General features: G+C 71.1%; 55 protein-coding genes and 1 tRNA gene (2 of these 56 only partly in view). 15 read left to right on the top strand and 41 right to left on the bottom strand.

Going from position 1 to position 55915, the window contains the following annotated elements; translation table 11 throughout:
- A protein-coding gene (locus ACY34M_RS00495; RefSeq protein ID WP_462719021.1) for a PTS transporter subunit EIIC crosses the window boundary here: on the top strand, positions 1-132 show its 3' portion. 1119 nt of this gene lie to the left of the window's left edge; only the last 132 of its 1251 coding nucleotides appear in the window; its start codon lies off the left edge, out of view; the stop codon is at positions 130-132.
- A gap of 75 nt (positions 133-207) precedes the next feature.
- On the opposite strand, the gene ACY34M_RS00490 is transcribed toward ACY34M_RS00495, so the two are convergent.
- Positions 208-960 carry an MBL fold metallo-hydrolase gene (locus ACY34M_RS00490; protein WP_462719020.1) on the bottom strand — a complete coding sequence of 251 codons (753 nt, stop codon included), beginning with the start codon at positions 958-960 and terminating at the stop codon, positions 208-210.
- A 234-nt stretch (positions 961-1194) separates the two neighbouring features.
- On the opposite strand from ACY34M_RS00490, the gene ACY34M_RS00485 reads away from it, so the two are divergent.
- Positions 1195-1689, top strand: coding sequence for a type II toxin-antitoxin system PemK/MazF family toxin (locus ACY34M_RS00485; RefSeq protein WP_462719019.1), 495 nt, complete (start codon positions 1195-1197; stop codon positions 1687-1689).
- An 80-nt stretch (positions 1690-1769) separates the two neighbouring features.
- Here ACY34M_RS00485 and ACY34M_RS00480 read toward each other — a convergent pair whose 3' ends face one another.
- The 7 genes from ACY34M_RS00480 to clpS form a co-directional block, all read right to left on the bottom strand.
- Entirely contained in the window at positions 1770-2720 is a 951-nt protein-coding gene (locus ACY34M_RS00480) for a PLP-dependent cysteine synthase family protein (RefSeq protein WP_266710789.1), read from the bottom strand.
- Between the two features lie 8 nt (positions 2721-2728).
- Entirely contained in the window at positions 2729-3007 is a 279-nt protein-coding gene (locus ACY34M_RS00475; RefSeq protein ID WP_462719018.1) for a MoaD/ThiS family protein, read from the bottom strand.
- Between the two features lie 119 nt (positions 3008-3126).
- Entirely contained in the window at positions 3127-3228 is a 102-nt protein-coding gene (locus tag ACY34M_RS00470) for a putative leader peptide (protein WP_323179532.1), read from the bottom strand.
- 103 nt (positions 3229-3331) lie between these two features.
- Positions 3332-3748 carry a M67 family metallopeptidase gene (locus tag ACY34M_RS00465; RefSeq protein ID WP_462719017.1) on the bottom strand — a complete coding sequence of 139 codons (417 nt, stop codon included), beginning with the start codon at positions 3746-3748 and terminating at the stop codon, positions 3332-3334.
- A gap of 86 nt (positions 3749-3834) precedes the next feature.
- Positions 3835-5271, bottom strand: coding sequence for an amino acid permease (locus tag ACY34M_RS00460; RefSeq protein ID WP_462719016.1), 1437 nt, complete (start codon positions 5269-5271; stop codon positions 3835-3837).
- A gap of 332 nt (positions 5272-5603) precedes the next feature.
- Positions 5604-6200, bottom strand: a complete 597-nt coding sequence (locus ACY34M_RS00455; protein WP_462719015.1) for a DUF2017 domain-containing protein — start codon at positions 6198-6200, stop codon at positions 5604-5606.
- Between the two features lie 10 nt (positions 6201-6210).
- Complete coding sequence (gene clpS, locus ACY34M_RS00450; protein ID WP_462719014.1) at positions 6211-6528, bottom strand: ATP-dependent Clp protease adapter ClpS; 318 nt, start codon at positions 6526-6528, stop codon at positions 6211-6213.
- Between the two features lie 80 nt (positions 6529-6608).
- On the opposite strand from clpS, the gene ACY34M_RS00445 reads away from it, so the two are divergent.
- Together ACY34M_RS00445 and ACY34M_RS00440 are read left to right on the top strand one after the other, a co-directional pair.
- Positions 6609-7937: a nicotinate phosphoribosyltransferase gene (locus tag ACY34M_RS00445; protein ID WP_462719013.1), complete on the top strand. Its 1329-nt coding sequence runs from the start codon at positions 6609-6611 to the stop codon at positions 7935-7937.
- A 94-nt stretch (positions 7938-8031) separates the two neighbouring features.
- The gene (locus tag ACY34M_RS00440) at positions 8032-8622 is read left to right on the top strand and encodes an isochorismatase family protein (RefSeq protein ID WP_462719012.1); all 591 of its coding nucleotides are present in this window, start codon (positions 8032-8034) and stop codon (positions 8620-8622) included.
- A 47-nt stretch (positions 8623-8669) separates the two neighbouring features.
- Here ACY34M_RS00440 and ACY34M_RS00435 read toward each other — a convergent pair whose 3' ends face one another.
- Both ACY34M_RS00435 and ACY34M_RS00430 read right to left on the bottom strand, forming a co-directional pair.
- Positions 8670-8993 (bottom strand): hypothetical protein, encoded by a 324-nt coding sequence (locus ACY34M_RS00435; RefSeq protein ID WP_462719011.1) that lies wholly within the window; start codon positions 8991-8993, stop codon positions 8670-8672.
- Positions 8994-9117: 124 nt separating this feature from the next.
- Positions 9118-11523 carry an immune inhibitor A domain-containing protein gene (locus tag ACY34M_RS00430; RefSeq protein WP_462719010.1) on the bottom strand — a complete coding sequence of 802 codons (2406 nt, stop codon included), beginning with the start codon at positions 11521-11523 and terminating at the stop codon, positions 9118-9120.
- A 324-nt stretch (positions 11524-11847) separates the two neighbouring features.
- Here ACY34M_RS00430 and ACY34M_RS00425 point away from each other — a divergent pair, with 324 nt between their 5' ends.
- On the top strand, positions 11848-12135 hold the full coding sequence (locus tag ACY34M_RS00425; protein ID WP_462719009.1) for a hypothetical protein: 288 nt from the start codon (positions 11848-11850) through the stop codon (positions 12133-12135).
- 36 nt (positions 12136-12171) lie between these two features.
- On the opposite strand, the gene ACY34M_RS00420 is transcribed toward ACY34M_RS00425, so the two are convergent.
- Positions 12172-12822 (bottom strand): RDD family protein, encoded by a 651-nt coding sequence (locus tag ACY34M_RS00420; RefSeq protein ID WP_462719008.1) that lies wholly within the window; start codon positions 12820-12822, stop codon positions 12172-12174.
- 77 nt (positions 12823-12899) lie between these two features.
- On the bottom strand, positions 12900-14303 hold the full coding sequence (locus tag ACY34M_RS00415) for an RDD family protein (RefSeq protein WP_462719007.1): 1404 nt from the start codon (positions 14301-14303) through the stop codon (positions 12900-12902).
- 232 nt (positions 14304-14535) lie between these two features.
- Between ACY34M_RS00415 and ACY34M_RS00410 the strand changes: the two genes are divergently transcribed.
- Positions 14536-15015 (top strand): SsgA family sporulation/cell division regulator, encoded by a 480-nt coding sequence (locus ACY34M_RS00410; protein ID WP_462719006.1) that lies wholly within the window; start codon positions 14536-14538, stop codon positions 15013-15015.
- A gap of 157 nt (positions 15016-15172) precedes the next feature.
- On the opposite strand, the gene ACY34M_RS00405 is transcribed toward ACY34M_RS00410, so the two are convergent.
- The 5 genes from ACY34M_RS00405 to hppD form a co-directional block, all read right to left on the bottom strand.
- Entirely contained in the window at positions 15173-16543 is a 1371-nt protein-coding gene (locus ACY34M_RS00405) for an FAD-binding oxidoreductase (protein WP_462719005.1), read from the bottom strand.
- Between the two features lie 120 nt (positions 16544-16663).
- A complete protein-coding gene (gene nthA / locus ACY34M_RS00400) occupies positions 16664-17251 on the bottom strand; it encodes a nitrile hydratase subunit alpha (protein WP_462719004.1) in 588 nt (195 codons plus the stop codon).
- Positions 17241-17534, bottom strand: coding sequence for an SH3-like domain-containing protein (locus tag ACY34M_RS00395; RefSeq protein ID WP_462719003.1), 294 nt, complete (start codon positions 17532-17534; stop codon positions 17241-17243). The genes nthA and ACY34M_RS00395 overlap by 11 nt, the downstream gene beginning before the upstream one ends.
- Positions 17527-17811, bottom strand: a complete 285-nt coding sequence (locus ACY34M_RS00390; RefSeq protein ID WP_462719002.1) for a hypothetical protein — start codon at positions 17809-17811, stop codon at positions 17527-17529. The genes ACY34M_RS00395 and ACY34M_RS00390 overlap by 8 nt, the downstream gene beginning before the upstream one ends.
- Positions 17812-17833: 22 nt before the next feature.
- On the bottom strand, positions 17834-18979 hold the full coding sequence (gene hppD / locus ACY34M_RS00385; RefSeq protein WP_462719001.1) for a 4-hydroxyphenylpyruvate dioxygenase: 1146 nt from the start codon (positions 18977-18979) through the stop codon (positions 17834-17836).
- A gap of 123 nt (positions 18980-19102) precedes the next feature.
- Here hppD and ACY34M_RS00380 point away from each other — a divergent pair, with 123 nt between their 5' ends.
- From ACY34M_RS00380 to ACY34M_RS00360, 5 genes are all read left to right on the top strand, one after another.
- Positions 19103-19573 carry an Lrp/AsnC family transcriptional regulator gene (locus ACY34M_RS00380; RefSeq protein ID WP_462719000.1) on the top strand — a complete coding sequence of 157 codons (471 nt, stop codon included), beginning with the start codon at positions 19103-19105 and terminating at the stop codon, positions 19571-19573.
- Positions 19574-19607: 34 nt separating this feature from the next.
- Positions 19608-20255 carry an ABC transporter permease gene (locus ACY34M_RS00375; RefSeq protein ID WP_462718999.1) on the top strand — a complete coding sequence of 216 codons (648 nt, stop codon included), beginning with the start codon at positions 19608-19610 and terminating at the stop codon, positions 20253-20255.
- 64 nt (positions 20256-20319) lie between these two features.
- Positions 20320-21537 (top strand): betaine/proline/choline family ABC transporter ATP-binding protein, encoded by a 1218-nt coding sequence (locus ACY34M_RS00370; RefSeq protein ID WP_462719212.1) that lies wholly within the window; start codon positions 20320-20322, stop codon positions 21535-21537.
- Positions 21534-22409 carry an ABC transporter permease gene (locus ACY34M_RS00365; RefSeq protein WP_462718998.1) on the top strand — a complete coding sequence of 292 codons (876 nt, stop codon included), beginning with the start codon at positions 21534-21536 and terminating at the stop codon, positions 22407-22409. Before ACY34M_RS00370 ends, ACY34M_RS00365 begins: the two co-directional genes overlap by 4 nt.
- A gap of 8 nt (positions 22410-22417) precedes the next feature.
- Positions 22418-23392, top strand: coding sequence for a glycine betaine ABC transporter substrate-binding protein (locus tag ACY34M_RS00360; RefSeq protein ID WP_462719211.1), 975 nt, complete (start codon positions 22418-22420; stop codon positions 23390-23392).
- 21 nt (positions 23393-23413) lie between these two features.
- Here ACY34M_RS00360 and ACY34M_RS00355 read toward each other — a convergent pair whose 3' ends face one another.
- The 4 genes from ACY34M_RS00355 to ACY34M_RS00340 form a co-directional block, all read right to left on the bottom strand.
- The gene (locus tag ACY34M_RS00355) at positions 23414-24205 is read right to left on the bottom strand and encodes a S16 family serine protease (RefSeq protein ID WP_462718997.1); all 792 of its coding nucleotides are present in this window, start codon (positions 24203-24205) and stop codon (positions 23414-23416) included.
- Between the two features lie 99 nt (positions 24206-24304).
- Positions 24305-24946 (bottom strand): IclR family transcriptional regulator, encoded by a 642-nt coding sequence (locus ACY34M_RS00350; RefSeq protein ID WP_462718996.1) that lies wholly within the window; start codon positions 24944-24946, stop codon positions 24305-24307.
- A gap of 281 nt (positions 24947-25227) precedes the next feature.
- Complete coding sequence (locus tag ACY34M_RS00345) at positions 25228-27030, bottom strand: DEAD/DEAH box helicase (protein WP_462718995.1); 1803 nt, start codon at positions 27028-27030, stop codon at positions 25228-25230.
- 147 nt (positions 27031-27177) lie between these two features.
- Positions 27178-28674 (bottom strand): MFS transporter, encoded by a 1497-nt coding sequence (locus ACY34M_RS00340; protein ID WP_462718994.1) that lies wholly within the window; start codon positions 28672-28674, stop codon positions 27178-27180.
- A 193-nt stretch (positions 28675-28867) separates the two neighbouring features.
- On the opposite strand from ACY34M_RS00340, the gene ACY34M_RS00335 reads away from it, so the two are divergent.
- Positions 28868-28939: transfer RNA gene (locus ACY34M_RS00335), tRNA-Cys, on the top strand.
- Between the two features lie 62 nt (positions 28940-29001).
- On the opposite strand, the gene ACY34M_RS00330 is transcribed toward ACY34M_RS00335, so the two are convergent.
- From ACY34M_RS00330 to ACY34M_RS00305, 6 genes are all read right to left on the bottom strand, one after another.
- A complete protein-coding gene (locus ACY34M_RS00330) occupies positions 29002-31326 on the bottom strand; it encodes a xanthine dehydrogenase family protein molybdopterin-binding subunit (RefSeq protein WP_462718993.1) in 2325 nt (774 codons plus the stop codon).
- Positions 31323-32870: a (2Fe-2S)-binding protein gene (locus ACY34M_RS00325; protein ID WP_462718992.1), complete on the bottom strand. Its 1548-nt coding sequence runs from the start codon at positions 32868-32870 to the stop codon at positions 31323-31325. Before ACY34M_RS00325 ends, ACY34M_RS00330 begins: the two co-directional genes overlap by 4 nt.
- Entirely contained in the window at positions 32867-33766 is a 900-nt protein-coding gene (locus ACY34M_RS00320; protein ID WP_462718991.1) for an FAD binding domain-containing protein, read from the bottom strand. Before ACY34M_RS00320 ends, ACY34M_RS00325 begins: the two co-directional genes overlap by 4 nt.
- Positions 33767-34086: 320 nt before the next feature.
- Complete coding sequence (locus ACY34M_RS00315) at positions 34087-35700, bottom strand: beta-N-acetylhexosaminidase (RefSeq protein WP_462719210.1); 1614 nt, start codon at positions 35698-35700, stop codon at positions 34087-34089.
- 169 nt (positions 35701-35869) lie between these two features.
- The gene (locus tag ACY34M_RS00310) at positions 35870-36169 is read right to left on the bottom strand and encodes a DUF3039 domain-containing protein (RefSeq protein WP_462718990.1); all 300 of its coding nucleotides are present in this window, start codon (positions 36167-36169) and stop codon (positions 35870-35872) included.
- A 74-nt stretch (positions 36170-36243) separates the two neighbouring features.
- On the bottom strand, positions 36244-36813 hold the full coding sequence (locus ACY34M_RS00305; RefSeq protein ID WP_462718989.1) for a YqgE/AlgH family protein: 570 nt from the start codon (positions 36811-36813) through the stop codon (positions 36244-36246).
- Between ACY34M_RS00305 and ACY34M_RS00300 the strand changes: the two genes are divergently transcribed.
- Entirely contained in the window at positions 36791-36961 is a 171-nt protein-coding gene (locus ACY34M_RS00300) for a hypothetical protein (RefSeq protein WP_462724102.1), read from the top strand. The two genes, ACY34M_RS00305 and ACY34M_RS00300, sit on opposite strands and share 23 nt — an antisense overlap.
- 102 nt (positions 36962-37063) lie before the next feature.
- Positions 37064-38404 (top strand): UDP-N-acetylglucosamine 1-carboxyvinyltransferase, encoded by a 1341-nt coding sequence (gene murA / locus ACY34M_RS00295; RefSeq protein WP_462718987.1) that lies wholly within the window; start codon positions 37064-37066, stop codon positions 38402-38404.
- Between the two features lie 194 nt (positions 38405-38598).
- On the opposite strand, the gene ACY34M_RS00290 is transcribed toward murA, so the two are convergent.
- The 13 genes from ACY34M_RS00290 to ACY34M_RS00230 all read right to left on the bottom strand — a co-directional run bounded on the left by ACY34M_RS00290 (position 38599) and on the right by ACY34M_RS00230 (position 54532).
- Positions 38599-38880, bottom strand: a complete 282-nt coding sequence (locus ACY34M_RS00290; RefSeq protein ID WP_016645140.1) for an HU family DNA-binding protein — start codon at positions 38878-38880, stop codon at positions 38599-38601.
- A gap of 299 nt (positions 38881-39179) precedes the next feature.
- Positions 39180-40613: a malic enzyme-like NAD(P)-binding protein gene (locus ACY34M_RS00285; RefSeq protein ID WP_462718986.1), complete on the bottom strand. Its 1434-nt coding sequence runs from the start codon at positions 40611-40613 to the stop codon at positions 39180-39182.
- 338 nt (positions 40614-40951) lie between these two features.
- Positions 40952-43330 (bottom strand): HelD family protein, encoded by a 2379-nt coding sequence (locus ACY34M_RS00280; RefSeq protein ID WP_462718985.1) that lies wholly within the window; start codon positions 43328-43330, stop codon positions 40952-40954.
- Positions 43331-43440: 110 nt separating this feature from the next.
- A complete protein-coding gene (locus ACY34M_RS00275; protein WP_462718984.1) occupies positions 43441-44229 on the bottom strand; it encodes an anti-sigma factor family protein in 789 nt (262 codons plus the stop codon).
- On the bottom strand, positions 44226-44831 hold the full coding sequence (locus ACY34M_RS00270) for a sigma-70 family RNA polymerase sigma factor (protein ID WP_266710860.1): 606 nt from the start codon (positions 44829-44831) through the stop codon (positions 44226-44228). The genes ACY34M_RS00275 and ACY34M_RS00270 overlap by 4 nt, the downstream gene beginning before the upstream one ends.
- Positions 44832-44905: 74 nt before the next feature.
- The gene (locus ACY34M_RS00265) at positions 44906-45514 is read right to left on the bottom strand and encodes a CGNR zinc finger domain-containing protein (RefSeq protein ID WP_462718983.1); all 609 of its coding nucleotides are present in this window, start codon (positions 45512-45514) and stop codon (positions 44906-44908) included.
- 65 nt (positions 45515-45579) lie between these two features.
- Positions 45580-46122 carry a GNAT family N-acetyltransferase gene (locus ACY34M_RS00260; RefSeq protein WP_462718982.1) on the bottom strand — a complete coding sequence of 181 codons (543 nt, stop codon included), beginning with the start codon at positions 46120-46122 and terminating at the stop codon, positions 45580-45582.
- An 89-nt stretch (positions 46123-46211) separates the two neighbouring features.
- Complete coding sequence (locus ACY34M_RS00255) at positions 46212-47372, bottom strand: uroporphyrinogen-III synthase (protein ID WP_462718981.1); 1161 nt, start codon at positions 47370-47372, stop codon at positions 46212-46214.
- A gap of 125 nt (positions 47373-47497) precedes the next feature.
- Positions 47498-48868, bottom strand: a complete 1371-nt coding sequence (locus tag ACY34M_RS00250; RefSeq protein ID WP_462718980.1) for a nitrate/nitrite transporter — start codon at positions 48866-48868, stop codon at positions 47498-47500.
- A gap of 128 nt (positions 48869-48996) precedes the next feature.
- Positions 48997-50439, bottom strand: a complete 1443-nt coding sequence (locus ACY34M_RS00245) for an acyltransferase family protein (RefSeq protein WP_462718979.1) — start codon at positions 50437-50439, stop codon at positions 48997-48999.
- The gene (locus ACY34M_RS00240) at positions 50436-52628 is read right to left on the bottom strand and encodes a glycosyltransferase (protein WP_462718978.1); all 2193 of its coding nucleotides are present in this window, start codon (positions 52626-52628) and stop codon (positions 50436-50438) included. Before ACY34M_RS00240 ends, ACY34M_RS00245 begins: the two co-directional genes overlap by 4 nt.
- Positions 52629-53357, bottom strand: coding sequence for a hypothetical protein (locus ACY34M_RS00235; RefSeq protein WP_462718977.1), 729 nt, complete (start codon positions 53355-53357; stop codon positions 52629-52631).
- 209 nt (positions 53358-53566) lie between these two features.
- Complete coding sequence (locus ACY34M_RS00230) at positions 53567-54532, bottom strand: LysR family transcriptional regulator (protein WP_462718976.1); 966 nt, start codon at positions 54530-54532, stop codon at positions 53567-53569.
- A gap of 83 nt (positions 54533-54615) precedes the next feature.
- Between ACY34M_RS00230 and ACY34M_RS00225 the strand changes: the two genes are divergently transcribed.
- On the top strand, positions 54616-55809 hold the full coding sequence (locus ACY34M_RS00225) for an MFS transporter (RefSeq protein ID WP_462718975.1): 1194 nt from the start codon (positions 54616-54618) through the stop codon (positions 55807-55809).
- Positions 55810-55813: 4 nt separating this feature from the next.
- Here ACY34M_RS00225 and dacB read toward each other — a convergent pair whose 3' ends face one another.
- Positions 55814-55915, bottom strand: partial view of a D-alanyl-D-alanine carboxypeptidase/D-alanyl-D-alanine endopeptidase gene (gene dacB / locus ACY34M_RS00220; protein WP_462718974.1) — the 3' portion only. The gene runs 1488 nt beyond the window's last position; only the last 102 of its 1590 coding nucleotides appear in the window; its start codon lies beyond the right edge, outside the window; the stop codon is at positions 55814-55816.

Raw genomic sequence — 55915 nt, 5'->3', positions numbered from 1 at the left:
CTGATCATCCCGATCGGTCTGGTCATGGCGGCCCTGTACTACGTGGTGTTCCGCTTCGCGATCACCAAGTTCAACCTCACCACCCCGGGCCGCGAGCCCGAGGAGGAGGTCGAGGACCTCACGAAGGCGTGAGCCCCTCCCCCGTACGACGCACGAGGGCCCCGGAACCGCTGACGGTTCCGGGGCCCTCGTCGTGCCGCCTCGGACTCAGATCGTGTACGACACTCCCGGCGCGGCCAGCTCCACCGGACCGTCGTACACCGCGCGCGCGTCCGCGAGGTTCACCTGCGGGTCGGTCCACGGCGGGATGTGCGTGAGGACGAGCTTGCGGGTGCGGGAGCGCTGCGCCGCCTCCCCCGCCTCCCGGCCGTTGAGGTGCAGCGCCGGGATGTTCTCCTTGCCGTGCGTGAACGCGGCCTCGCACAGGAACAGGTCGCTGTCCTCGGCCAGTTCGTCGAGCGCGGCGCACGGGCCCGTGTCACCGGAGTACGTCAGCGACCGCCCCTCGTGCTCGACCCGGATCGCGTACGACTCCACCGGGTGGCAGACCTTCTCCATGCGGACGGAGAAGGGCCCGATCTCGTACGAGCCCGGCTTCACGGTGTGGAAGTCGAAGACCTCGCTGAACGCGGAGGCCGAGGGCGTGTCGGCGTGCGCGGTCGTCAGGCGCTGCTCGGTGCCCTCGGGGCCGTAGACCGGGATGGGGTCGCAACGGCCGCCGTCGTGGCGGTAGTAGCGCACGACGAAGTACGCGCACATGTCGATGCAGTGGTCCGCGTGCAGATGCGAGAGGAAGATCGCGTCGAGGTCGTAGAGACCACAGTGGCGCTGCAGCTCGCCCAGGGCTCCATTGCCCATGTCGAGGAGCAGCCGGTAGCCGTCGGCCTCGACGAGGTAGCTCGAGCAGGCCGAATCCGCGGACGGGAACGACCCCGAGCAGCCGACGACGGTGAGCTTCATAAGAGCCTTCAACCTCCGCGCTGGCGGTCCGGAAAAGCGGGGTACTGCGGGCGGCGCCATGAGCCGAGGGCCATGGGTCATGTGCCGAGGGGGTCAGTCGAGCGTAAAGCGCGAAAGGGCGGGCGGCTCCTCCGTCACGGGCCGTTGTGGGCGAACTCACCTGCGCTGTCACCGGTTCGGAGGGCTTCGGGGCCGCGGAAGCACCCCCCGCGTCCCACCGGTACCGTCATGCCTATGGACACGTCCTGGTGGCTCGCGCTCGCTGCCGTCGTGCTGCTCGCGCTCGTCGCGACGCTGGTCGACGGGTGGGGACGCGGCACGCGGCACCGCCGCAGGGAGCGGCACGTTCCGCGGGGCTCGCACGGCCGCGGGCCCGAGCCGGGCGACATCTGGTGGGCGATGGTGCCGTACGAGGACGGGCCACGGTCAAAGGGGCCGCGCGGAGCGCGTCGGGCAGGGCGGCGGCGGGTGACGGGCGGGAAGGACCGGCCGTGTCTGGTCCTGTCGGTGCGGCGGGGCGTGGCGACGGTCGTCAAGATCACCAGCCGGTACCACGACGAGCGGCCCGGCGTGATCGCGCTGCCGCCCGGGTCGGTGGGCGATGCGCGGGGGCGGGCGAGCTTCCTGGAGACGGACGAGCTCCGCGAGGTCCCGCTGGGGGATTTCCGGCGTCGGGCCGGGGTCATCGATCCGGGTCTGTGGGACCAGGTGCGCCACTTGGGGCATTGAAAGCCCCTCCGGCGATTGAGGAGCGGGGTCCGGGGCGGAGCCCCGTGTCCTCAACCACGGAGGGGATCAAAGGATGGGGCCTACGCCCACAACTGGCCGTGCAGGACCTCGATGGCTTCCTCGGTCGTGGCGGCCGTGTAGACGCCCGTCGACAGGTACTTCCACCCGCCGTCGGCGACCACGAACACGATGTCGGCGGACTCCCCCGCCTTCACCGCCTTCTTGCCCACACCGATCGCGGCGTGCAGCGCCGCGCCCGTGGAGACGCCCGCGAAGATGCCCTCCTGCTGGAGGAGGTCACGGGTGCGGGTCACCGCGTCGGCCGAGCCGACGGAGAACCGGGTCGTGAGCACGGAGGCGTCGTACAGCTCCGGCACGAAGCCCTCGTCGAGGTTGCGCAGCCCGTACACCAGGTCGTCGTAGCGCGGCTCGGCCGCGACGATCTTGACGTCGGGCTTGTGCTCGCGCAGGTACCGGCCGACGCCCATGAGCGTGCCGGTGGTGCCGAGCCCCGCGACGAAGTGCGTGACGGACGGGAGGTCGGTGAGGATCTCCGGGCCGGTCGTGGCGTAGTGCGCGCCCGCGTTGTCCGGGTTGCCGTACTGGTAGAGCATCACCCAGTCCGGGTGCTGCTCGGCCAGCTCCTTGGCGATGCGGACCGCCGTGTTGGAGCCGCCCGCGGCGGGCGAGGGGATGATCTCCGCGCCCCACATGGCGAGCAGGTCGCGGCGCTCCTGCGAGGTGTTCTCCGGCATGACGCAGACGATGTTGTAGCCCTTGAGGCGGGCGGCCATCGCGAGCGAGATGCCGGTGTTGCCGGAGGTGGGTTCGAGGATGGTGTCCCCGGCCTTGATCCGGCCCTCCTTCTCGGCCTGCTCGATCATGTGGAGCGCGGGGCGGTCCTTGATCGAGCCGGTCGGGTTGCGGTCCTCCAGCTTCGCCCAGATCCGCACGTCGTCGGAGAGCGAGAGCCGCGGCAGGCGCACCAGAGGGGTGTTGCCCACCGCGGCCAACGGGCTGTCGTAGCGCATGAGCCCGCTCAGCGCATTCCGCCGGCCACGGCCGGCAGGATCGTGATGCTGTCGCCGTCGGCGACCTTGGTCTCGATGCCGTCGAGGAAGCGGACGTCCTCGTCGTTCAGGTACACGTTCACGAAGCGGCGCAGCTTGCCGTCGTCCACGATGCGCTCGGCGATGCCCGCGTGCCGGGTGTCCAGGTCGGCGAAGAGCTCGCTGAGGTTGTCACCGCTGCCTTCGACGGCCTTGGCGCCGTCGGTGTAGGTGCGGAGGATGGTCGGGATGCGGACCTCGATGGCCATGCTGGGCTCCTGTCGGGGAGTCGGAAGTCGTGTGGGTGAGCGCGCCTGGGCGCGGGCGTTTCCGGTCAGGTGCGTGGGGACGGGAGCCGATGGCCCTCGGCGGCCTTACGGCGTCCGGCTCAGCGCGGACAGATGGCGCTGGCGAGGCGGCACAGGTCGACGTGCAGCCGCGCCACGAGCAGCATGCCCGGCGTCTTTTCGCTCACGTCGTGGGAAACCATGGGCTCATCGTATCGATTCCCGGTCCGGATCCCGGAATGTGATCTCACCATGCGGTCGAAATGCGTCCGGTGTATGAGAACCACGAGGTCGGGGCCGTGCCGTTCAGGCGGTGACCTCGACTTCTTCCTCCGTGATCTCGCCGTCGACGATGCGGTACGAGCGGAACTGGAAGGGGCCCGCGTCGTCGGTGTCGGCGGTGGAGACCAGCACGTAGTGGGCGTTCGGCTCGTTCGCGTACGTGACGTCGGTGCGCGAGGGGTAGGCCTCGGTGGCGGTGTGCGAGTGGTAGATCACGACCGGCTCCTCGTCGCGGTCGTCCATCTCGCGGTAGAGCTTCAGCAGGTCACCGGAGTCGAACTCGTAGAACGTGGGCGAGCGCGCGGCGTTCAGCATCGGGATGAAGCGCTCGGGGCGGCCCTCGCCGACCGGGCCCGCGATGACGCCGCAGGCCTCGTCGGGGTGGTCCTTGCGGGCGTGCTCGACGATCTGGTCGACCAGGGTCTGGGAAATCTTCAACATGCGGCCAGCATAAGCAGGTGGGCCCCCTCGTACCGGAGTGCGGTACAAGGGGGCCCACTTGGTGAGACGCAGGTCTGCGCCGGGCGTCAGCTGCGCTTGGAGAAGGCGGCGGCCTCGGGGTTGCGCTTCTTCAGGATGAAGTAGGAGACACCCAGGATCGCGGCCCAGACCGGGGCGGCGTACAGGGAGACGCGCGCGTCCGGGTCGATGCCCATCAGGACGATGACGAGGAAGATGAAGCCGAGCGCGAGGGCGCTGACCCAGATGCCCCACGGGGCGCGGAACTCGGACTTCGGCAGCTCGCCGCGGTCGGACTTGATGCGGTAGCGGATCTGGCAGATCAGGATGATGATCCAGGCCCACATGCCGGAGATGGTGGCGAAGGAGACGACGTAGTTGAACGCCTCGCCCGGCCACTGGTAGTTGATCCAGACGCCGACCAGCATCATCGCGGCGGAGAACGTGGTGCCGATGACCGGCAGGCCGTTCTTGCTCAGCTTGGTGAAGAACTGCGGGCCCTGGCTGTTCTGCGCGAGGTCGCGCAGCATGCGGCCGGTGGAGTACATGCCCGAGTTGCAGGAGGACAGGGCGGCGGTCAGCACGACGAAGTTGACGATGGCGGCGCCGATGCCCAGGCCCATCTTGTCGAAGGCGTGCACGAAGGGGCTCTCGCCGGCCTTGAAGGAGGTCCACGGCACGACCGAGAGGATCATGATCAGCGCGCCGACGTAGAAGACGGCGATGCGCCACGGCACGGTGTTGATCGCCTTCGGCAGGACCTTCTTGGCGTCCTTGGCCTCACCGGCGGTGACGCCGACGAGCTCGACCGCGAGGAAGGCGAACATCACCATCTGCAGGGTCATCAGCGTGGAGCCGATGCCGTTCTCGCCGGCGAAGAAGCCGCCGATGTCCCACAGGTGCGAGATGGAGGCGGTGTCACCGGCGTCGGAGAAGCCGATGGTGAGGATGCCGGCGCAGATCAGGATCATGCCGATGATGGCGGTGACCTTGACGGTGGAGAACCAGAACTCCAGCTCACCGAAGAGCTTCACGGAGATCAGGTTGGCGCCGTAGAGGATGACGGTGAAGACGAGTGCGGACACCCATTGGGGGATGTCCCACCAGAAGGTCATGTACGTGGCCGCGGCGGTGACCTCGGTCATTCCGGTGATGACCCAGAAAAGCCAGTACGTCCAGCCGGTCGCGAAGCCCGCGAAGGGGCCGATGAACTCGCGCGCGTACTCCGAGAAGGAGCCGGACACGGGTCGGTACATGAGGAGCTCGCCGAGCGCCCGCATGATGCAGAAGATGACCACGCCGGCGACCGCGTACGCCAGGATCAGGCTGGGCCCCGCCTTGGAGATGCCCTTGCCCGCGCCGAGAAAGAGTCCGGTCCCGATGGCGCCGCCGATGGCGATCATCTGGATCTGCCGGGCCCCGAGTCCGCGTTGGTAACCCTCGTCGGTCTCGGCCTGCGCGGCCTCATTGCCGTCGTGCTGCTCGTCGACCTGCACTGAGGTCATGGTGTGCGCCTTTCTCCATGCCGATCCGTGCCGTACTCGGCTCGGATCGACTGTGACGATCCTTGGGGTCTGGGCCCCTGGATGGATGGAGCTTGTGCCTACCGGCGGTCGGCCGGTCGGGGCGCCCTCTGAGGAGACAGGGGTGGCGTCCCCTCAGGTGGTCGTGAAGATTTATCACGGCGTTCATCGCGACCCGCCGGGACGCGTGTGGCGTACGCCACTTGTAAAACCGGACAAAGAAATCACCGCGCCACAATATGGGTGAGCGCGGTGACGGGATCGTTATACGGATTTGAGGACCCGCTGAGCGAACAGCACAACCTGACCCGCGGTCAGGGCATCAGCGTCTCGACGAGGGTCTCCTGGAGGCCGCCGAGCCACAGATATGCCATGACCATCGGCTTGCGCGCGTCGTCGTCCGGGAGCCGGTAGAGGAGGTCGGTGTCCTCCTCGTCGGTGATGTCGAGGCGGGTGCCGATCGCGAGGCGCAGATCGTTGAGCGCACGCATCCACTGGATGGACTCGTCCTTGGACAGCTTGAGGACCGCCCCGCCGTCGCCCGCCGGGCTGAGCGTGTCGAGCGAGCGGATCACCGCGAGGGCGTCCTCGCGCTTGCCGGCCCGCAGGTCGTTCTCGGTGAAGCGGCGGAACTCCGACGAATGGGCCTGCAGCTCGTCCTGGTCCTCCGCTTCCGCACCGGGGCCCCCGTACGCGTCGGGCAGCAGGCGGCGCAGCACCGCGTCGGAGGGCGGTTCGCTCGGCCCCTCCGCGAAGAGCTCCGCGAGCGGGTCGTCGATCGCCTCACCACCGGGGCCCGGCCCGATCAGCTCCAGGAGCTGCACGGCGAGCGAGCGGATGATGGAGATCTCGACGTCGTCGAGGGCAACGGCCGCGCCGCCGCCGGGGATCGGTTCGAAATGTCCTGGCATCGGGATGCTGTTACTTCCGATCCTGTTGAAGCGTGGCCCACAGGCCGTAGCCGTGCATCGCCTGCACGTCGCGTTCCATCTCTTCGCGGGTGCCCGTGGAGACGACGGCCCGGCCCTTGTGATGCACGTCCATCATGAGTTTGGTGGCCTTGTCCTTGGAGTACCCGAAGTACGTCTGGAAGACGTACGTCACGTAGCTCATCAGGTTCACCGGATCGTTGTGGACGAGCGTGATCCATGGGACGTCCGGCTCGGGGACGACGGACGCGTCCTCCGTCGTCTCGGGCCTTTCGATCTCAAGGGGTGCTGGAGCCGTCACAGGGCCCATGCTGCCACCACCCCCCTGCCCACGCACAAACGGACGCAGAAATCGTCACCCTGACGCTAATCGGGGGTAGCATCCGTCGTATGAACACAGCGGACCTTGGCCTGCCGGTGGACGTTCCGTCGACAGCGCTCTTCACCGACCACTACGAGCTGACGATGCTGCAGGCCGCCCTCCGCGGGGGCACCGCCGACCGGCACTCGGTATTCGAGGTCTTCACCCGGCGGCTGCCCGAGGGCCGCCGCTACGGTGTCGTCGCGGGCACCGGGCGCGTCCTGGACGCCGTCGAGAACTTCCGCTTCGACGCGCAGGTGCTCGACTTCCTGCGCGAGCGCGGCGTCGTCGACGAGCCGACGCTCCAGTGGCTCGCGGACTACCGGTTCTCCGGCGACATCTGGGGCTACCCCGAGGGCGAGGTCTACTTCCCCGGCTCCCCCGTGCTGCGCGTCGAGGGCTCCTTCGCCGAGTGCGTGCTCCTGGAGACGGTGATCCTCTCCATCCTCAACCACGACTCGGCGATCGCCGCCGCCGCGTCCCGGATGTCCTCGGCCGCGGGCGACCGGCCGCTGATCGAGATGGGCGCGCGCCGCACGCACGAGCTGGCCGCCGTGGCCGCCTCGCGCGCCGCGTACGTCGGCGGGTTCGCGACGACCTCGGACCTGGCGGCCGGCTTCCGGTACGGGATCCCGACCGTCGGCACCAGCGCGCACGCCTTCACCCTGATCCACGACAACGAGCGGGACGCCTTCCGGGCCCAGGTCGACTCCCTCGGCGCGGGGACGACGCTGCTCGTGGACACGTACGACGTGAAGGAGGCGGTCGCCGCGGCCGTCGAGATCGCGGGGCCGGAGCTGGGCGCCGTCCGGATCGACTCCGGCGACCTGCTGCTCGTCGCGCACCGGGTGCGTCAGCAGCTGGACGAGCTGGGCGCCAAGGACACCAAGATCGTCGTCACCTCCGACCTCGACGAGTACGCCATCGCCTCGCTCGCCGCCTCCCCCGTGGACGCGTACGGCGTGGGTACGCAGCTGGTGACCGGCTCCGGGCACCCGACCTGCTCCATGGTCTACAAGCTGGTCGCGCGCGCCGAGTCCGCCGACCCGAAGGCGCCGCTCGTGCCGGTGGCGAAGAAGTCGGCGGGCGGGAAGACGTCCATCGGCGGCCGCAAGTGGGCCGCGCGCCGCCTCGACGCGGACGGGGTCGCGGAGGCCGAGGTCGTCGGCACGGGGGCCGTCCCGGCGGACCTTGCCGACCGGCAGCTCCTCGTCGAGCTGGTCAAGGGCGGCGAGGTCGTCTCCCGCGAGCCGCTGGACGCGGTGCGCGAGCGGCACATCGCGGCGCGCGACGGGCTCCCGCTGTCGGCCACCCAGCTCTCCAGGGGCGAGGCCGTCATCCCGACCGAGTACGCCTGAGGCCGGGGCCGCCCCGCGGCGGCGCCCCAATGCCCTCTCCCGCAATGCACTTGAAGCTTCTACGCTCGTAGTCTCCAAGAGAAGGACAGCAATCATGCGCCGCGCCCTGATCGTCGTAGATGTGCAGAACGACTTCTGCGAGGGTGGCAGCCTCGCGGTGACCGGAGGTGCCGACGTCGCTGCGGCGATCACGGACCTCGTCGGGCAGGCCGGCGGTGGCTGCTACCAGCACGTCGTCGCCACGCGTGACCACCACATCGACCCCGGTGAGCACTTCTCGGACGCGCCGGACTTCGCGCACAGCTGGCCGCGGCACTGTGTCGCGGGGACCGAGGGGGTGGGGTTCCACCCGAACTTCGCCCCCGCGGTCGCCTCCGGCGCGATCGACGCCGTGTTCGACAAGGGGGCGTACTCGGCGGCGTACAGCGGGTTCGAGGGGGCGGACGAGAACGGGGTGCCGCTGGCGGAGTGGCTGCGGGCCCGTGAGGTGTCCGAGGTGGACGTCGTCGGGATCGCGACGGACCACTGCGTGCGGGCCACTGCCGTGGACGCGGCTCGGGAGGGGTTTCGGACGCACGTGCTGCTCGACCTCACGGCCGGAGTGTCCGCCGCCTCCACGGAGGCCGCGCTCGAGGAGCTGCGCTCGGCCGGGGTGGAACTCACGGGTAAGCCCGTCGTGGCTTAGCTCGCGGGGCTCTGCCCCGGACCCCGCGCCTCAATCGCCGGCGGGGCTTATATCGCCCCTGTCGGGCTGGATCTGAGCAGTGCCCGTATCGGATGCCACAGTTCGCCCGATTTCGCGTGCGGGGCCGCTCGCCAGACCAGGCCGTCCGGGTGGTGGAGGACCGCGGTTATCTCGTCCGGGGTCGGCGGGTGGGCGTTGCCCCGGAGGTAGACGGCGCGCAGGCCCAGATTGCGCAGGCGGGTCAGGGCCCGAGGGCGGTTCGCGGCATGCACCAGGACCCGTACGGCGCCGTCGGCGGAGCCGGGCGCGGGCAGGGTCAGGGCCACGACCACGGTGCCTCCCGGCAGCTTGCAGAACCCTCCTGCGGACATGACTGTCACACCCCCGTGAGACGTAGTGTCAATAAGGAACTCACAGGACGCACCTAAACACGACCGGCCGCGCCCCCGCTAGAGGGTCGCGGCCGATACGTTTCTGACCTGCGGTTTTACCGTTCTACTTGGCTGAAGGGGCCACCTTGACCGTCATCGAGGAGCCGTCGAGCGGCTGGCTCACGATGCTGATCTTGGTGTTGGTGTCAGTTGTGCGCACGCTCCCCGTGGGGTTCTCCGCGTACCAGTACGTGCCCTTGTGATCGTCGAAGACCGGGACGCCGGACTGCGCGGGGATCTTCGTCTCGACACCGAGCTTGTGGAGCTTCATGCCGGGGACCGGGTAGCGGCCGAAGGCGGCGTCGTACGGGGTGATCTTGTTCGTGATCAGCTTTCCGTCGGACCACTTCAGCGGCTTCGCGTGCGCGTCGACCGGAAGGATCAGGCCCTTGCCGGGGTGCTGGCCGACGTTGTTGTTGCGCTGCGAGGTGTCCCACTGCCAGATCATGAGGCCGGGGCGGTAGGCGTAGTGCTCGACCCAGTTCTGCTTGGCCCCGCCGTCGCGCCAGCCGAAGTTGTACGGGCCGACCTTGAGGGTCTTGTCGTAGCTCACGTACTGGCGGTTCTCGGCGAGGTAGAACTGCGGGTAGTCGCCGGAGATGGAGGCGCCGACGCGGGAGAAGCCGCGCGTGGTCCAACCGGCCTGCTCCGTCTCGGCGTTGTCGGAGAAGAGCGTCGCGCCGTCCGCCTTGACCGTGAAGTTGTCGAAGGCGAAGCCCATTTGGGCCACACCGCCGTCGGTCTTGTAGCGGAAGCGGACGTCGATCTTCTGTCCGGCGTAGTCGTCCAGCGGGTAACTCAGGTGCTGGAACTTTCCGTTGGTGCCGGTGAGGGCCGGCTTGTCGCCGCCGTCGCGCGGGATCGGCGAGCCGTCGGCGGTGCCGTCGATGGTCTGCCAGCTCGCGCCGCCGTCGGTGGACACCTGCGTGTACAGGTAGTCGTAGTCCTTCTCGATGTCGTACCAGCCGTCGAGTTCGAGGGCCGCCGACGTCTTGCCGGTCAGGTCCACCGTGCGGCCGAGCGTGTTGTCGAGGTCGTCGCCGTAGTCCGACCACCACTGCTTGGAGCCCTCCGCGGGCTTCACGATGTCCGTGGTGACGGTCTTCTTCGGCAGCTCGACGACGAGCGCCTGCTTCAGCTTGGTGTTGTACTCCGCGACACCCAGCTTGTGCGTCGACTTCGTCGCCGCCTTCGCCGTGTCGTAGTTGAGCCAGCCGAGCTGGAGCTTGTCCCAGGCGGTCATGTCGCCCGGCATGTCACCGATCGACTCCTTGCCGGTGCCGAGCCAGGAGCCCGCCGACATCAGCGACCAGAAGCCGACCGAGTTCTCGCCCGAGTACGTCGTGTCGTACAGGTCGGGCAGGCCCAGGTCGTGGGCGTACTCGTGGGCGAAGACGCCGAGGCCGCCGTTCTCCGGCTGCATCGTGTAGTCGCCGACCCAGATGCCGGTGTCGCCGATCGGGGTGCCGCCCGCCTTGAAGCCCTCGGGACCCGTGTCGCCGTCGTCGCGGGAGAAGGCGTAACCGCGGTGCGCCCAGAGGGAGTCGCCGCCCTGCGCGCCACCGCCCGCCGAGCCGTCCTCGCCCGCGTGGACGATCTGGAAGTGGTCGATGTAGCCGTCGGGCTCGTTGAAGTTGCCGTCGTTGTCGTGGTCCGTGCGGTCCCACTGGTCGTACTGGGCCATGTCGGCCTTGATGTCGGCGTCCGACTTGCCGGCGGCCTTCTGCTGCGCGACCCAGGCGTTGACGCCGTCGCGGACCAGGTCCTCGACGTTCGGGCAGTTGTCGGCGCCGCAGTAGTTGGAGCCGTAACGGGCCTCGTTCCACTCGACCTTGACCCAGTCGGAGACCTCGCCCTCGACCGAGTAGCGGCCCGAGGAGGTCTTCTCGTAATAGGTCTTGAGGGAGTCGGCGCCCTTGCCGGAGGCGGTCTTGCCGGATCCGAAGTAGAGGTCCTTGTAGTGCTGGGAGTTGTAGTCCTTCTGCCAGGCCGTGCTGTTGTCCTTGGCACGGTCCGGCTCGGCTATCCGGTTGTGCAGCGGGCCGGGCGTGCCGCCGTACTTGGGCTTCAGCTCGTCCGTGTCGTCGTCCGCGCGGTCCACAAGGGTCGTGTTGTCGACCTTGTCGCCGAACTCGGTCAGGATCGTGAAGATCTTGTCCGTGCGCTCGCGGCCCAGCTCGACGTACTTGCCCTTCGACAGCTCCACGACCTTGGAGCCGTGCTTCTCCTGGACCTTCGACGTGCCCTGGAGGACCTGCTGCAGCGCGGCCTGCCGCTGCTTCTCCTGCTGCTTGCTGAACGGGCCGTCGAAGACATGCCCCTTGCCGCCGTACGTCTTCCCGGAGCTCGCGCTCGTCGCGGCCGGGGTGTCGGCCTGAGCGGTGGTCGCCGCGAGCGAGCCCGTGGCCGCGGTGGCGGCGAGAGTCGCGAGTACGGCGACGGATCTCAACGCCCGTCTCTTGGTGGTCACTTGAGTGGTCCCCTCCTCCGTGGCGTGAGAGCCACGCGTCACAAGTGACGTTATTTGAACGGAAGTAGAGGAGAAATAACAGACCTTGACTGAGACCTTCACGGTGCACTATGCAGTGTGTTCGGTTCGGCATGCGGACGCGGAATCCGTCCCTCCCTGGCCGACCCCATGGGCCCCAGGCGCGCCGTTCCGTCCATCTGGTGAGCCGGGTGACTCAGTGCGCCCCCCATGCTCCGACCCCGGGGCTTAGGGCATGCTTACCGGGCACTCCACTCGGGCACAGGTCCGATTAGTTCCCCCGATGTCACGAGGACGGATGTCACCATGCCTCGCCCGACTGTCGCTCAGCTCGCCTACGGTGCCGCCACCGTCGTCTGCTCCACCATTGCCATGGTTCTGCTGTCCCAGACGAGTTCCGGCCCCGGAGTTCCGGTGATCGCCGTCTCGGCACTCATTCTGGGCGTGTTCGTGGCGATGTCGGTGCCGACCCGCAAGCGGGAGACCGCCACCGGGGAAAGGGTGCCGGCGCAGCGCCTCAGCAGCACGGTCCCCTCCCCCAAGGCCCCGGCCTCGTCCGAGCAGGCGCGCACACGCGAACCGGCGGGCCCGTAGGACACGGACCCGCCGGTTCGCCGGTGCAGGCTCTCGTCAGGCGGTGCTGACCACCACGGTCTTCGCCGCCTTGTCGTGCAGGCCCTGCTTGTAGGGCTTGTCGAAGAAGCTCCAGCCGCCGCAGATCGCCGTCCAGATGCAGGCGCAGCAGAACACCGCCGGCACCCACAGGACGACCGCGCGCAGCAGGTTGGTCGTGGTGCTGGGCGTCGCGCCGTCGCTCAGGTTGGCGACGCGCAGCTTCAGCCACTTCTTGCCGAGCGTCTGCCCGGTCCTGGCCGTCATGAGCGTGTCGTAGCCGACGTAAAGGATGGCGCCGAGGAGCGACTGGCCGAGCCGCTTGCCCGTCTCCATCTCGTCGGTGTCGATGTTGTACTGGCCGACTCCGAAGATCCACGACAGCAGGCCCACCACGATCGCGATGAGAATGATGTCGATGATCCGCGCGAGGACCCGCTTGCCGCTGTCGGCCAGCGGCGGCATCCCGGCGAGCGGATCGGCGGCGCCGCCTCCGCCGCCGTAGGGACCACCGCCGTACGGGGGCGGAGGCGGTGGCGGCGCGGAGCCGTAGGGGTTCTGGGGGTTGTCGTACGGCGAGCCGCTGCCCTGATCGGTGGGCGGCGGCTTGCGGAACGGGTCGTCGTCCGGCGGCTGGCCGGACCCGGAGGGCGGCGGTTGGGTACTCATGGCCCGAGTGGACCGCGATACCCGCCGCGTTGCACGCGGCGGGCCGCCGTCCGGATGACCCTGCCGTCGGTCGGCCGTCAGTCGGCCGCCACGAAGGTGCCCGCCGCCTTGTCGTGCAGGCACTGGCGCCACGGGCGGTCGAAGGCGCCCCACAGGACACCGAGGACGCCGATCACGAAGACGCCGGGCACGCTGTAGACGACCCAGCGCTTGAGGGCCGAGACGAACGTCGGGGACTCGTGCTCCTCGATGTCACGGACCGTCAGGCCGAGCAGCTTCTTGCCGAGGGTGTAGCCCCACTTCGAGGTCGGCAGCGCCTCGTAGAGCGTGCCGACCACGAGCAGCACCGCGAGGATGATGCCCAGGTACGTGCCGGTCGTGCCGTCGAGCAGCCAGACGGTGACCTGGTGCCCCGACGCCTTCGCCTCGTCGATCTTGCCGTTGATGTGGTCGGCGGCCTTGGTGCCGAGCGGGACCGCGACGGTCGCGGTGACCGCGCCGACGACGAGCGAGTCGATGAGCCGGGCCGCGAACCGCTTGCCGAGCCCGGCGGGGCGGGCGGCGGCCGCGGCCTGCGCGGCGGCGAGGAACGGGTCGGTGGAGACCGGCTTGAACGGCGTCACCGGACCGTTCGGATCCGCGGCGGGCGCGGGCGCCTGGCCCTGGCCCGCCAGCTGGTGCACCTGCTGCGGCCAGGACGGGGAGCCGCCGCCGGGGCCCTGCGTCATGGGGCTCTGCATCTGCTGCGCCGGGGGCGGCTGCTGGGCCTGCGGCTGCTGCGGCTGCTGGTGCGGGACGTTCGGCTGGGCCGGGGCGGGCGCCGGGGCGGCCTGGTGCTGGGGGGCGGCCTGCGGCGCGGGCTGCGGGTTCAGGCCCGCGCGGGCCTGCGCCTGTGACTGGCCCTGACCGGCGGCACCGCCCTGCGCGGCCTGTCCGCTCTGCCCGTCCTGCTTGGGCAGCGTCCGGAACGCCATCGTGCCGTCGGCGACGGGCGGCTGCCCGGCCCCCGGCTGCTGCATGGCGCGGAGCTTGACCGTGCCGTCCGTGCGCTCGGGCGGCGCGGACGCCTCCGGCTCGGGCGTCTCGGCGTTCGGGTCCGCGCCCCAGGACACGCGGTGGGGCTGCTCGGCGCCGAAGCCGGACTGCCGGGCGGCGTTGGCCTGCCAGGCGGAGGCGGGCTCGGGCGCCGTGGGGGTGCCGGGGTCCGCGGGCCCCATCTCCGTACGCACGGAGGGCTCCTCGTCGAGGAACACGGGTCCGGTCTCCTCCGCGGGAGGCGGTTCGGACGCCGAGGTGGGGGCGGGGGCCGCGGCCGCTCCGGCCGGGATCGGCAGCGACTCTCCGTCGGCCGGGGCGGGGCGACTGGTGCCCGGCACCCACGCGGCCCCGTTCCAGTACCGGACATATCCGGGAATGGACGGATCGGGGTAGTAGCCTTCGCGGGGCCTGTCGTCGCCAGGGGCCGGGGTTGGGGCACTCATGTCCGTCGTCCCGTATCTGCTCGGGGGTCTTGTTGTGAGGTCCACATCTATCAGACCGCCGCGTCCGCCCGCGCCGCTCCGGCGTTACGGACCACTTTCCGGGGAACGTGAGCCCCGTTTCGGAAGGCCGCGAAATTTCTTCGCCGAACTCGCGTAACGCTTCCGGCAGATCGTGCTCTCACCTTGCAGCGGGCCCGCTCCGGGCCCGCACGGAGGAGAGGAAACGCACGACATGAACACCGTGGTGGAACGCGAACTGGAACTGAAGCTCGTGCTCTCGCCGGAGCGGAGCATCCCCGTCCCGGCCCGACTGACCTACCGGACCGGCGACCCCTACGCCGTCCACATCACCTTCCACATCGGCTCGCACCACCCCGTCAACTGGACGTTCGCGCGCGAACTGCTCGTGGAGGGCGTCTTCCGGCCCTGCGGGCACGGGGACGTGCGGGTGTGGCCGACGAAGGTGGACGGGCGCAGCGTGGTTCTGGTGGCGCTGAGTTCGCCGGACGGGGACGCGCTCCTGGAGGCGCCGGCCGCGCAGGTCTCGGCCTGGCTGGAGCGGACGCTGCGGGCGGTCCCGCCCGGCACGGAGGTCGACCAGCTCGGCATCGACGACGCCCTGGCCGAGCTGCTCGCCCCGACGCCCGCCACCGACGACCTGTACCTGTGCGACCCGTGGCCGGGCGACGAGTCGCCCTCCGAGGACCTGTGAGCACCCGGCCGCGGGCGGATCGTCCCGCGGAGTTACCGGGGGGCGGGGAGCCGGTGGGCGCGATATCCGCCGCCGAGCCGGGCTCGGCGGCGGTCGCCCTGCGCGGCCCGCAAGGATCCTGCCGGAGCGGTCCGGGCAGTCCGAGCAGTCCGGGCGGTCAGAACAGTTTGCCGGGGTTCAGCAGGCCCAGGGGATCGAAGGCCGCCTTCACCGCCTGCTGCATCTCGACCCCGACCGGGCCGAGTTCGCGGGCCAGCCACTCCTTCTTCAGCACGCCGACGCCGTGCTCGCCGGTGATGGTGCCGCCGAGTTCGAGGCCGAGCGCCATGATCTCGTCGAAGGACTCGCGGGCGCGGCGTCCCTCGTCGGCGTCCTGCGCGTCGAAGCAGACGGTGGGGTGCGTGTTGCCGTCGCCCGCATGCGCGCACACGCCGATGGTGAGGTCGTACTTCTCGGCGATCCGCTCGACGCCGTCGAGCAGTTCCCCGAGCCGGGAGCGGGGCACGCACACGTCGTCGATCATCGTCGTGCCCTTGACCTCTTCGAGGGCGGTGAGCGACAGCCTGCGTGCCTGGAGCAGCATTTCGGACTCGGCTGCGTCCTCGGCGGGCACGACCTGGGTGGCGCCCGCGGCCTCGCACAGCGCGCCGACCGCCGCGAGATCGGCCGCCGGGTCCGGGGTGTCGAAGGCGGCGAGGAGCAGCGCCTCCGTGGTCTCCGGCAGGCCCATGTTGGCCATGTCGTTGACGGCCTTCACCGTCGTACGGTCCATGAGTTCGAGTAGGGACGGGACGTGTCCGCCCTCCATGACCTTGCAGACCGCGTCGCAGGCGGCCTCCGCCGACGCGAACTCGGCGGCCAGCACCAGCTGCTGGGGCGGCTGCGGCTTCAGCGCGAGCGTCGCCTTCACCACGATGCCGAGGCTGCCCTCGGAGCCGACGAAGAGCCGCGTCAGGTCGTAGCCCGCGACGCCCTTCGCGGTGCGCCTGCCCGTCTGGAGCAGCCGTCCGTCGGCGAGGACGACGTCGAGTCCGAGCACGTACTCCGCCGTCACCCCGTACTTCACACAGCACAGGCCGCCCGAGGCCGTGCCGATGTTGCCGCCGATGGTGCACATCTCCCAGCTGGACGGGTCCGGCGGGTAGTAGAGCCCGTGTTCGTTGACCGCGCGGGAGAGCGCGGCGTTGATGACTCCCGGTTCGACGACGGCGATCCGGTCGACCGGGTTGATCTCCAGGATGCGGTCCATCTTGACCAGCGAGAGCACGATGCAGCCCTCGCTCGCGTTGGCCCCGCCGGACAGGCCCGTGCGGGCGCCCTGCGGGACGACCGGGACGCGCAGCGCGGTCGCCGTGCGCATCACGTGCTGGACCTCTTCGACGGTGCGCGGCAGGACGACGACGGCGGGGGTGCCCGCGTCGCAGAAGCTGGCCATGTCGTGCGCGTACGAGGCGGTGACGTCGGCGTCGACGATGATCGCTTCCGCGGGCAGGGCCGTGCGGAGCTCTTCCATGAGTGTGCGGCTCATGATCACAGCCTCGCACTCCGTGCGGATGGTGTGAACCCCTCGGTTGCGCGGCGACGGGGTTGCGGTTTCGGGGCTCTGCCCCGGACCCCGCTCCTCAATCGCCGGAGGGGCTTGAGTGGGTTACACCAGCGCCGTGCCGATCAGGCCGTTGCGGGTGACCAGGGACGCCAGGTCCGCCTCGCTCAGATCCCCCGTTCCCGCGGGACGCCGCGGCAGGACCATGTAGCGGGTCTCCGCGCTGGAGTCCCACACGGTGACCTTGACGTGGTCCGGGAGCGTCACCCCGAACTCGCCCAGCACGGCACGCGGTTCGCGGACCACGCGCGAGCGGTAGGCCTCGCTCTTGTACCAGCCGGGCGACGGGCCGAGCAGCCGCAGCGGGTAGCAGGAGCAGAGCGTGCACACGATGACGTTGTGCTCGTCCTCGGTGTTCTCGGCGACCCGCAGCCGCTGGGGCTGGACTCCCCCGGCGGAGAAGCCGAGTTCGGCCACCGCCGTCGAGCCGTCCGCGAGCAGCCGCGCCTTGAACGCCGGGTCGGTCCAGGCGCGGGCCACCACCTTCGCGCCGTTCACCGGCGAGGCACCCGCGAGGAAGCCGTCGATGACCTCGTCGACCGTCTCGCCGCCGACGATCCCCTTGTCCTCCAACAGGCTCTCCAGGAGCCGTACTTGGCGGGAGATCGTCGCGTCGTCGTGGTTACCGGACATCGCCGTCGGCCTTCCTGAGGTAGCTCTCGGACAGGTCGAGGACGACGTCGTGCTCGCCCTCGCCCCACAGCTCGCGCGCCGCGAACCGCACCGCGTAGATCATCTCGACGGGGGCGTCCTCGCGCCCCTGCGCGCGCACGTCGGCGAGCGGCGCCCGGCCCTCGGGCTCGACGACGACGCCGAGCTTTCCGCGGGCGTAGCGCGGCAGCCGGGTGTGGTGCGGCGGGTCGTGCCGGTATGTGCGGACCATGTCGCCGGGGACGTAGGCGGGTTGCTCAGACACGGTCGAGCACCCCCGCCTCGATCACGCCCTTGCGTTCGAGGAGCGTACGGATCGCGTGGAACCAGCGCTCGTAGTACGAGGCCGCCAGGTACTCCTGCGGGGGCATCGTCTCGATCGCGTCCCGGAACTCGTCGAGGTTGAAGACCTTCTGGACGAGCAGTGCGCGCTGGAGCGCGAAGACCCGCGCCTCCCAGTCCGCGTGGAAGGGTTCGGCGTCATCGGTGGTGTCGATGGCGCCGAACCCGGTGGTTCCGCCTACATCGTTCATCCTGGCCATACGGCCAGACTAGGCGCGGCTCCTACAGATTTCCGCGCTTCTCCTGCTCGCGCTCGATCGCCTCGAACAGGGCCTTGAAGTTGCCCTTGCCGAAGCCCATGGAGCCGTGCCGCTCGATCATCTCGAAGAAGACGGTCGGCTTGTCCTGGACCGGCTTGGTGAAGATCTGCAGCAGGTAGCCGTCCTCGTCGCGGTCCACGAGGATCTTCAGCTCGCGCAGCGTCTCGACGGGTACGCGGGTCTCGCCCGCCCACTCGCCGAGGGTGTCGTAGTACGAGTCCGGGGTGTCGAGGAACTGGACGCCGGCCGCCCGCATGGCCTTGACCGAGGCGACGATGTCGTTCGTGGCGAGCGCGATGTGCTGGACGCCGGCGCCGCCGTAGAACTCCAGGTACTCGTCGATCTGCGACTTCTTCTTCGCGACGGCGGGCTCGTTGATCGGGAACTTGACCTTGAGCGTGCCGTCCGCGACGACCTTCGACATCAGCGCGCTGTACTCGGTCGCGATGTCGTCGCCCACGAACTCCTTCATGTTCGTGAAGCCCATGACCTTGTTGTAGAACGCCACCCACTCGTTCATACGGCCGAGTTCGACATTGCCCACGCAGTGGTCGATGGCCTGGAAGGTGCGCTTGGCCGGGGGCTCGACGATCGGGTCCGCGGCGGCGAAGCCGGGCAGGTACGGGCCGTCGTAGCCGGAGCGCTCGACGAGGGTGTGGCGGGTCTTTCCGTACGTGGCGATGGCGGCGCGCACGACGGTGCCGTGCTCGTCCTTCGTCTCGTACGGCTCCTCGATGCCGCGGGCGCCGTGCTCGACGGCGTACGCGTACGCGGCGCGCGCGTCCGGCACCTCGATGGCGAGGTCGACGACGCCGTCGCCGTGCGCCGCGACGTGCTCCTGGAGGAAGCTGCCCCACTCGGTCGAGGCCTTGATGACGGAGGTGAAGACGAAGCGGGCCGAGCCGTTGGTGAGGACGTAGGAGGCCGTCTCGCGGCTGCCGTTCTCCGGTCCGGAGTAGGCGACGAGCTTCATGCCGAAGGCGGTCGAGTAGTAGTGCGCGGCCTGCTTGGCGTTGCCCACGGCGAAGACGACCGCGTCCATCCCCTTCACCGGGAAGGGGTCGGCCTGCCGTGCGGTGTCGGGGGTGTGCTGTGTGGTCTGCGTCATACGGCGAGACTCCCGCCACTCCGCAAGATGCGCAATAGTTTGCGTTTTCACTGGGCAATGTGACCAGTAGCGGGCCGGTTCCCGCGGGCTGCTTGTACAGGATGACCATTCCCGGAGGCGTACATGGCGATCGACGACCTGGACGGGCGGCTCATCGTGCTGCTCGCGCGCGAACCGCGGATCGGGGTGCTCGAGATGTCCCGCCGGCTCGGCGTCGCGCGCGGCACCGTACAGGCCCGCCTCGACCGGCTTACCTCGAACGGAGTCATCCGCGGCTTCGGCCCCGAGGTGGACCCGGCGGCGCTCGGCTACCCGGTCACCGCCTTCGCGACGCTGCAGATCAGACAGGGGCAAGGAGCCGACGTCAGGACCCACTTGAACGGTGTTCCGGAGGTCCTGGAACTGCACACGACGACCGGCAGCGGGGACATGCTGTGCCGGCTCGTGGCCCGCTCGAACGCGGACCTTCAACGTGTGATCGACCTGGTTGTCGGTTTTGATGGCATCGTCCGGGCTTCCACGGCGATCGTCATGGAAAATCCTGTTCCGCTGCGGATCATCCCGCTCGTGGAGCAGGCGTCAGGAGATTCCTGACGGCTATCCGAGCACCGCCCGGGAGTGAGGTGCGATGAACTTCTGGGACTACCTGAGCGCCCGGCACCAGCAGCTGCTCGCCGACGCCTATCAACACGCCAGCGCCGTCTTCCAGTGCATGGTCCTGGCGACCTTGATCGGCATCGTGATCGGCATCGTCTCGTACCGCAGCGAATGGGCGGGGAACCTGGCGACGACCGCCACCTCGACCATCCTGACCATCCCCTCGCTCGCCATGATCGGCCTGCTGATCCCGATCGTGGGCCTCGGTGTCGCGCCGACCGTCATCGCGCTGACCCTGTACGGGCTGCTGCCGATCGTGCGGAACGCGATCGTGGGCCTGCGCGGCGTCGACCCCACGCTGATCGACGCGGCGAAGGGCATCGGGATGTCGCGGACCGCCCGCCTGTTCAAGGTGGAACTGCCGCTCGCCTGGCCGCCGATCCTCACCGGGATCCGGGTCTCCACGCAGATGCTGATGGGGATCGCCGCCATCGCCGCGTTCGCCTCGGGCCCCGGCCTCGGCAACGAGATCTTCCGCGGCATCGCCTCCCTGGGCAGCGCCAACGCGCTCAACCAGGTGCTCGCCGGAACGCTCGGCATCATCATCCTCGCCCTGCTCTTCGACGCCGCGTACGTCCTCATCGGACGGCTGACCATCCCGAGGGGGATCCGTGCCTGAGACCACGCCGACGACCGCGCCGGACGCGGCGACCGGGGCCCCGACGCAGGCGGCCGGGGCCAGTATCGAGCTGGAGAACCTCACCAAGAAGTACCCCGGCTCGACGGCCCCCGCCGTGGACAACGTCAACATGGAGATCAAGGCGGGCGAGCTGATCATCTTCGTCGGCCCCTCCGGCTGCGGAAAGTCCACGACGCTGAAGATGATCAACCGTCTGATCGAGCCGACCGGCGGGCGCATCCGCATCGGCGGCGAGGACGTCACCGACATGGACCCGGTGAAGCTGCGCCGCAAGGTCGGGTACGCGATCCAGTCCTCCGGGCTCTTCCCGCACATGACGGTCGCCCAGAACATCGCGCTCGTGCCGAAGATGGTCGGCTGGTCCAAGTCGAAGATCAAGTCGCGCGTCGAGGAGATGCTCGACCTCGTCGGCCTCGACCCCGCCGAGTTCCACGGCCGCTACCCGCGCCAGCTCTCCGGCGGCCAGCAGCAGCGCGTCGGCGTGGCCCGGGCGCTCGCGGCCGACCCGCCCGTCCTGCTGATGGACGAGCCGTTCGGCGCCGTCGACCCGATCACCCGCGACCACCTCCAGGACGAGCTGATCCGGCTCCAGCACGAGCTGCACAAGACGATCGTCTTCGTCACGCACGACTTCGACGAGGCCATCAAGCTCGGCGACCGCATCGCGGTGCTCCGCGAGAAGTCGCACATCGCGCAGTTCGACACCCCGGAAGCGATCCTCACCAACCCGGCGGACGACTTCGTGTCCGGCTTCGTCGGCGCGGGCGCCGCCCTCAAGCGCCTCAACCTGACCCGCGTACGCGACGTGGAGGTCACCGACTATCCGACGGTGCACGTCGACGACCCGCTGCAGGACATCTTCAACAAGCTGCGGGCGGCCGGCACCAACGAGCTGCTGCTGCTCGACAGGCGCGGCCGGCCCTACAAGTGGCTGCGCCGCGGCGACATGATGCGCGCCAAGGGCTCCCTCGCCCGCGCGGGCACCCTCGTGCACGACACCGTCACCAGGGACGCCACCCTGCGCGACGCCCTCGAAGCGGTCCTCACCGACAACGCGGGCCGCGTCGCGGTGACCGGGCGGCGCGGCGAGTACGAGGGCGTCGTCGACATGGAGACGCTGATGAACTCCGTGCACGAACTCCTGGAGGAGGACCGGCTCGAAGCGGTCGAGCACCAGCACGAGCTGGAGGAGCAGCGCGCCGAGCAGACGCACCAGGAGCAGGAGGGCGCCCGGGGCTCCGACGGGGAGGCGAAGGCGTGAGCACACCGTCCCGCAAATCACCGCCGAAGGGCGCGCGGCCCGAAGGGGAGCACGAGGTCAAGGGCCTCGCGTTCCGCGACGAGGGCCAGAGCGAGCAGGAGGCTCCGCCCGACACGACCGTCCACAAGGAACCACCGCGCATCACCTGGAAGAAGCTGACGTTCCTTCCGGTGTTCCTGGTCCTGGTGCTGCTGCTCACCTGGCTGTGGTTCCGCAATGCCGACCTCGACACGATCTCCGAGAACGCCATCTCGGGCGGCGCGGTGTGGAAGGCGTTCCGCCAGCACATCAGCCTGACGGTGATCTCGACGTTCTTCGTGCTGATCATCGCGATCCCGCTCGGGATCATGCTGACCCGCAAGATGTTCCGCAAGGCGACCCCGTTCGCCCTGGCGATCGCCAACATGGGCCAGGCCACCCCGGCCATCGGCCTCCTCGCCCTGCTCGTCATCTGGCTGGGCATCGGCGAGCGCTCGGCCCTGATCGGCATCATCATCTACGCGATCCTGCCGGTGCTCTCCAACACCATCGCGGGCCTGAAGGCCAACGACCCGACCCTCCTCGAAGCGGCGCGCGGCATCGGCATGTCGCCGCTGGGCGTGCTGAGCAAGGTCGAACTCCCCCTCGCCGTCCCGCTGATCCTCGCGGGCGTGCGCACGGCGCTCGTCCTGAACGTCGGCACGGCGACGCTGGCCACCTTCGGCGGTGGCGGCGGCCTCGGCGTCCTCATCACCACCGGGATCACCAACCAGCGCATGCCGGTCCTGATGCTCGGCTCGATCCTGACGATCGCGCTCGCCCTGCTCGTCGACTGGCTGGCCTCGCTGGCCGAACTGCTGTTGCGCCCGCGCGGGTTGGAGGTGCGCTCATGAAGTACCGCATGCACCGCAAGCACCGCGTACGGGTGGCCGTCGCCGCGAGCTGCGGGGTCGCACTGCTCGCCGGCTGCGGACTGACCAGCGGCAGCCCGCTGGTCGACGACGTACAGCCCGGCTCCATCGGCAGGAACAAGCCGCTGGAGGGCGCGAGCATCACGGTGACGTCCAAGGAGTTCACCGAGCAGCTGGTGCTCGGCGCCATCATGGGCATCGCGTTCAAGGCGGCCGGCGCCGACGTCCTCGACCGGACCGGCATCCAGGGCTCCATCGGCGCCCGCGAGGCCATCAAGTCCGGTGACGCCGACGCCATGTACGAGTACACGGGCACGGCCTGGATCACCTACCTCGGCAACTCGGACCCGATCACCGACCCGCAGAAGCAGTACGAGGCCGTGGCCAAGGCCGACAAGAAGAACGGCATCACGTGGCTGCCGCAGGCCGAGCTCAACAACACCTACGCGCTCGCCACGAACAACGCCAACTTCAAGAAGTACGGCACGAAGACGCTCTCCGACGTCGCCGCGCTCGCCAAGAAGGACCCGAAGGCCGTCACGCTCTGCGTGGAGAGCGAGTTCGCCAACCGGGCCGACGGTCTGCCCGGCATGCAGAAGGCGTACGGGATGAACGTACCGGCCGCCAACATCACGCAGATGGACAGCGGCATCATCTACACCCAGGCGTCCAAGGGCAGTTGCACCTTCGGCGAGGTCTACACGACCGACGGCCGGATCAAGGCGATGCACCTGAACGTCATGGAGGACGACAAGAAGTTCTTCCCGAACTACAACGCGGCGCCCTCGATCAACAGCAAGGCGCTCAAGAAGTACCCGAAGATGGCGGACATCCTGGAGCCGATCACGAAGAAGCTCAACAACACCGTCGCCCAGGACCTCAACGCGAAGGTGGACGTCGAGGGGCAGGACCCGCACGACGTGGCGAAGGACTGGCTGGTGAAGGAGGGCTTCGTCAAGGAGTGAGCGGTCCGGCCGCTCCCCCGGTCAGCACTCCGGGACCGTGCCCGAACCCTTCGCCATGTTCGTCAGCGCGGTCGTCGTGCCCTTGAGCGTGCTCACCGAGATCAGCTTCATCGACTTCGGCGCCGACGCCTTCGCGTCCGAGCACTCCGCCTTCGGTACGAGGAAGACCGTGGCACCGTCCCGGTCGGCGGCCTGCACCTTCAGCGACACCCCGCCGACCGGGCCGACCTTGCCCTCGGCGTCGATGGTGCCGGTGCCCGCGATGGACTTGCCGCCGGTGAGCTCGCCGCCGCTGCCGTCGCCGTCCAGCAGGTCGATGATGCCGAGGGAGAAGAGCAGGCCCGCGCTCGGCCCGCCGACGTCGCCGAGCTGGAGGTCGACCTTGATGTCCTTCGAGGACTTGCCCAGGTAGGAGAGGGCGGCCTCGGTGGCGGCGTCCTGCGAGCCCTTCATCTCCTGCTGGTTGTGCTGCTCGACCTCCTTGGTCGAGTCGCCGGACGGGTACACCGCGTCGCGCGGCATGACCGCCCGGTCCTCGGCGAACCAGCCGTCGAACACGTCACCGAGGTGCACGGTGGCGTCGGGGCCCGTCGCCACGATGGTCACCGCGCGCAGCTTGCCCTCCGTGGTGCGGGTGGGCGCGCCGCTGATGTCGATGACGGGTTTGCCGTCCGACTTCCCCAGCACGTTCGTCGTGGGGCCCGGCTGGGCGACCGAGAACGGCAGCGGGGCGAAGCCCGCCACCGCGAGCAGCGCGACGACGGGGACGGCGCAGAGGGCCAGGGCGGTGGGGCGGCTGAGGCGATTGAGCACGGGTTGACTCTAACGTGACGGGTGCGGCGGCAACGGGGTTGCGGTCGCGGGGCTCTGCCCCGGACCCCGCGCCTCAATCGCCGGCGGGGCTTGATTTGCCTACCTGAGCGCGTCGGCAACCTCGCGGGCCGCGTCCAGGACCCGTGGGCCCACCCGTTCCGGGACGGAGTCCGAGAGCATGACGACGCCGACGCTGCCCTCCAGGCCCGTCACGCCCAGCAAGGGCGCCGCCGCGCCGCTCGCGCCGGCCTCCAGTTCGCCGTGCGTGAGGGTGTAGCCGGTCTCGGGGAGCACGCCCTGGCGGACGCCGAGGATGGCGCGGCCCGCTGCGCCGCGGTCGAGCGGGTGGCGGAAGCCCGTGCGGTACGCCACGTGGTAGTCGGTCCAGGTCGGCTCGACCACGGCCACGGCGAGGGCCTCGGTGCCGTCCACGAGGGTCAGGTGCGCGGTCGCCCCGATGTCCTCGGCGAGCGCGCGCAGGGCGGGGAGTGCGGCCTCGCGCACCAGCGGGTGGACCTGCCGGCCGAGGCGGAGCACGCCGAGCCCGACGCGGGCGCGGCCACCCAGGTCGCGGCGGACGAGGGCGTGCTGTTCGAGCGTGGCGAGCAGACGGTAGACCACGGTGCGGTTCACACCGAGCTTGTTCGAGAGCTCGGTGACGGTCAGGCCGTGATCGGTGTCGGCGAGCAGTTTGAGGACGCGCAGTCCCCGGTCGAGCGTCTGGGAGGTCTCCGCGGTCACGACGCCCACTCCTTAGTGGTGAGGGACGACGGCCTCCTGCGCGGGGGTCGCGTCACCTGTCCCGTGGGCGACGCGCGTGAGAGGCCGCCGGTCGGTGATCAGGCGCTGGGCTGCTTACGGCTGTCTTTGACGCACCGGCTCCGCTCCGCGGCGGCGTTGCCACGGGGCGTGTGCGTTGCCCGGAATGTAGCGAGGTCGTCCCGCTGAGCGGAAGACTCCGTCCAGAATCCGGGCAGCCTGTGGCCCGTGTTGTGCCCGATTGCCCGCACTTGATCCCCATGTCACTTCATGCGGGTGGCCCACTCCTGCACCTTGGCGATGCGCTGGCGCAGCTGTCCGCCGGTCGCCTCCGCGCTCGGCGGCCCGCCGCAGACCCGGCGCAGCTCGGTGTGGATGACACCGTGCGGCTTTCCGCTCTGGTGCACGTACGCGCCGACGATCGTGTTCAGCTTCTTGCGCAGCTCCATGAGCTCCTTGTGGGAGACGACGGGGCGGCGCTCGGCGGGCAGTTCGAGGAGGTCGGCCTCGCTGTCGGGCTTCTTCTTGCTGTGCGAGATCTGCCGGGCCTGCCGCTTCTGGAGGAGCAGCTGCACCTGGTCGGGTTCGAGCAGGCCCGGGATGCCGAGGTAGTCCTGCTCCTCCTCGCTGCCGGGGTGCGCCTGCATGCCGAACTCGGCGCCGTTGTACATGACCCGGTCGAAGGTGGCCTCGGACTCCAGGGCCTCGAAGGCGAACTGCTCCTGCTCGCCGGTGTCCTCGTCCTGCTCCTTGTTCGCCTCGTCCATCTCCTTCTCGGACTCGGCGTAGGGGTCCTCCTCCCCCTCCTTCTTCGGCTTGTCGAGCACGTGGTCGCGCTCGACCTCCATCTCGTTGGCGAAGCCGAGCAGGTCGGGGACGGTGGGCAGGAAGACGGAGGCCGTCTCGCCGCGCCTGCGGGACCGCACGAAACGGCCGACGGCCTGTGCGAAGAAGAGCGGGGTCGAGATCGTCGTGGCGTACACGCCGACCGCGAGGCGCGGGACGTCGACGCCCTCGGACACCATGCGGACCGCGACCATCCACCGGTCGTCGCTCGCCGCGAAGTCGTCGATCCGGTTCGAGGCGCCGGTGTCGTCGGAGAGTACGACGGTGGCCTTGCTGCCCGTGATCTCGCGGATCAGCTTCGCGTACGCGCGCGCCGAGTCCTGGTCGGAGGCGATGACGAGGCCGCCCGCGTCCGGGATGCCCTTGCGCACCTCGGTGAGGCGGGCGTCGGCGGCGCGCAGCACGCTCGGCATCCACTCGCCGCGCGGGTCGAGGGCGGTGCGCCAGGCCTGGCTGATGGCGTCCTTGGTCATCGGCTCGCCGAGCCGGGCCGCGATCTCGTCACCGGCCTTGGTGCGCCAGCGCATGTTGCCGCTGTAGCTGAGGAAGATGACGGGCCGCACGACGTTGTCGGCGAGCGCGTTGCCGTAGCCGTACGTGTAGTCGGCGGCCGAGCGCCGGATGCCGTCCCTGCCCTCCTCGTACTGGACGAAGGGGATCGGGTTGGTGTCGGAGCGGAACGGCGTACCGGTGAGCGCGAGGCGGCGGGTGGCCGGCTCGAACGCCTCCAGGCAGGCCTCGCCCCAGGACTTCGAGTCACCGGCGTGGTGGATCTCGTCGAGGATCACGAGCGTCTTGCGCTGCTCGCTGCGGTTGCGGTGCAGCATCGGCCGCACGCCCACACCCGCGTACGTGACGGCGACGCCCTGGTACTCCTTGCTGAGCGGACCGGCGCTGTACTCGGGGTCGAGCTTGATCCCTATCCGCGCGGCGGCCTCGGCCCACTGCTTCTTCAGGTGCTCGGTCGGCGCGACCACGGTCACCTGCTGCACGACGTGGTGGTGCAGCATCCAGGACGCGAGGGTGAGCGCGAAGGTGGTCTTTCCGGCGCCCGGGGTCGCGACCGCGAGGAAGTCGCGCGGCTGCTCCTGGATGTACTTGTCCATCGCCCCCTGCTGCCAGGCACGCAGCTTGTTGGCGGTGCCCCAGGGGGCACGGCCGGGGAAAGCCGGTGACAGGTGGGCGGACGAGGCAGACGGAGTGGCGGATGTAGTAGTCACGGTCTCCGGTTACTCAAAGCTGGACGGCACGGCTACGTATGACAACCGGGCCACCCTACCGGTGACGTGGTTGACGAGCGTGGTCGGCGAGGCCCGGACGGGCCTGGTTGGGACGTGTGTCACAGATCAACTGGACAGGTCACACGCCTACTTCCGCAGCCGCGAGGCCACCCACACCCCCACCAGCGCGACCGCCGCCATCGGCAGGAACACGGCGACGAACGCGGCGGGATGCGAGCCCCCGGCCCCCTGCGCGACGCCGTGCCCCACCGCTCCCCCGCCGAGCGCGGCGAAGGCGGCGCCGCCCGCGGCGAGCAGCAGCGCGTTGGAGAGCCCGTCGGAGATCTGCAGCGCGGCGGAGTTCGTCCCGGCCTCCTCGGGCGCGGACAGCTGGAGCAGCAGCACGGACGTGGAGGAGATCACGAGCCCCATGCCGAGGCAGCCGAAGGCCCAGGCGACGGCTACGGTCCACACGGGCACGGCCGCGATCAGCACGGTCGGCGCGACGGCGACCGCCGCGGCCACAAGCACCATGCCACCGGCCACGAGCCGCTCCCGGTACGGCTCCACGCGCGGCCGGGACTGCAACCACGAGCCCAGCGCCCAGGTCCCGCCGCCCGCGGCGAGCGAGAACCCGGCGAGCGTGGGGCTCAGGCCCCGCTGCGTCACCAGCATCAGCGGCACGAAGGACTCGGCCGCGATGAACGAGCCCGCCGCGATCCCGCGCAGCAGCACGACGGACGGCAGCCCGCGCGCGGCCCGGTACGTGCCGCGCGGCAGTAGGCCGAGCACGGACGGCACGAGGAGGGCGGCGCCGACGGCGGCGGGCAGCAGGGACAGCGGCCGCAGGTCCTGGGCGGCGTACTGGAGGAGTCCCGCGCCGAGCGAGATGCCGAGGGCGAGCCGGATCCGGCGCCGGTCGAAGGTGGCCGGGGTCGCGCCCCCGGGTGCCCCGCCGGCCCTCCGCCGGACCTCGGGAAGCGCGAGCGCGAGCGGCAGGACGACCAGTACCGGGATGCCGAGGAACACCCACCGCCAGCCGATGTGCTCGGTCACGGCCCCGGCCGCCAGCGGTCCGACGATCGACGGCACGACCCAGCTCGCCGCGAACGCCGCCATGATCGCGGGCCGCAGGCGCTCCGGGTAGGCGCGGCTGACGACGACGTACAGGCCGACGATGACCAGGCCGCCGCCGAGTCCCTGCACGGCCCGCCCGGCGATGAACAGCCACATGGTGGGCGCGGTCCCGGCGAGCAGCAGCCCTGCGGCGAAGGAGCCGATCCCGGCGGTGACGGGACCGAGCGGCCCGCTCCTGTCGGCCCACTGCCCGGCGAGCACCATCCCGAACAGGCTGGTCGTGAAGAACCCGGAGAACGCGAACGCGTACAGCGACACCCCGTCCAGCTCCCGCGCGGCGACGGGCATCGCGGTCCCCACGGCGGTCGCCTCGAAGGCGATGAGCAGCACGACGGTGACGATGCCGATGCTGAGCGCGCGATAGCCGCGACCGAGGACGCCTTCGGCCCCGGACGTCCCGGAGGTCTCGGCGGTGTCGGAGGTGCCGGCGGTGCCGGCGGTGCCGGCGGTGCCGGAGGTGCCGGTCGTTACTGGGGTGTCGGGAGCGACGTCGTCGAGGGCGGCCATGCGGTTCAGGGTAAGAGGCATACCCGGCTTTGACGCCTGTCGGGAGTCGGGTCCGCGGATGGTTCCTTGGTCGTAGGTCCCGCCGCTGCCCGGCGGCCCCTCGGCTTTCATGAACGGCGTATGGCAGTCGTATTGCGGGGCGGCCGGAACTCTTGGACGGGGAGGTGCGGGCCCGTAGCGTGATCAGCAGCTTGGCCGTGTGCCCGAGTGGTTGAGGGATTCGCCTGCAAAGCGAAGCACACCGGTTCGATTCCGGTCACGGCCTCGAACACGAAGGGGCGCCCCGCATGATGCGGGGCGCCCCTTCGTCGTGCTCGGGGGTGCCGCTCAGCCGGTGGGCTCCACGACCGCCGCCTGCGGCCTGATCGGCAGCCGGTTGACCGGGCGGCCCGTCGCGGCGCGGACCGCGGAGGCGACCGCCGCCGGGGACGCGACGACCGGGGCCGCGCTCGCGGACTTCGCGCCGAAGGGGGCCACCACGTCGCGCTCCTCGACGAGGTTCACGATGTGGATGTCCGGGGTGTCGAGCGAGGTCGGCAGGGCGTAGCCGGTGAAGTCGGGGCGGCGGACGACGCCCTTCGGAGTGCGGAGGTTCTCCGTGAGGGCCGCGCCGACGCCCTGGGTGACGCCCGCCTCGATGCGGGCGGCGAGCTGGGCGGGGTTGAGGATGCGGCCGACGTCCTGGGCGACCGCGAGCTCCACCACGCGCACCGAGCCCAGCTCCACGTCGACGTCCACCACCGCGCGGATCGCGCAGAAGGCCATGCCGACGAAGGCGTCGCCCTGGCCCGCGGCGTCGAGCGGCTCCGTGGGGTGCGGACGGCACTGGGCGGTGGCCCACAACTCCTTGCCGTCCATGGCCTCTTCGACGGTCGTCGACAGCACACCGTCGTACGAGGTGATCTTGCCGTCGGCGATCTGGAGCAGCTCCGTGGACATGCCGAACTTGTGCGCCAGCGGCTGCAGGAGCTGGGTGCGGACCATCTTGGCGGCGCGCTCGACCGCTCCGCCCGACACCCAGGTGTGGCGGCCGCGGCAGCCGGGACCGGCCGGCGGCTGGTCGGTGTCGACCGGCGCCACGTGGACTTCCTCGATGCCGAGCGTGTCCTGCACGATCTGGCGGGCGAGCGTGGCGAAGCCCTGGCCCGTCTCCACGGCGGCGCAGATGACCGTCGCGACGCCGCCCTGGACCTTCACCGTGGCCGTGGAGACCTCGTCCGCGCCCTCGGCGCCCAGCATGTGCACCATGCCGATGCCGTAGCCGACGCCGCGCCGGACCGCGCCCGGTTCGCCGACGCCCTCGGGCCCGCCGGGCAGCAGCCAGTCCTCCTCCGGCATGTCCTTGGGCAGCGGCGGGAGCGGGAAGTCCCGTACGGAGGTGAGCAGTTCGGCGACGGGCGCAGGGCACGTCACGGTCTGCCCGGTCGGCAGCAGGTCGCCGGTCGCCAGGACGTTGCGCATGCGCAGCTCGGCCGGGTCGACACCGAGCTTCTTCGCGAGCTTGTCCATCTGCGCCTCGTACGCGGCGCAGACCTGCATCGCGCCCTCTCCCCGTACGTGGCCGGAGGGCGGGTTGTTCGTCCGGACCGCCCAGCCCTCGATGGAGGCGTGCGGCACGACGTAGGGGCCGCAGGCGAAGGAGACGGCCGCCGCGAGCGCGTCGGACGACGTGTCCGCGTACGCGCCCGCGTCCAGCAGGATCTGGGCCTCCACCTTGACCAGCCTGCCGTCCGCGTCCGCGTGGTGGCGGTAGCGCAGCAGGGTGGGGTGCCGGTGCGGGTGGCCGAGGAAGGACTCCTCGCGGGACGCCGCCAGCTTCACCGGGCAGCCGGTGTGCAGGGCGAGCAGGCCGAGGGGGAGGTGGAAGCCGGGGTCCTCCCGGTCGGCCGTCGCGCCGGGGACACCGGTGACGACGACCTTCACGCGCTCGCGCTCCAGGCCGTAGCGGTCCGCCGCGAGATCACGGTCGCCGTGCGGGTCGGTGGAGGCGATGTAGAGCTCGACGCCGCCGTCGGGGCGGGGCACCGCGAGGCCCGCCTCCGCGCCGATCGGCGCCGGGTCCTGGCGGCCGATGCGGTAGAGGCCCTCGACGATCACCTCGCCCGCCGCATCGGCGTCGCCGTGCTGGAGCGGGATGTGGCGGATCAGATTGCCGTCGGGGTGCAGCGGCTCCGCCGCGAAGGACTGCTCGGGGTCCGTGACCGGGTCCAGGATCTCGTACTCGACGACGATCGCGGCGGCGGCCATCCGCGCCGTGTCCGGGTGGTCGGCGGCGACCGCGGCGAGGGGCTCCCCGTGGTGGCGCACGACCTCGGACGCGAACACCGGTCGGTCCGCGGCGCGGTGGCCCGAGGCGGCCGGTCCGCCGCCGGGGACGTCCTCGTGCGTCACGACCGCGCGGACGCCGGGCATCTCGCGCGCGTGGGTGGTGTCGATGGAGACCACGCGTGCGTGCGCGTGCGGGGAGCGCAGGATCGACGCCCAGAGCAGGCCCTCGGCCCACAGGTCGGCGGCGTACGGGAAGGTGCCCTCCGCCTTGGCGTGCGCCTCTGCGGAGGGGAGCGACATGCCGAGGCCGTGCGGGAAGCTCTCCGCCTCCGGGGTCGTGGGTGCCGCCGGGCCCGTGGAGGTCGTGGCCGTCTCGTTCGTCATGCCTGGCCTCCGTCCGGGAAGTCCTTGAAGTCCTGCGGATTCGGGTTCTGGAAGTCGCCCTGCGGCTCCGGGGCGTCCTGGAGGTCCTCGGTCGCCAACGGGCCCGCCTGGCGCGGGATCAGCGGCTCGTCGGCGCCGCCGCTCTCGCCCGCCGAGGTCTCGGCCGCGGCGTCCGCCGCCGCCCGCCGCTCGTCGGCCACCTGGCGCACAGCGTCCACGACACCCCGGTAGCCGGAGCAGCGGCACAGGTTGCCGCACAACGCCTGGCGGGTCTCCAGGGCGGTCGGGTTCGGGTTGCCCTCCAGGAGGTCGTGCGCCGTCATCGCCATGCCGGGCACGCAGAATCCGCACTGCACCGATCCGCACGCGGCGAGCGCCCGCTGCACGTCGGAGGGCCGGCCGTCCTCGGCGAGGCCCTCGACCGTACGGACCTCGCTGCCCGCGGTGGTCGCCGCGGGCACCAGGCAGGAGGCCACGAGGCGGCCGTCCACCTGCACGTTGCACGCGCCGCACTCGCCCTGCGAGCAGCCGTCCTTGGCGCCCGCGAGGCCGAGGCGCTCGCGCAGTACGTAGAGGAGCGACTCGCCGATCCAGGCGTCCGTGACGGGGCGGTCCGCGCCGTTGACCCGCAGGACGTAGCTGGCCAGGGGGTGGTCGTCGTGGATCGGGAGCGAGGTGGGAGCGGGCTCCTCGTCGTCCTGCGCCTCGGGGGCGGCGACCGCCTCGGCCTCGTGCGCGGGCGCTGACTCGTGCGCGGGCGCTGACTCGTGTACGGGGGCGGCCTCGTGGGCGGGCGCGGATGCGAGGTCGTGCGTGGCGGCGGGGTCGGCCTCCGGCGCGGGCTCGGGCGCGAACTCCGGGGCGCCTTCGGGCTCGGGGGCGATCTCCGGCGCGGGGGGCGCGGCCACCTCTTCAGGAGCGGGAGCGGGAGCGGCAGCGGGCTCGGCGGCGGGTGCGGGCTCCACCGGAGCCTCGTCCACGGGCCCCACGGGCCCCACCGGCTCCACGGACTCCACCGGCGCCGTCCCGGCCTCCGGCTGGACGGCCCACGGCGCGGGCGCGCCGCCCGGCAGCGTCGCGGGCGGCAGGTGGTCGCCCCACGTCCGGGCCAACGCGGACGCGGTGAACTCGCCCGACTCGTCCGGCAGTTCCCCGTCGGCCAGCGGGATCGACCACTGACCGGTCTGCCCGTGGTGGGCGGCGTGGTCGACCGGCTCGACCGGTTCGGCGGGCGCGGCCTGCGCCGCACCGCCGGTGGCGTCCGTCCCCGGTCCGACCAGGTTCTCCGGCAGCATCCACACACCGGTGGCGGCCGGGTCGGTCGCGGTGGCTCCCGTGGCCGGGCTCACCGTTATCTGCGGCGGGACGTAGCCGTGGCCCGGCGCGGCGAGCGGCGCCTCGTCCGGGAAGCCCTCGGGGGGCAGCTGCACGAAGGCCGTCGCGTCGGAGTCGTACTCGCCCCGGGGCAGCGGCTCCCAGCCGTCCGGGCCAGAACCGTGACCCTGACCGTGGTCATGTCCGTGGCCGGTACCGGTGTTCGTCACGACAGCGCCCTCCCAAGTGCACGTCGGGCCAGCACGGCGACGGTGCGCCGCAGATGCAGTACGGCGGGCGGCAGCTGCGCCTGCGTGCCGTCCGGGGCGGGTTCCGGGTCGGGGACACAGGCCGCCGCGACGTACTCGCCGAAGGCGTGCACGGCCTCCGGCACGAGGGCGCCGCGCTCGCCGTCCCAGTCGATGAGGGAGGCCACCCACTGCTCGGCCTCCAGGGGCCGCAGCGGCATCGGCGCGATGGCCCCGACGGCGCAGCGCACTCCGCGCCGCGCCGGGTCGAGGACGAGCGCCACGGAGGCCATCGCGCGGCCGGGTCCCGTGCGCCCGGTCGCCTTGAGGAAGACCTGCGGGGCGTGCAGCAGAGGTACGCGGACGAAGCCGATCAGCTCGCCGGGGGCGAGCATCTCCATGCCGGCCAGCAGGTGCGAGACCGGCACCTCGCGTCTCGCGCCGCCCTGCCCCGCGATGATCAACGTGGCTTCCAGCGCGGCCAGTACGGGCAGCGTGTCGTTGGCGGGGGCGCCGGAGGCGATGTTGCCGCCGAGCGTCGCCGCGTTGCGGATCTGGGGCGGGCCCGCGGCGCGCGCGGCGGCGGCGAGGCCGGGGATGAGCGCGGCGAAGTCGGGGCGGCCGATGCGCGCGTGGGTGAGGCCCGCGCCGAGCAGCGCCGCCCTGTCCTGGTACTGCCAGCCGCGGATCTCGCTGATCCGGCCGAGCCCGACGAGCGCGGCGGGGCGGAGGTGACCCGCGTTGACCTGGGCCATCAGGTCCGTTCCCCCGGCCACCGGTACCGCGGCGGGCATGGCGGCGAGCGCCGCTACGGCCTCGTCCAGCGAACCCGGAAGTACCGCGGCCTGTGTCGTCGCCTGCGGTGCGTGCGTGGTCAAACCGGCTGCCCCTTCCCGATGTCCGGCCCCGTGCCCGGGCGGCGGCCCGGTCCCCACTAGGTCCTCGCATGGTCCACGCGTGAGAGCCGTTCCCGCCGTTACGCCTGTTCCGCCGTACGGTACGTGCTGACAGGCCGGACGTGGCAACTCTGGCACATCTTCCTCCCGGGCCGGAGAGGGGGTCCGGTAGGAGGCATTCGCCCCTTCCACCTCATAGATGACCGATATCGCACCAGATCACCTGTGGGCGCGAATTGGCACTCCACGCCCACGTATGAGGTGACCTACGACGTCAGGCGCGGCCCCGGCCGTTCGCAAGCTCACACGTTCGGGGGTTCCCCTTCGAAGGGACGTCCGAGAATCCCCGGCCGGCGCTGCCAGGGCAGGGGGCCGCCCGGTGGCCGATAGGCGACCCCCAGTGCGTCAAGTCGCCGGTAGTGCGCGGTCATTCGACGCTCGAACTCCGCGAAGTCGCGCGCGTCGGGCGCGGGCAGCTCGCTCCACGCGACCTCGCTGAAGGCGGAGAGGCGCGGATACAGCTGGTAGTCGAGGCGCTGTTCGTTCTCCGTCACCTCGGTCCACATGTTGGCCTGCGTGCCGATGACGTGCCGCGCCTCGGCCTCGCTCAGCTGCGGGGGGACCGGTTCGAAGCGGTAGACGTTCTCCAGGGTGCGTACGTAGCCGATGGGCACCGGCTCGTCGTCGCCCGCGGCCTCGCGGTAGTTCAAGTAGACCTGCTGCTCGGGGCACATGACGACGTCGTGGCCCGCCCTGGCCGCGGTGATGCCGCCCTCGTAGCCGCGCCAGGAGGAGACCGTGGCGCCGGGCGCGAGGCCGCCCTCCAGGATCTCGTCCCAGCCGACGAGGCGCCGCCCGCGCGCGCCGAGCCAGGTGTCGAAGTGCCGGATGAACCAGGACTGGAGCTCGTCCTCGTCGGCGAGGCCCAGCTCCTTGATGCGGGCCTGCGCGGTGGGCGACCGCCGCCACTGCTCCTTGGGGCATTCGTCGCCCCCCACGTGGATGAAGGTCGACGGGAACAGGTCGAGGAGTTCCTCGAAGACGCCCTCGTAGAACCGGAGGGTGTGGTCGGTGGGGGCGAGTACGTTCGGGTTGATGCCCCAGGTGTCCCAGACGGGGAGGGCGGACGTGTCGACGACATCGGTGTTGCCGAGTTCCGGATACGCGTGGATGGCGGCCTGCGAGTGGCCCGGCAGGTCGATCTCGGGGACGACCGCGATGTGCAGCGCGTCGGCGTACGCGACGATCTCGCGGATGTCGTCCTGCGTGTAGAAGCCGCCGTGCGGTTTGTCCTCCCACAACTCCGAGGCCCGGTGGCCGAATTTCGTCCTTGATCGCCAGGACCCCGCCTCCGTCAGCCGCGGGTGGCGCTTGATCTCGACGCGCCAGCCCTGGTCGTCGGTGAGGTGGAAGTGCAGGACGTTGAGCTTGTGGGCGGCCATCAGGTCGAGTTGGCGCAGCACCCCGGCCTTCGGCGTGAAGTGGCGTGCGACGTCGAGCATCATGCCGCGCCAGCGGAAGCGGGGCGCGTCGTCGACGTCGACGTGCGGGACGCTCCAGGTGCGTCCGGGCAGGGGCGCCCGGCGGTACGCGTCGGGGCCCAGGAGTTGACGCAGCGTCTGGGCGCCCCAGAAGACACCGGCCGCCGATCCGCCGTCGACGGTGACGCCCGTGTCCGTCACGCGCAGCCGGTAGCCCTCCGGTTCGAGGGCCGGGTCGACGCGCAGGCGTACGGCGTCGTCCTCGTCCGCGCCCTTGGGCGGCAGGGCGAGACCGGTCGCCGCGCCGAGCGTCGCGCGCAGCCAGCGCGCCGTGCCCTGTGTGCCCTCCCCCGCGGCGATGCCGGTGCGGTCGCCGAGCGCGTAGCGGCCGTCACCGGCGCGCGTCTGTCGACGGGGTGCGGGGAGGAGATCCATGACGTCAGGCCCTTCGGTGCGCGACACGCGAGGAGGCTAAGAGGACTGGACCAATTCGCGCAATGGTGCGCCGGATCCACCGGGCCCGGACGCGCGAAACCCCGGGCATGCGTCACCGCACGCCCGGGGTTCACCGGGAAGACCCTCGGAAAGGAGGGGGCAGGGCCGCTTACTTGCCCTTGCCGCCGCCGTCCTTGCCGCCCTTGTCCTTGTCGCCGCCGGCGCCCATGGACTCGTAGATCTCCTTGCACATGGGACAGACGGGGTACTTCTTCGGGTCACGGCCCGGCACCCACACCTTGCCGCAGAGCGCGACGACAGGCGTCCCGTCCAGCGCGCTCGCCATGATCTTGTCCTTCTGGACATAGTGGGCGTAGCGCTCGTGGTCGCCGTCGCCGTGCGACGTCTGCGGCGTCGGCTCTACGAGGGTCCCCGTACCTGTCCCGCGCTCGGGCTCAAGAGTGCTCATAACCGCCAAGGGTACTTAAGCGCGCCCGGTCCCGGAACGGACGCCGTGGCGAGGTCGCCGGTGCCGGGGCCGGGTCAGTTGAGCGAGGGGTCGTCCGGATACGTCGCCACCATCGCCAGCTCGCCGCGCTGGCGGCGCAGGACCGCGCGCCACAGCCCCTCGGGCCGGGTGGCCGAGACGTCGCCCGGCTCCGACTCGACGACGTACCAGGCGCCTTCGGTCAGCTCGTTCTCCAACTGTCCCGGACCCCAGCCCGAGTAGCCGGCGAAGATCCGCAGGGAGCCGAGCGCGGCGGCGAGCAGCTCCGGCGGGGCCTCCAGGTCGACGAGGCCGATCGCGCCGTGCACCCGGCGCCAGCCGAGGGGCGACTCCCGCTCGTCGTCGCCGGGGATGACCGCGACGCCGAGCGCCGAGTCGAGCGAGACCGGGCCGCCCTGGAAGACGACGCCCGGTTCACCGGCCAGCTCGCCCCAGCCCTCCAGGATGTCTCCGACGTCGACCGGCGTCGGCCGGTTCAGCACGACGCCGAGCGAGCCCTCCTCGTCGTGGTCGAGGAGCAACACGACCGCCCGGTCGAAATTCGGGTCCGCCAGAGCGGGAGTGGCCACGAGCAACCGCCCTGTGAGCGACGACACCTCGGTCATGCGTGACATGATCCCGCATCTGCGCGCCGAAGGGGGAGCCAAGCGCAACACCGGGCGTGAACGCAGCTCAGCGCGGCTGGAAGCGGAGGGACCGCGCTTCACAAAACCGTCACGCTTTGTGCTCTTTCCGGCGCGCTTCGTGTTGTAGCGAACTCATGACGCTCCCTGGCCCCCTCGGGCATACGAAGAAGGGGCAAGCCCCCCTTACCCTTGAGCCTGGCCCTGCCCATCTCTTCGGAACGCGAGATTCATGACCGTCACCGACGATGTACTGCTTGTCCACGGCGGAACCCCGCTTGAGGGCGAGATCCGTGTCCGCGGCGCGAAGAACCTCGTGCCCAAGGCCATGGTCGCCGCGATCCTCGGCAGCGCGCCGAGTCGACTGCGCAATGTCCCGGACATTCGCGACGTCCGCGTCGTACGCGGCCTGCTGCAGCTGCACGGCGTGACGGTCGGCGCCGGCGAGGAGCCGGGCGAACTCGTGATGGACCCCTCGCACGTCGAGTCGGCCAACGTCGCCGACATCGACGCGCACGCGGGCTCCTCCCGCATCCCGATCCTGCTGTGCGGCCCGCTGCTGCACCGCATCGGCCACGCGTTCATCCCCGGCCTCGGCGGCTGCGACATCGGTGGCCGCCCGGTCGACTTCCACTTCGAGGTGCTCCGCCAGTTCGGCGCGACCATCGAGAAGCGCGCGGACGGCCAGTACCTGGAGGCCCCGCAGCGCCTGCGCGGCACCAAGATCCGCCTGCCCTACCCGTCCGTGGGCGCCACCGAGCAGGTCCTGCTCACGGCCGTCCTCGCCGAGGGCGTCACGGAGCTCTCGAACGCGGCGGTGGAGCCGGAGATCGAGGACCTGATCTGCGTCCTGCAGAAAATGGGCGCGATCATCGCGATGGACACCGACCGCACCATCCGGGTCACCGGTGTCGACAAGCTCGGCGGCTACACGCACCGCGCGCTCTCGGACCGCCTGGAGGCGGCGTCCTGGGCGTCCGCGGCGCTCGCCACGCACGGCAACATCTACGTGCGCGGCGCGCAGCAGCGCTCGATGATGACGTTCCTCAACACGTACCGGAAGGTCGGCGGCGCCTTCGAGATCGACGACGACGGCATCCGCTTCTGGCACCCCGGCGGCCAGCTGAAGTCGATCGCGCTGGAGACGGACGTCCACCCCGGCTTCCAGACGGACTGGCAGCAGCCGCTCGTCGTGGCCCTCACGCAGGCCACGGGCCTCTCGATCGTCCACGAGACGGTCTACGAGTCGCGCCTCGGCTTCACGTCCGCGCTGAACCAGATGGGCGCGCACATCCAGCTGTACCGCGAGTGCCTCGGCGGCTCCGACTGCCGCTTCGGCCAGCGCAACTTCCTCCACTCGGCGGTCGTGTCGGGCCCCACGAAGCTGGAGGGCGCCGACCTGGTCATCCCCGACCTGCGCGGCGGCTTCTCGTACCTGATCGCGGCGCTGGCGGCCCAGGGCACGAGCCGTGTCCACGGGATCGACCTGATCAACCGCGGCTACGAGAACTTCATGGAGAAGCTCGTGGAGCTGGGCGCGAAGGTCGAACTCCCGGGCAAGGCGCTCGGCTAGCCGCCGCTCGACCCGTACGTGAGTGGGGCCGCCCGGAATCGTCCGGGCGGCCCCATTTCCTTGCCTGCGGCCACCGAGCCGCACGCCGTCGGCAGACACGCCCCTCCGTGGCTGGGCGCGCAGTTCCCCGCGCCCCTGAAAGCAAAAGAACGGCCCCCCGGAAGGTTCCGGGGGGCCGTTCTTGCGCCTAAGACTTACTTGCCCTTGGCGGCTTCCTTGAGCTTCGAGCCCGCGGAGACCTTCACGCTGTAGCCGGCCGGGATGTTGATCGGCTCACCGGTCTGCGGGTTACGAGCGGTGCGAGCGGCACGGTGGGTGCGCTCGAAGGTCAGGAAGCCGGGGATGGTGACCTTCTCGTCGCCCTTGGCAACGATCTCGCCGACGGTCTCGGCGAACGCGGCCAGCACGGCGTCGGCGTCCTTGCGGGTCACCTCGGCGCGGTCGGCCAGCGCGGCCACCAGCTCACTGCGGTTCATGTTTGTACTCCCGTGTTCTTCTTGCCGTTGAGGCGTGCCACGCGGCACGGCCGCGTGTTGGGCAACAGCGAAACCGATGCTGCCAGGGTCTCGGTCAGGCCCAGGACCCGGGTCCGTCTTCCAGACCCATGCGCCTGAAGAGGCATCCTGCCCCTACCAACGGCGGTAAAGCCAATCCGGCACCCCTTGGGGTCACTCGGAAAGCGCCACCGCACCGGTTCGCAGGGGCGGGCCGGGGGGCCTGTTTCCCAGCCAGCCTATGGGGCCCGTGGGCCCCGTAAACCGCGACGCGCCGGTAATCAGGCGGTCGTGGCACCCGTCACAGCCACTCCGGCCGCCTTCGCGGCGTCGCGGACGGCGCCGGCGACGGCCCCCGCGACCTTGTCGTTGAAGACGCTCGGAATGATGTAGTTCGGGTTGAGCTCGTCCTCGGTGACCACGTCGGCCAGGGCCGTCGCGGCGGCCAGCATCATCTCCGTGTTCACCGTGCGCGACTGGGCGTCGAGCAGGCCGCGGAAGACGCCGGGGAAGACCAGCACGTTGTTGATCTGGTTCGGGAAGTCGGAGCGGCCCGTGGCCACGACCGCCGCCGTCTGGCGGGCGACCGCCGGGTCGACCTCCGGGTCCGGGTTCGCGAGCGCGAACACGATGGCGCCCTCGGCCATCGCCGCGACGTCCTCGCCGTTCAGCACGTTCGGGGCCGAGACGCCGATGAACACGTCCGCGCCGACGACCGCTTCCTTCAGCGTGCCGGTGAGGCCCTCGGGGTTGGTGTTGTCGGCGATCCAGCGCAGCGGCGAGTCGCTCTCGGCGTCCTTGAGGTCCGCGCGGTCCGCGTGCACGACGCCGTGGATGTCGGCCACCACGGCGTTCTTGACGCCCGCCGCGAGGAGCAGCTTGAGGATGGCGGTGCCGGCGGCGCCCGCGCCCGACATGACGACGCGGGTGTCGCCCATGTCCTTGCCCGCGACGCGCAGCGCGTTGGTGAGCGCGGCGAGCACGACGATGGCGGTGCCGTGCTGGTCGTCGTGGAAGACGGGGATGTCGAGGGCCTCGCGCAGGCGGGCCTCGATCTCGAAGCAGCGGGGCGCCGAGATGTCCTCGAGGTTGATGCCCGCGAAGCCGGGGGCGATGGCCTTGACGATCTCGACGATGGCGTCGGTGTCCTGGGTGTCCAGGCAGATCGGCCAGGCGTCGATGTCGGCGAAGCGCTTGAAGAGGGCCGCCTTGCCCTCCATGACCGGCAGCGCGGCCTTCGGGCCGATGTTGCCGAGGCCGAGCACCGCGGAGCCGTCGGTGACGACCGCGACGGAGTTGCGCTTGATGGTCAGACGCCGGGCGTCCTCGGGGTTCTCCGCGATCGCCATGCACACGCGGGCCACGCCCGGCGTGTAGACCATGGAGAGGTCGTCACGGTTGCGGATGGGGTGCTTCGACGCCATCTCGATCTTGCCGCCGAGGTGCATCAGGAACGTACGGTCGGAAACCTTTCCGAGCGTGACGCCCTCGATACCGCGGAGCTGCTCGACGATCTCGTCCGCGTGGGACGTCGACGAGGCCGCGATGGTGACGTCGATCCGGAGCTTCTCGTGGCCGGAAGCGGTGACGTCGAGGCCGGTCACCGAGCCGCCGGAGGACTCCACGGCGGTGGTCAGCTGCGAGACGGCGTTACCGCCCGCGGGGACCTCCAACCGGACCGTCATCGAGTAGGAGACGCTGGGCGCCGTTGCCATGGCCGACTTCCTCTGCTTTCACCGTGTAGCTGTTGCTGTCCGATCGTCCCACCTACCCGTGAGTACGTGGTAGTCGCATCGGGTTTTGAAGCTAACGTTCATTCATCTTTTGGAAAGTACTTTCCACCATACGAGAAGTTGGGGGAAACGGGAAGAGGGAACAGAACGAGGCCCACGTCACGGGAAGTGACGTGGGCCTCGTCTCACGTTGACGACACCGACCCGCCATGCTCGCCTCGCGGCAAGTGGTCCCTCTAAGGGACGATGGTTGGGCCCGGGGGCTTGGATCGAGCCGGTGCCGTCATCAACGGTAACACCGTGACCCGACGACACAAGGGTCAGTCGCGGAGCAGGTCCGGCACCCCGTCCGCGTCCGGTTCGTCCCGTTCCCCGGAGACCACCGTGAGCTGCTGCGTGGCACGGGTCAGGGCCACGTACAGGACGCGCAGACCCGCCGGGGACTCGTCGGCGATCTCGGCCGGGGAGACCACGATCGTGGCGTCGTACTCCAGGCCCTTGGCCTCCAGCGAGCCGAGCGCGACGACGCGGTCGCCGAGCCCGGAGAGCCAGCGGGCCGCCTCCTCACGGCGGTTCATCGCCACGACGACACCGACGGTGCCGTCGACCTGTTCCAGGAGCCGGGCGGCCTCCGCCCGCACGGTGTCACCGACCTTGCCCCGTACGACGGTGAAGCGCGGCTCCACGCCCGTCGAGCGGACCGCCGACGGGGACGCGGAGCCGGGCATCGCGAGCGCCAGGACCTTCGCGGCCAGCTCGGCGATCTCCGACGGGTTGCGGTAGTTCACGGTCAGCGTGAAGCGGCGGCGGGGCCGGGTGCCGAGCGCCTCGTCGCGGGCGGCGGCCGCCTCGTCCGGATCGGACCAGGAGGACTGGGCCGGGTCGCCGACGACCGTCCACGTCGCGTGCCGGCCGCGGCGGCCCACCATGCGCCACTGCATCGGCGTGAGGTCCTGCGCCTCGTCGACGATGACGTGCGCGTACTCGGTGCGCTCCTGGGCGAGCCGCTCGGCGCGCTCGCGCTGCGACTCCTCGCGCTGCGGCATCAGCTCCTCCAGGCCCGTGAGCTGGTCGAGCGGGTCGTACTCGCGCTTCTTCTTCTGGCGGGCCGGGGCGCCGAGGACGGCGTTCAGCTCGTCGAGGAGGGCCACGTCGTGGACCGAGAGGGCGTCGCGCCTGAGCGATTTGGCAAGCCTGCGGACCTCGCCGGGGTTGAGGATCCGGCGGGCCCAGCGGCCCAGCCGCTTCTCGTCCGACATGGCGGACAGCACCGCACGGGGCGTCAGCTCCGGCCACCACGCGTCCAGGAAGCGGATGAAGTCGTCCTCGCCCGCGACGTCCTCGTCGAAGGAGGAGCGCAGCTCGGCCGCGAGCTCGGGGTCGGAGTGCCGGCTCGCGGCGCCCGACTGGCTCCAGAGCGCGTCGAGCAGGAGCTTGCGGGCGCGCGGGCGCAGATGGTTCACGGGCGCCGTGCCGCCGAGTGCGGCCTGGCGGACGCGGTTCAGCTGCGCCGCGTCCAGTTCGAGGCGGCGGCCGAAGGCGACGACGCGCAGCCGCGTCGGCGTCTCCCGCGGCGCGGCTGCGCCCTCGGCCCCGTCCTCGCCGAAGTCCTCGCCGAACGCGAGCTGCTCCTGCACGGCGGGCTGCTGCGGGCGGCCCGTCTCCAGGGCGCCGCGCGCCGCCTTCCGCAGCACCTTCAGCATCCGCGACGACCCCTTGACGCGGGCCACCGCCGGGGAGTCGTAGACCGCGGCCTCCGCCCCGTCGACCAGCGAGCCGACCGCGCGGATCGCGACCTGGCCCTCCTCGCCGAGCGAGGGCAGCACGCCCTCCGTGTAGGCGACCAGGAGCGGGGTCGGCGAGACGATCAGGATGCCGCCCGCGTAGCGCCGCCGGTCCTGGTACAGGAGGTACGCGGCGCGGTGCAGCGCCACCGCCGTCTTGCCGGTGCCCGGGCCGCCCTCGACGTACGTGACGGAGGCGGCGGGGGCCCGGATGACCTGGTCCTGCTCGGCCTGGATGGAGGCGACGATGTCGCGCATCGAGTGGCTGCGGGCCTGACCGAGCGCGGCCATCAGCGCGCCGTCGCCGATGGCGGGCAGCCGCTCGCCGTCCAGGTACGCGGTCAGCTCCGGGCGCATCAGGTCGTCCTCGACGCCGAGCACCTTGCGGCCCTTGGAGCGGATGACGCGGCGGCGCACCACACGGCCCGGATCGACCGGCGTGGAGCGGTAGAAGGGGGCGGCGGCCGGGGCGCGCCAGTCGATGACGAGCGGCGAGTAGTCCGCGTCGAGCACGCCGATGCGGCCGATGTGCAGCGTCTCGGCGATGTCGGCCGTGTTGTCCTCGCGGACGGCGCCGTCCGCGGGCTCGACCGCCGTGTACGCGCCGTCCGGCCCCTTCTTGCCGTCCTTGCCCTGGAGCAGGTCGATACGGCCGAAGAGGAAGTCCTCGAACTCGTTGTTGAGGCGGTTGAGATGGATGCCCGCGCGGAAGACCTGCGCGTCGCGCTCGGCGAGCGCGCCGGGCGTGCCGACCTGGCCGCGCCTGGTGGCGTCCTCCATGAGGAACTCGGCCTCGTGGATCTTCTCTTCGAGGCGTCGGTAGACGGCGTCGAGATGGTCCTGCTCGACACCGAGCTCACGGTCGCGCACCGAGTCCGCGTTCGCGTCCTTCGCTGCGTCCGTATCCGATTTCACCGCTGAATCGTGCGGAGCCTGAGCGGCCACCGGGCCCCCTTCTGACGTGCTGGGCAGCCGTCAAAGGTACGCGAAGGGGGGCCCGAAGGGCTACGTGCGCGCCCGCGCGGTCAGGCGTTCACCTCCACGAGCCGCTTCCCGTCCAGCGTCTCGACCTCGAAGTGGTCGATCTGGCTGCGGTCGAAGGCCGCGCCCCCGTGCACGTACAGGGGACGCTTCGCGTTCTCGTTCGTACTGCCGTCGATGCCGTAGCCCCACTTCGGGACGGCCCAGGTGGTGAGGGTCTCGCGCTCGCCGTTCTTGCCGACCGCGATCAGGGAGCACTTCAGCGGCCCCTTGACGTTCTTCAGCTCCAGGACGGTGTGGGTGCCCCAGGCCTTCTTCTCCATGCCGATCGTGGCCGTGACGTCCGTGCTCGCGTTGGTGGCTTGCACCTTGTCGGTGATGCCGGCGAAGGCGTCCTCGGCGCGGCCGTGCGCCGTCGGCTGTCCGCCCGCGTCGTCCGTCACCGTCATGACCGTCAGCGGGCCGCCGATGATCAGGGCCGCGGCGGCGGCCGCCAGAAAGAGACCGCGGCGCCGCTTGCGCGTGCGGCGGCGCCCCAGTTCGTCGGCGAGGGACTCCGCGAGGCGGGGGCTCGGGCGGGCCGCGAGCGAGTCGCCGATCTGCGGGGTCGGCATGCGCGGGGCGCCGTGCTCGGGCGGCAGGTCGGCGAGGGCGGCGAGCATCGGCTCCATGCCCGCGAACTCCTCCAGGTTCCGCGCGCACCGCTCGCACGTCGCCAGGTGTGCCTCGAAGGCGCTCGCCTCGACGTCGTCGAGGATGCCGAGCGCGTAGGCGCCGACGGTCTCGTGCACCTCGCCCGTGGGCCCCGCCGGCTCGTGCCCGTACGTCGTCATGCCGTCACCCCCCGCTCCTCAAGCGCCAGCTTCATGGAGCGCAGCGCGTAGAAGACCCGCGAGCGCACCGTGCCGCTGGGGATGCCGAGCGTCTCGGCCGCCTCGTTGACCGTACGTCCCTTGAAGTACGTCTCCACGAGTACTTCCCGGTGGGCCGGGGTCAAGTCCTCCAGGGCGTCGGAGAGGGTCATCAGCCACAGCGCCTTGTCGATCTCGTCCTCCGCGGGGATGACCTCCAGCGGCGACGGATCGACCTCCTGCGGCCGGGCCTGCCTGCTGCGGTGGCCGTCGATGACGATGCGCCGGGCGACCGTCACCAGCCAGGGGCGTACCGAACCGGTCGCTCGGTTGAGCTGTCCGGCGTTCTTCCAGGCGCGGATGAGCGTCTCCTGCACCACGTCCTCGGCGCGCTGCCGGTCCCCCGCCACGAGCCGCAGCACGTAGGCGAGCAACGGCCTCGCGTGCTCGGCGTAGAGCGCGCGCATCAGCTCCTCGTCCGGCTCGGGGGGCCGGGGAGCGCGATGTCGGGCCCGGGGCGGGCGTTCATCGGCCACGGCGGAATCCTTGCGCACGCCTACCTCCGGTGTCCCCTGTTCGGCCATGTCTCTCGGCTGGGTTCACGGGGGAGATACGTAGGCGAACTTGCGGATGTTCAAAGGGAGTTGTGGGCTACGGTTCACGCCCTGGCCAGGGCCGCCGCTCTGCGCCTGTGTCTCGCCACCCGCTCCCGGTTGCCGCACACCTCGCTGGAGCACCAGCGGCGGCGCCGGCCGCGCGAGGTGTCGAGGTAGATGATCGGGCAGTTGTCGCCCGCGCACTGGCGCAGGGCGCCGCGCATCGCGGGGTCGGTGAGGAGGTCGACGGCGTCCCGCGCGACGGCGGCGAGCAGCGCCGGGCAGCCGGGTTCGATGTGCAGCGACCGTACGAGGGTGCCGTCGGCGGCGCGTACGGCGCGGGGCGCGGGCGGGGCCGCGCGGGCGAGCAGGTTGACCCGTTCCAGGGCGGCGGGGGCCGGGCGCCCGGAGAGTTCGCCGCGCACCAACTGCGCCACGTGTCCGCGCAGTTCACGGAAGGCGGTGAGCCAGGCGGGCGAGCGGTCGGCCAGTGCGGCGGTGTCGGGGACGAGCCCCGCGCCGACCAGCCAGGCGCGCAGCCGGTCCGGGCTCGTGAGGCGTTCGTCGGGGTGCGCGGTGGCGACGAGGTCCAGGCAGAGGCGTCCGGAGTCGAACCGCAACTCGTAGGGGGCAGGTGCAGGCGGGCGGGGACCGGTGGGTACTGCTGCCATGCCTTCTACAGTGCCCGGCCCCGGGCGCGGCCGGAACCCCCGGTGCCGGAACGGGAGTTGACGCGCTACGACAGGCCGTACGCCGGCGGGTCGTCGTGCAGGACGCGCTGGAACAGGACGTGGTCGCGCCATTCCCCGTTGATGTGGAGGAACTTGGGCGCGAGCCCGTACCGGACGAAGCCGCACTTGGCGAGCACGCGCTGGGACGCCTCGTTGTCGGTGAGCGTGCCCGCCTCGACGCGGTGCAGGCCCAAGTCGTCGCGGGCGGCGCGGCAGATCTCCTCGACGGCGGCGGGGACCAGGCCGCGGCCCCGGTAGTCGGCGTCGACCCAGTAGCCGAGGTTGGCGCTGCACAGCGGGCCGAGGTGGATGCCGCTGAGCACGATGCGGCCGACCACGCGGCCCCCGGCGGCGTGGTCGAACAGCAGCCACATCGCGGCGCCCGGTTCGGCGATCCGCGCGGCCTGCTCCTTCGCCGTGTAGTAGTCCTCGCTGCGGTACGGCTCCCAGGGCCGCATGAACTCCCGGTTGCGGACCACGGCGTCGGCGAGGCGCTCCGCGTCCTGGTGGGTGGCGCGGCGCAGTTCCATGTCGGTACTGATCAGCATCGTCGTACGGTAACCCCCAAGCTTCGGCCCGTCCGGCGCCCGCTCTCGGGGCTCCGCCCCGGACCCCGCCGCTCAATCGCCGCGGGGGCTCACTGGGCGTACTTCGCGTCCGATGCCGGGTCGAGTGCCAGCCGGTAGCCCCGCTTGACCACCGTCTGGATCAGCTTCGGGGCGCCGAGGGAGGACCTGAGCCGGGCCATCGCCGTCTCCACGGCATGCTCGTCGCGGCCCGCGCCCGGCAGTGCGCGCAGCAGCTCCGCGCGGGGCACCACCCAGCCCGGCCTGCGCGCGAGCGACCGCAGCAGCGCCATGCCCGCGGGCGGCACCGGACGCAGCTCGCCGTCCACCACGACGGCCTGCCCGCGGATCTGCACCTGGTGGCCGGCGACCGGCAACGTGCGTGCGCGGGCGGGCAGTTCCTTGCACAGCAGCTGCACCAGGGGGCCGAGCCGGAACCGCTCGGGCTGCACCGTGTCCACGCCGCGCGCCTGCAGCGGCACCGCCGTCACCGGGCCGACGCACGCCGGGAGCACGTCGTGGTGCAGGGCCGCAAGGAGGTCGTCCGTGAGGCCCCGCTCCTCCGCGCGGTTCAGCAGCGCCGTCGCGGCGGGGGCCGAGGTGAACGTCAGCGCGTCCACACCGCGCGCGACCGTGGCGTCGAGGAGGCGGTCGACCGGTCCGATGTCCTGCGGCGGCAGCCAGCGGTAGACGGGGACGCCGACCACTTCGGCGCCCGCCTCGCGCAGCGCCTCGACGAAGCCGGGGAGCGGTTCGCCGTGCAGCTGGACCGCGACGCGGCGCCCCTGGACGCCCTCGTCGAGCAGCCGCTCCAGGACCTCGGCCATCGACTCGGACGAGGGCGACCACTCCTCGGTGAGACCGGCGGCGCGCACCGCGCCCTTCACCTTCGGCCCGCGAGCGAGGAGCTCCACGTCCCGCAGCCGCGCGAGCAGGTCCTCGCCCAGGCCCCAGCCGTCGGCGGCCTCGACCCAGCCGCGGAAGCCGATGGCGGTGGTGGCCACCACGACGTCCGGCGCGTGGTCGAGCAGTTCCTTCGTCGCGGAGAGGAGTTCGCCGTCGTCCGCGAGCGGCACGATGCGCAGGGCGGGCGCGTGCAGCACGGAGGCGCCGCGCCGCTGGAGCAGCGCGCCCAGTTCGTCGGCGCGGCGCGCCGCGGTCACGCCCACGGTGAAGCCCGCGAGCGGCCCGTGGCCCTGCTCCGCCTTCGTGACCTGCTGTTCCTCGTCCATGCTGGTTCTCGCCCCGCTCGACGTCTCTCCCGTGCACCGGGCCCACCGGTGCGTCGTCCGAGCCTGTCAACGCTCCGTGTCGGCCCCGGATCTACGCTATTGCATGCGTGTTACGGGCGGCTCGCTCACACCTCCGCGTAGCTGAGCCGGGGCTTCGTCTCCGCCGTGGAGCCCGCGACGGTGCGCGAGGCGGAGCGGCGAAGGTATACGGCCCAGGTCACCGCGAAGCACACGGCGTAGAAGGCGAGGAAGGCGAGGAAGGCGCCGGTGCCGGTGCCCGCGGTCTGGAAGGACTGCCGGAACGCCAGGTTGATGCCGAGCCCGCCGAGCGCGCCCACCGCACCGATCAGCCCCATGGAGGCACCGGAGAGCCGCCGCCCGTACGCGGCCGCCTCCTCGCCCGTGAGCCCCTCGGCCAGCGCCTTCGCCTGGAAGATGCCGGGGATCATCTTGTACGTCGACCCGTTGCCGAGCCCGCTCAGTACGAACAGGGCGATGAAGGCGACGGTGAACAGGGCCAGCGACTCCTCGACGGACGCCAGCGCCACGACGGCGGTGGCGACGGCCATGCCGACGAAGTTCCACAGCGTGATCCGGGCGCCGCCGTAGCGGTCGGCGAGCTTGCCGCCGACGGGCCGGATGAGCGAGCCGAGCAGCGGCCCGATGAAGGTGACGCCGGCCGCCTGGAGCGGCGTACGCCCGAACTGCGTCTGCAGCACGAGCCCGAAGGCGAAGGAGTACCCGATGAAGGACCCGAAGGTACCGACGTACAGGAACGACATGATCCAGGTGTGGGCGTCGCGCACGGCCTCCTTGGCGGCGCCGGTGTCGTTCTTCACGGTCGCCAGGTTGTCCATGAACAGCGCGGAGCAGACGGTCGCGACGACGATCAGCGGGATGTAGATCCCGAGCAGCACCCGCGGACCGCCGCTCGCGCCGATCACGGCGAGCGCGACGAGCTGGACGACGGGCACACCGATGTTGCCGCCGCCCGCGTTGAGGCCGAGCGCCCAGCCCTTCTTCCGCAGCGGGAAGAAGGAGTTGATGTTGGTCATGGAGGAGGCGAAGTTGCCGCCGCCGACGCCGGTGAGCGCCGCGCACCACATGAAGGTGGTGTACGAGGTGCCCGGCTCCATCACCACGAACGCGGCGATCGACGGCACGAGCAGCATGCTCGCGGAGACGATCGTCCAGTTGCGCCCGCCGAAGACGGCGACGGCGAACGTGTAGGGCACGCGCGCGAAGGCCCCCACGAGCGTCGCCATCGACACGAGGAAGAACTTCCCCGCCGGGTCGATCCCGTACTCGGGCCCCATGAACAGGACCATCACGGACCACAGGGTCCAGATGGAGAACCCGATGTGTTCGGAGAGCACGGAGAAGGCGAGGTTGCGCCGGGCGACCCTCGCCCCCGTCTCCTCCCAGAACACTTCGTCCTCGGGATCCCACCGCTCGATCCACTTCCGGTTCCGGCTCTGCTCCTTGGGCCCAGGCATCTCACGCCTCCAGGTCACGGTTCGCGGCTGATGCCACCGAAGGTAGGGAGGCGGCATTTCCACTTCATGGCTGGACGTGACCACGGGGGAACGTTGCTCTCACCCGGCGGGCGGGCGGATGGTGAGGCTCAGTGCTTGCTCTTGCGGCGCGCCCCGTCCGGCCACAGCCGCGGCGAGCGCTTGGCGGCCAGGTCCTCGATCCAGCCGACGCCCACGATCGCGAGGGCGATCAGCGGCCAGACGAGCACGAACATCCAGATCATGTACGTCGAGTCGAACGCACCGCTCCAGCGCGAGTCGTCCATGAACGGCAGGTTGTACGCGAGGTCGAGGAGCGGCACCGTGGCCATGATCAGCATGTTGTGCCACAGGTAGATCGTCACGGCCCGGTTGTTGGAGAGCGTGACGAGCTTGTCCCACTTGGCGAGCCTGCCGGGCAGCTCCTGCCAGGAGGGCGAGTACAGGAGCAGGATGACGACGAACCCGAAGGACCAGGTGGCCTGGGCCAGCGGGATGTCGTTCAGGTCCCAGCCGTCGGGTCCGAGGTGGCCCGAGGCCCACCAGATGCCGAAGGCCATGACGAGTGCGGAGACGGACACCGCGAGATAGCGCGGGATCTTGACGAGCATGCCCTCGTGGTGGGCGAAGCCGAGCACCCAGCAGCTTCCGTAGACGCCGAAGTCGGTGACCGCGTTGCCCGTCTCGCCGGGGATGGTGACGAGGCCGGTGCCGACGACCGCGGTGAGGCCGAGGGGCGCGAGCAGCGTCGCCCACGGCACCTTGCGGAAGGCCCACAGCAGCAGCGGCGAGGCGATCACGAACCACATGTAGGCGCGCAGGTACCAGAGCGGTCCCGCGGCCTGGGCGGGCCAGGTGTCCTCCAGCAGGCCCGCCTTGTCCCCGAGGTGCCAGGGGAAGCTGGGCGCGCCGATCGGCACCAGGTAGTTGACCAGGCTGATCCAGCCCCACGTGCCGCCGTTGTCCGGGTCCTTGCCCGGGTTCCAGCCGCCCGCGAAGAGCAGCGCGAGGACGGCGGCGCTGAACGCCCACATCGGCGGCAGCAGACGCCGGATGCGGCCGCGGATCACGCCGATCGCGGGCCGGCTCAGCGAGCGGGCCATCAGCGATCCGGCGAGCGCGAACATCACGCCCATGGACGGGAAGAGCACCGTCAGCCACGCCCACCCGAAGAGGTGGTAGACGACGACGCGGACGAGCGCGATGGTCCGCAGCAGGTCCAGGTACCGGTCGCGGCCGGGCTTCTTCGGCGCGGGCTCCACCACCGGCAACGGGCGGGTGCCGTCCGCCTGCTGGGGCACGTCGGCGAGGCGGGTGGTCGCGGTGCGGGGTGCGGCGTGCGCCGGGGCGGGTGCTCCGGTGCCCCTGCCGTCGGGCCAGACCGGCGCGGCCTGCGGCCAGCCGGAGGCCGTGGGCCGCACGGGCCCGGGGACGGGCACGGGCCCGGGCTGCGCGACGGGCCACTGGGCGCGGCCCGGTCCCTGCCCCGGCTCCTGGCTCTGCCCCTCGCCGAACCAGCCGCCCTGCCCGGACGGCTCGTTGGGATACGTCATGCCACCGGCCTCCTGTCGCCACCGGGCGCGGAGGACGACGTCCGCTGACGCGGCAGGGCGCCGCCGGGGGCGGAGCCGAGCGCGCCGGTGCGGCGCAGCTTCTGCCAGCGCAGCCGGCCGCCCGTGAGCGCGGTGATCCAGGACTGCAGCAGCACGACGTACATCAACTGCCGGTAGAGGAGCTGCTGGAGCGGGAGGGATATGAGGTGCGTCATGCGTTCCTTGTCGAGCCGGAAGGCGTACGCCGCGCAGACCGCCTGGATCGCGAGCACGCCCAGCCAGGCGATCACCGTCTTCTCCGTGGGGCCGAAGACGACTCCGTAGAGGAAGAAGACGTCGATCAGCGGCGCGAGGAGCGGGGCCAGCACCATGAAGAGGGAGACCAGCGGCAGGCCGACCCGGCCGAAGCGGCCGGACGGGCCGCCCTCGACCAGGGCGCGGCGGTGCTTCCAGATGGCCTGCATGGTGCCGTACGACCAGCGGTAGCGCTGCGACCACAACTGCTGAACCGTTTCCGGGGCTTCGGTCCACGCCCGGGCCTTCTCGGCGTAGACGACGCGCCAGCCGTCGCGGTGCAGCGCCATCGTGACGTCGGTGTCCTCGGCGAGCGTGTCGTCGCTCATGCCGCCGATGCGCTCCAGGGCGCTGCGCCGGAAGGCTCCGACGGCGCCGGGGATCGTCGGCATGCAGCGCAGGACGTCGTACATGCGGCGGTCGAGGTTGAAGCCCATCACGTACTCGATGTGCTGCCACGCCCCGATGAGCGAGTCGCGGTTGCCCACCTTCGCGTTGCCCGCGACGGCGCCGACGCTCGGGTCGCCGAACGGCTGGACCAGTTCGCGCACGGTCGCCGGTTCGAAGACGGTGTCGCCGTCCATCATCACGACGAGGTCGAACCGGGCGTTCGCGAGGCCCCTGTTGAGCGCGGCGGGCTTGCCCGCGTTGTGCTGGCGGACCACCCGGACGCCCGGCAGCCGCATGTTCTCCACGATGCGGGCCGTGCCGTCCGTAGAGCCGTCGTCGATGACGATGACCTCGATGGGGTGCTCGCTCGACATCAGCGAACGGACCGTGGTCTCGATGCACTTGGCCTCGTTGTACGCCGGGACGAGCACGGAGACCGGCTCCGTGACCGGCGGCCCCCAGGCGAAGCCCCTCTTGCGCACGCGGCGTGCGTGCAGGGCCGACAGGATCAGCATCAGGCCGAAGCGGCCCATGACGAGGACACCGATGACGGCGAGGCCGGCGACCAGGACGCCCGTGACGTTCTCCGAGGCCTGGACCGCCACGATCCACGCCTTGCCCTTCCACAGCTCGAAGCCGGTGACGGGCGTGTGGGCGCTCGGCAGCCCCAGGGCCCCGGTGAGGTTGGCGAACGTGTAGCCCTCGTGCTGGAGGGTGGGCAGGAAGCGGTCGAGCGCGGCGACGGTCTGCGAGCGGTTGCCGCCGGAGTCGTGCATGAGGACGATCGCGCCCTCGCCGTTCTTGGGCGTGGCCCGGCGGATGATCTCGTCGACGCCGGGGCGCTTCCAGTCCTCGCTGTCGGTGTTGTTGACGACCGTGATGTAGCCGCGGGAGCCGATGTACTTGGTCACGGGCCACGACTGGTTGTCCATGGCGTCGGCGAACGAGGAGTACGGCGGCCGGAACAGGGAGGTGCGCACGCCCGCCGCGCCTTCGAGGGCCAGCTGGTTCTGCGACAGCTCCCAGTCGATGCGCCGCTCCGACTGGTAGGAGAGGTCGGGGTGGTTGAAGGTGTGCAGGCCGACCTCGTGCCCCTCCTCCACCATGCGCTGCACGAGGTCCGGGTAGCGCGAGGCCATGGTGCCCGTGACGAAGAAGACGGCGTGCGCGTCGTGCTTGGCGAGGACGTCGAGCACCTTCGGGGTCCACTCGGGGTCGGGCCCGTCGTCGAAGGTCAGCACCAGCTTGTGCTCCCCGATGGAGCGGCTGGTCTCGCGGCCCGCCCGGCTGTCGATGACGGGGCCGCCGTCGAGGATCTTCTCCGGGACCCGCCCGGTGCCCGCCTCGGGGCGGATGCGGTGGTCGGCGAGGATCTCGCTGTGGACGTAGCCGCGCAGCATGAGCATCACGACCATGGCGAACAGCAGCAGCGTCGGCAGGAGGTAGCGCAGCGGTATGCGGCGCCTGCGAGGAGCGGCCCGGTGACGATGTGAACGGGTGGACATCTACAGGACGCTGCTTTCAGGGGACGGGACAACCAGTGCCAGGAGCCCGGCGACCAGGGTCTCCTCCAGGGGCAGGGGTGCGGCGGCGCCGTGGGCCACGGTGCCCGTGCCGTCGCCGCCGGTGTCGCCGACCACCGGGTCCGACGGGTCGGCCGACGGGGTCTCCTCGTCGGTGGACGGATCCTCCGACACGCCGGTCGACGGGGCACCGCCGCCGGCGGGCGCGGACGGCTTGTCGGCCGGCTTCGTCCTGGTGGGCTTGCCGGAGGGCGAGGCACCGGTGCTCGGTTCGGCTTCGGCTGTGCTGGAGCCGGCCGACGGGGAGGTGCTCGCCCCGGCGGTCGGGGACGCGTCCGGCGCCGCGGCGTCGGGCGCGCTGGGCTGCGCGGTGGTGCCAGGTGGTGTGGTCGGGGACTCGGCTCTGGCCGGCTCGGTCTTCTCCGTGCCGATCTGTTCCGCGGGCCCGCTCTCGTCGCCGGGCATGGGCAGCCAGGGCGCGCTCGAGTTCCCCGAGAGCAGGGTGGCCACGATGACGACCGCGTATCCCGCGCAGGCCAGACCGAGGGCCACGCCGACGCGCCGGAAGGTGTGCCTGCGCCGCCCCGAGTCGTCGACGAACACCGGGACTTCCTTGGCGGCGCTGCCCGGCTCGCTCGTGGCACGCACGACATCGCCCGTGCCGTACAGCTCGCCCAACTGCAGCTCGACGGCGTCGAGCTGGACCGTCACCTCGTGCGGATCATGAAACGGCCCGTCCGGGCCGCCTGTTCGAGAGTTCTCCACCGTACGCACATCCCCCCAAGGACACCTTCAACGGTGCGTAGGTGACCTGCGGGGCGTCTCTTGCGCGAACCGGGCCCCCACCCGACCCGAACGCCCCCATCACATGCGCACGGCTCATGAATGTAGCGCACAGGAGCGACACTCACGCACACGCATTATTCACGATTCAACATGAACTCCGCGTCCACGGCCGGGATCCACGCCCCCTCCGGCCGCTCCAACCAGCCCTCTTCCACCGCCAGGGCCCTTGCCGCGGCACGCAGGGCCTCGATGGCCGGATGTCTGCGCTCCTTTCGCCACACAAGTGACACGGGCGACAGTGGCACCGGATCCACCAGCCGTCGCAGCACCGACCCCGGCATCGGCGGGAAGTCCATACCCACAAGGACCGGGTTGCGGTACTTGGTCATGATGCGGCGGAATTCTTCCTTGCCCACGGCGAGTGGGGCGGGCGGTGCCACCTGGATGTTCCGGCCCTCGAACAACAGCCGGGCCAGGTCGGTCCATTCGGGGGTGCGGGGGTTGCCCGCGCCCGCGTAGACGGACTCTCCGGCGAGCCGGTCGAGGGGCACGGCGTCGAGGGAGACCAGCGGATGGTCCTCGGGCAGCAGCACCGCCATCGGCTCGTAGCGCACGGGCTGTTGGGCGAGGCGGGCACGCACGGCCGGGTCGAGGCCCGCGAACCGGCCGAAGGACACGTCGATCCGGCCCGCGAGGAGTTCGGCGGCGGCGCCGGTCAGGCCACTTTCGTAGCGGGCCATCAGCTCCTGGTCCGGGACGAGTTCGCGGGCCCGTGCGAGCACCCGCTCGTGCACGAGTCCCGGACTGTTCACGTCGACGAGCAGCGGCGCGGGCCCGGTGAACGCCGCGAGCAGTTCGTCCTGCGCCTCGATCACGCGCCGCGCGTACGGCAACAGCCGGGCGCCGTCCGCGGTGAGCGTCACCTGCCGGGTGGTGCGGCCGAAGAGGTCGACGCCCAACTCCCCCTCCAGGCGCCGGATGTCGCGGCTCAGCGCCTGCTGGGCGACGTAGAGACGGGCGGCGGCGCGGGTGAAGTGCAGTTCGTCGGCGACGGCGAGGAAGGCGCGCAGCAGGCGCGGGTCGACATTCGCTGGGGACATCCGGCGAACTTACAACGCACATGCGTCAATCGGCACCGAGTAAGTGTTGGACCCCGCACCTGACCTGCGGCGACGCTCATGGCATGTCCACCGCCACGTCCTACACCCGGCTCTTCGCCATCCCCGGCGCCCGCGCCTTCACCCTCGGCAACCTCATCGCCCGCTTCCCGCAGGGCATGTTCAGCATCAGCGCGGTCATCATGATCTCCGGTTCACGCGGCTCGTACGCGCTCGCGGGCGCCGTCACCGCCACCGGCCTGGTCGCCAACGCGCTCGTCGGACCGTGGACGGCGCGCCTCGTGGACCGCCACGGGCAGGCCCGCGTCGCCGTCCCGGCGACCGTCGTATCGGCCTGCGGCTCGCTCGCCCTGCTTCTGTGCGTGCACTTCGGGGCACCCAACTGGACATTGTTCGCCGCCTACTTGGCGTCCGCGACGACCCCCAACACGGGCGGCCTGTCCAGGGCCCGCTGGGCGCACCTGCTGAAGGGGACCCCGGACGCCCTGCACACGGCGAACTCCTTCGAGCAGGCCGCGGACGAGCTCTGCTACATGCTCGGCCCCGTAGCGGCCGCCTTCCTGTGCGGCTCGCTCTTCCCGGAGGCGGGCACGCTGGTCAGCGCCGTGCTCATGGTGACCGGCGTGCTGATCTTCACCGCGCAACGCGCGACGGAACCGCCGCCCCAGGCCCGTACGAAGGCGACGAAGACGCCGCTCCGCGCGCGGGGCATGCCGCCCCTGCTGCTCGCCTTCCTCGCCACGGGCGCCATCTTCGGCTCCCTCGAAGTCGTCACGGTCGCCTTCGCCGACGCGCAGGGCCACAAGGTGTGGGCGGGCGGCATCCTGGCGCTCCAGGCGGCGGGCTCGTGCGCGGCGGGCCTGGTGTACGGGGCGTGGAAGCCGACGGGTCCGGCGGCCCGCCGCCATCCGCTCTGCGTGGCGGCGATGGCGGTCCTGATGACGCTGCCGCTGCTCGCGGCCTGGCTCACCGGCTCCCTGTACGTCCTCGGGGGCGCGCTCCTGGTGGCGGGCATGGCCACGGCGCCGACGATGGTGACGGGCATGACCCTGATCCAACAGCGCACACCGGCGGGCCAGTTGAACGAGGGGATGACGCTCGCCGTGACCGGCATCCTCACCGGGATCGCGAGCGGCTCGGCGACGGGCGGGGCCGCGGTGGAGCACTGGGGCCCCACCGCGGCGTACACGGTGCCGGTCACGGCGGCGGCATGCGCGCTGCTGCTCGCGCTGTACGCCTCCGTACGTGCCGCCCGCTAGGGGGTCAGCACAGGGTCGGCTTGCGCCACGCGCACTCCAGGTCGCCGTCCCGCTCGGTGGCGGGGACGGCGCGCGTGGACTTCGGCACCACGGCCTTCGCCTCCTT

The sequence above is a fragment of the Streptomyces sp. EDA2-14 genome (assembly GCF_054963755.1).
The sequence above is the reverse complement of the archived record's forward strand: the minus strand, read 5'-3'. Positions and strand labels throughout refer to the sequence as shown.

Bases quoted from the DNA above. Each gene is read 5' to 3' on its own strand.
- ACY34M_RS00490 (WP_462719020.1), bottom strand. From the start codon at position 960: ATGAAGCTCACCGTCGTCGGCTGCTCGGGGTCGTTCCCGTCCGCGGAT.
- ACY34M_RS00485 (WP_462719019.1), top strand. From the start codon at position 1,195: ATGGACACGTCCTGGTGGCTCGCGCTCGCTGCCGTCGTGCTGCTCGCG.
- ACY34M_RS00480 (WP_266710789.1), bottom strand. From the start codon at position 2,720: ATGCGCTACGACAGCCCGTTGGCCGCGGTGGGCAACACCCCTCTGGTG.
- ACY34M_RS00475 (WP_462719018.1), bottom strand. From the start codon at position 3,007: ATGGCCATCGAGGTCCGCATCCCGACCATCCTCCGCACCTACACCGAC.
- ACY34M_RS00470 (WP_323179532.1), bottom strand. From the start codon at position 3,228: ATGGTTTCCCACGACGTGAGCGAAAAGACGCCGGGCATGCTGCTCGTG.
- ACY34M_RS00465 (WP_462719017.1), bottom strand. From the start codon at position 3,748: ATGTTGAAGATTTCCCAGACCCTGGTCGACCAGATCGTCGAGCACGCC.
- ACY34M_RS00460 (WP_462719016.1), bottom strand. From the start codon at position 5,271: ATGACCTCAGTGCAGGTCGACGAGCAGCACGACGGCAATGAGGCCGCG.
- ACY34M_RS00455 (WP_462719015.1), bottom strand. From the start codon at position 6,200: ATGCCAGGACATTTCGAACCGATCCCCGGCGGCGGCGCGGCCGTTGCC.
- clpS (WP_462719014.1), bottom strand. From the start codon at position 6,528: ATGGGCCCTGTGACGGCTCCAGCACCCCTTGAGATCGAAAGGCCCGAG.
- ACY34M_RS00445 (WP_462719013.1), top strand. From the start codon at position 6,609: ATGAACACAGCGGACCTTGGCCTGCCGGTGGACGTTCCGTCGACAGCG.
- ACY34M_RS00440 (WP_462719012.1), top strand. From the start codon at position 8,032: ATGCGCCGCGCCCTGATCGTCGTAGATGTGCAGAACGACTTCTGCGAG.
- ACY34M_RS00435 (WP_462719011.1), bottom strand. From the start codon at position 8,993: ATGTCCGCAGGAGGGTTCTGCAAGCTGCCGGGAGGCACCGTGGTCGTG.
- ACY34M_RS00425 (WP_462719009.1), top strand. From the start codon at position 11,848: ATGCCTCGCCCGACTGTCGCTCAGCTCGCCTACGGTGCCGCCACCGTC.
- ACY34M_RS00420 (WP_462719008.1), bottom strand. From the start codon at position 12,822: ATGAGTACCCAACCGCCGCCCTCCGGGTCCGGCCAGCCGCCGGACGAC.
- ACY34M_RS00415 (WP_462719007.1), bottom strand. From the start codon at position 14,303: ATGAGTGCCCCAACCCCGGCCCCTGGCGACGACAGGCCCCGCGAAGGC.
- ACY34M_RS00410 (WP_462719006.1), top strand. From the start codon at position 14,536: ATGAACACCGTGGTGGAACGCGAACTGGAACTGAAGCTCGTGCTCTCG.
- ACY34M_RS00405 (WP_462719005.1), bottom strand. From the start codon at position 16,543: ATGAGCCGCACACTCATGGAAGAGCTCCGCACGGCCCTGCCCGCGGAA.
- nthA (WP_462719004.1), bottom strand. From the start codon at position 17,251: ATGTCCGGTAACCACGACGACGCGACGATCTCCCGCCAAGTACGGCTC.
- ACY34M_RS00390 (WP_462719002.1), bottom strand. From the start codon at position 17,811: ATGGCCAGGATGAACGATGTAGGCGGAACCACCGGGTTCGGCGCCATC.
- hppD (WP_462719001.1), bottom strand. From the start codon at position 18,979: ATGACGCAGACCACACAGCACACCCCCGACACCGCACGGCAGGCCGAC.
- ACY34M_RS00380 (WP_462719000.1), top strand. From the start codon at position 19,103: ATGGCGATCGACGACCTGGACGGGCGGCTCATCGTGCTGCTCGCGCGC.
- ACY34M_RS00375 (WP_462718999.1), top strand. From the start codon at position 19,608: ATGAACTTCTGGGACTACCTGAGCGCCCGGCACCAGCAGCTGCTCGCC.
- ACY34M_RS00360 (WP_462719211.1), top strand. From the start codon at position 22,418: ATGCACCGCAAGCACCGCGTACGGGTGGCCGTCGCCGCGAGCTGCGGG.
- ACY34M_RS00340 (WP_462718994.1), bottom strand. From the start codon at position 28,674: ATGGCCGCCCTCGACGACGTCGCTCCCGACACCCCAGTAACGACCGGC.
- ACY34M_RS00330 (WP_462718993.1), bottom strand. From the start codon at position 31,326: ATGACGAACGAGACGGCCACGACCTCCACGGGCCCGGCGGCACCCACG.
- ACY34M_RS00315 (WP_462719210.1), bottom strand. From the start codon at position 35,700: ATGGATCTCCTCCCCGCACCCCGTCGACAGACGCGCGCCGGTGACGGC.
- ACY34M_RS00310 (WP_462718990.1), bottom strand. From the start codon at position 36,169: ATGAGCACTCTTGAGCCCGAGCGCGGGACAGGTACGGGGACCCTCGTA.
- ACY34M_RS00305 (WP_462718989.1), bottom strand. From the start codon at position 36,813: ATGACCGAGGTGTCGTCGCTCACAGGGCGGTTGCTCGTGGCCACTCCC.
- murA (WP_462718987.1), top strand. From the start codon at position 37,064: ATGACCGTCACCGACGATGTACTGCTTGTCCACGGCGGAACCCCGCTT.
- ACY34M_RS00290 (WP_016645140.1), bottom strand. From the start codon at position 38,880: ATGAACCGCAGTGAGCTGGTGGCCGCGCTGGCCGACCGCGCCGAGGTG.
- ACY34M_RS00285 (WP_462718986.1), bottom strand. From the start codon at position 40,613: ATGGCAACGGCGCCCAGCGTCTCCTACTCGATGACGGTCCGGTTGGAG.
- ACY34M_RS00275 (WP_462718984.1), bottom strand. From the start codon at position 44,229: ATGACGACGTACGGGCACGAGCCGGCGGGGCCCACGGGCGAGGTGCAC.
- ACY34M_RS00270 (WP_266710860.1), bottom strand. From the start codon at position 44,831: ATGGCCGAACAGGGGACACCGGAGGTAGGCGTGCGCAAGGATTCCGCC.
- ACY34M_RS00265 (WP_462718983.1), bottom strand. From the start codon at position 45,514: ATGGCAGCAGTACCCACCGGTCCCCGCCCGCCTGCACCTGCCCCCTAC.
- ACY34M_RS00260 (WP_462718982.1), bottom strand. From the start codon at position 46,122: ATGCTGATCAGTACCGACATGGAACTGCGCCGCGCCACCCACCAGGAC.
- ACY34M_RS00255 (WP_462718981.1), bottom strand. From the start codon at position 47,372: ATGGACGAGGAACAGCAGGTCACGAAGGCGGAGCAGGGCCACGGGCCG.
- ACY34M_RS00250 (WP_462718980.1), bottom strand. From the start codon at position 48,868: ATGCCTGGGCCCAAGGAGCAGAGCCGGAACCGGAAGTGGATCGAGCGG.
- ACY34M_RS00245 (WP_462718979.1), bottom strand. From the start codon at position 50,439: ATGACGTATCCCAACGAGCCGTCCGGGCAGGGCGGCTGGTTCGGCGAG.
- ACY34M_RS00240 (WP_462718978.1), bottom strand. From the start codon at position 52,628: ATGTCCACCCGTTCACATCGTCACCGGGCCGCTCCTCGCAGGCGCCGC.
- ACY34M_RS00230 (WP_462718976.1), bottom strand. From the start codon at position 54,532: ATGTCCCCAGCGAATGTCGACCCGCGCCTGCTGCGCGCCTTCCTCGCC.
- ACY34M_RS00225 (WP_462718975.1), top strand. From the start codon at position 54,616: ATGTCCACCGCCACGTCCTACACCCGGCTCTTCGCCATCCCCGGCGCC.